This is a genomic window from Streptomyces sp. BE20, assembly GCF_036322525.1.
Classification (GTDB): domain Bacteria; phylum Actinomycetota; class Actinomycetes; order Streptomycetales; family Streptomycetaceae; genus Kitasatospora.
Map to the genome: position 1 here is coordinate 1 of NZ_JAQYWW010000690.1, position 44,457 is coordinate 44,457.

Sequence of the window (44,457 nt, forward strand, 5' to 3'; positions counted from 1 at the left end):
ACAGCTCCATCGCCTTCGCCTTGCCGACCGCACGGGTGAGCCGCTGCGAACCGCCGATCCCGGGGATCACCCCCAGCTTGATCTCCGGCTGGCCGAACTTCGCGGTGTCCGCCGCGAGCAGGATGTCGCAGAGCATCGCCAGCTCGCACCCCCCGCCGAGGGCGAAGCCGGCCACCGCGGCCACCACCGGCTTGCGGAGCTCGCCGAGCCGGTCCCACGGGCCCAGCCAGTCGTCCAGGTAGACGTCGGGGAACCGGTTGCCCTGCATCTCCTTGATGTCGGCGCCGGCCGCGAACGCCTTCTCGGAGCCGGTGATCACCAGACAGCCGATCTCCGGGTCCCGGTCGAACGCGGTCGCGGCGGTCACGACCTCGTTCATGAGCTGCGTGTTGAGCGCGTTCAGGGCCTCCGGCCGGTTGAGCGTGATCAGCCCGACCCGGCCCTTGCGCTCGACCAGGATCGTCTCGTAGGTGTCGGTCATCGCCGTTGACTCCCTTTTCCACTGCTCGGCGCCGCCGGGGCGCGCTCTGACCACCCCACGATCTCCGAACCGGACCGCCTCGCGCCAGTCTCGCTCCGCGAGACGGTCGTCACGGGCCGCGCCCCGGGGGCTCGGGCCGGGGGCTCGGGCGGGTCGGTCCGGCCGTTCAGTCCAGGGCCGGCCCGTCACCCTCACGCGGGGCCAGGAAACGCGCCACGTCCTCCTCGGTGACGGCGGCCAGCGACGCCGGGGACCAGTGCGGGTGACGGTCCTTGTCCACGACCTGCGCGCGGATGCCCTCGACCAGGTCGTGGCCGTCCAGCGCCGCGCAGGAGATCCGGTACTCCTGCTCCAGCACCGCCTCCAGCGACGGCAGCGTGCGGGCCCGGCGCAGCGCCGCGAGCGTGACCTTGACGGCGGTCGGCGAGTTGGCGAGCACCTGCTGGGCCGCCTCCTTCGCCTCCGGGATCCCGCTGCCGAGCAGCCGATCGACGATCTCCTCGACGCTGTCGGCGGCGTAGCACTCGTCGATCCACGCCCGCTGCCGGGCGAGTGCGGCGGGCGGCGCCGGTTCGGCGTGCGCGGCCACGACGGCGGTGACCGCGGCCTCGGTGTCGAGGCCGTCGGCGGCGACGAGCCCGGCGAGCAGGGCCGGCACCTGCGCCGACGGGACGAAGTGGTCGGCGAACCCGCAGAGCAGCGCGTCGCCCGGCCCCATCGAGGCCGAGGTGAGCCCCAGGTGGGTGCCCAACTCGCCCGGGGCGTGGGCCAGCAGGCGGCTGCCGCCGACGTCCGGCACCAGGCCGATCCGGGTCTCCGGCATCGCCACCACCGAACGCTCGGTGACGATCCGCACCGCGCCGTGGGCGGACAGCCCGACACCGCCGCCCATGGTGATGCCGTCCATCACCGCGAGGTACGGCTTCGGGTATCGGGCGATCAGTGCGTTGAGCCGGTACTCGTCGCGGAAGAAGGCGCGCGAACCGGCTCCGCCCGCCTTGGCGTCGTCGTGCATCGCCCGGATGTCCGCTCCCGCGCAGAGCCCGCGGTCGCCGGCGCCGGTCAGGACCACGGCACGGACGGCGTCGTCGGAGGCCCAGCCGTCCAGTGCGGCCCGGACGGTCGTGATCATGCCGTGGGTGAGGGAGTTGAGGGCTCTCGGGCGGTCGAGCACGATCCGCCCCACGCCGCCGTCCCGGTAGACCTGTACCTCGTCGCTCATCGGGCTCGCTCCCGTCCGTCATCGGTCCCGCGCTGCAAGGTCGGATGGTTCCTCCGGACACGGTACTGGCAGCGGTTACCCCTGAGAACCGACGCGATCATGGACGTCCATAGGAGCCGGTGGACGTCGCCGTCCGGCCGAGCGGTACGTGGTGGGCGGGGAGTCGCCGACCGGCGCGAAGGGCGGCACCGGTTGCGTACGGTGCCGCCCTTCACGGGGAGTCGGCCGGTGCGGCCCGCGGGTCCTCCTACGGCGCCACGCGGCCGGTGACCTCGCCGAAGCCGATCCGCGTGCCGTCCGGGCCGGGGGCGGTGGCGGTGATGGTCACCTCGTCGCCGTCCTCCAGGAACGTCCGGGTGGACCCGTCGGGGAGCTTGAGCGGCTCCTCGCCGTTCCAGGTCAGCTCGATCAGCGCGCCTCGGGTGTCCCGCTCCGGTCCGCTGACCGTGCCCGACGCGAACAGGTCGCCGGTGCGCAGCGAGGCGCCGTTGGCCGTCATGTGGGCGAGCTGCTGGGCGGCCGTCCAGTACATCGCGGCGAACGGCGGCCGGGAGACGGTGTGTCCGTTGAGCCGCACCTCCAGCGCGAGGTCCAGCGCCCACGGCTCGCCGCCGCGGTCGTCCAGGTAGGGGAGCGGCTCGACGTCCCGGGCCGGCGGGGTGACCCGCGCGTGCTCCAGGGCGTCCAGCGGCACGATCCACGGCGAGAGGGAGGTGGCGAAGGACTTGCCGAGGAACGGGCCGAGCGGCACGTACTCCCAGGCCTGGATGTCGCGCGCGGACCAGTCGTTGACCAGGCAGACGCCGAAGACGTGCTCGCGGAACCGGTCCAGCGGGACCGGCGTGCCGAGCGCGGACGGGGCGCCGACCACGAAGCCGACCTCGGCCTCGATGTCCAGCCGCCGGGTCGGGCCGAAGGACGGGGCGGCGTCGGTGGGCGCCTTGCGCTGGCCGTGCGGGCGGACTACCGGCGTGCCGGAGACCACGACGGTGCCGGAGCGCCCGTGGTAGCCGATCGGCAGGTGCTTCCAGTTGGGTGTCAGCGGCTCCGTGTCGGGGCGGAACATCCGGCCCAGGTTGGTGGCGTGGTGCTCGGAGGCGTAGAAGTCGACGTAGTCGGCGACCTCGAACGGCAGGTGGAGCTCCACCTCCGCGAGCGGCAGCAGCGCCGGGGAGACGGCCTCCCGGAAGGACTCCTCGGTGAGCCAGCGGGTCAGGTCGGCCCGGACCTGCGTCCAGACCGGACGGCCCGCTCCCAGCAGCGGGTTGAGCGATTCCGCGTCGAGCAGCGCGGACGGCGCCCCGACGGCGCGGGCGGCCGCTCCGGCGTCGAGGACGAAGTCCCCGATCCGGACGCCGACGCGCCGCCGGCCCGGCCGGTCGGCCGCGGTGAAGACGCCGTAGGGCAGGTTGTGCACGCCGAACGGGGAGTCCTGGGCGCTCACCGGCCGGCTGAGGGGGGTGGTCAACGGTCCTCCTGGGACGGGGAGTCGGGCGAGGTGGGTGGCGAGGTCGACCCGGCCGGCGCGGCGCCGGGCCCGGACAGCAGGCCGAGCGCGGCCAGGTCGTCCAGCGGCTCGACGATGCTGCACGTTCCGAACGCCGTGAACGAGTTCCGGATCGCGGTAATATGACGATTGGTCAGGGCGCGTACCGACGCTGCCAGTACCTCGCCGGACCGCTCCGCCAGCACCTCGGCGGCGGCCTTCCGGTCGGTCTCCAGGGCCGCGAGCAGGACGTTCAGGAAGCCGTGGTGCTCGAAGCCGGTCGCTTGATCGGTGTGCCGGACGGCGTGGTGCAGCCCGGCGGTGCACTTGTACGGCAGGCCGCGCTGCGCGCAGCCGGTGAGGAAGCCGGCCAGCTCCTCCTCGTCCGGGAAGGCCCCGGCCACCACTCCGCCGGTGCGGAACTTGGCCCGGTACGGGCTGTCGACCAGGGCGTCCAGCACCTCGTCCAGGCCGTCGCCGCGCAGCAGTTCGCGCGGCAGTTCGACGGCCGCCGGGACGGAGGGCGGCAGCAGCAGGTCGAGCGCGGCGATCGCCTCCCGGGCGTCCCGGGTCGACAGCTCGACCCCGGCGACCTCGAACGGCGCGGCGGCGGTGAGCGCCGGGCCGAGCTCGGAGCTGCCCCCCGGCAGCACCAGGCCGACCCGGAGGGCGGGCCCGGAGCCGACCGTCCCGCCCAGTTCGGCCAGCCGACCCGCTCCGCAGAGGAACGGGCCGACCGCGTCGGCGTACCAGGCGGTCCGGTGCGCGCGGTGGGCGGGCGCCGCCTCGGCGACCGGCAGGTTCCCCGGCGGGAACACCGCCGCGTCGTCGAAGAGCCCCCGGAACAGCTCGGGGACGACGGACTCCCGGGTGTCGTTCACCGCTGCGGCCCCCGGCCGGCCCAGGTCCAGGCGTAACCCGGGTCCTCGCTCGCCCGGCCGCCCTCGCCCAGCTCCAGCGGGCGGAACGTGTCCACCATGACCGCGAGCTCGTCGAAGAACTCCGCGCCGATGGACCGCTCGTACGCGCCCGGCTGCGGGCCGTGGGTGTGGCCGCCGGGGTGCAGCGAGATCGAGCCCTGGGCGATGCCCGAGCCCTTGCGGGCCGCGTAGTCGCCGCCGCAGTAGAACATGACCTCGTCGCTGTCCACGTTGGAGTGGTAGTAGGGCACGGGGATCGACAGCGGGTGGTAGTCGACCTTGCGGGGCACGAAGTTGCAGATCACGAACCCGTTGCCCTCGAACACCTGGTGGGCCGGCGGCGGCTGGTGGATCCGCCCGGTGATCGGCTCGTAGTCCCGGATGTTGAACGCGTACGGGTACAGGCAGCCGTCCCAGCCGACCACGTCGAACGGGTGGTGCGGCACGGTGTAGCGGGTGCCCGAGATCCCGTTCGGGCCGCGGTGCTTGACCAGCACGTCGACGTCGCCCTCGGGCGCGGCGTCGGCCGGCAGCAGTTCGGCCGGGCCGCGCAGGTCCCGCTCGCAGTACGGCGCGTGCTCCAGCAGCTGGCCGTACTTGGAGAGGAAGCGCTTCACCGGGGTGATGTGGCTGTTCGCCTCGATGCAGTAGGCGCGCAGCGGCTCGTCGCCGGTCGGCAGCCACCGGTGGGTGGTCGCCCGCGGGATGATCACATAGTCGCCCTGGCCGACCTCCAGCGTGCCGAACACCGTCTCCAGGGTGCCGGTGCCGGACTCCACGTACACGCACTCGTCACCGAGCGCGTTGCGGTACAGCTCGCTGGGCGCCCCGGCGGCGACGTAGGAGATCCGCACGTCGCCGTTGCCGAGGACCAGCCGGCGACCGGCCACGACGTCCGCGGACTTCCAGTCCTGGCCCGCGAACAGCTCGTGCAGCTTGAGGTGGCGGGGGAGCAGCGGGTGGTTGGGCACCGTCGACTGGTCCGGCAACTCCCACGGCACCGCGTTCACGACGGCCGAGGGGATGCCCCGGTGGTAGAGCAGCGAGGAGTCCGAGGAGAACCCCTCCTCGCCCATCAGCTCCTCGTAGTACAGACCGCCTTCGGGTGTGCGGTGCTGCGTGTGCCGCTTGGGCGGGATGCTGCCCAGCTGCCGGTAGTGCGCCATCGTCCTGCTCCTCCCAGACCTTCCTACGGCTCAGCGGTGGCCGGTTCCGCGGTGCCGGTTCCGCGATGGCCGGCCCGGCGGGGTGGCGCCGGGCCGGCGGTTTCCGGCCCGGCGGGTGACACCGGGCCGGGGCGGCGCCTCAGAGGTTGCCGCGGCGGTCCTGCTCGCGCTCGATGGCCTCGAAGAGCGCCTTGAAGTTGCCCTTCCCGAAGCCCAGCGAACCATGCCGCTCGATGAACTCGTAGAAGACGGTCGGACGGTCGCCGATCGGCTTGGTGAAGATCTGGAGCAGGTAGCCGTCCTCGTCCCGGTCGACCAGGATGCCGCGCTTCTTGAGCTCCTCGATCGGCACCCGGACCTTGCCGATCCGCTCGCGCAGCTCGGCGTCGTCGTAGTACGAGTCGGGGGTGTTCAGGAACTCCACGCCGCGGGCACGCAGCACGTCCACCGTGGTGAGGATGTCGTTGGTGGCCAGCGCCATGTGCTGGCAGCCCGCGCCGGTGTAGAACTCCAGGTACTCGTCGATCTGGGACTTCTTCTTGGCGACGGCCGGCTCGTTGAGCGGGAACTTCACCCGGTGGTTGCCGCTGGCGACGACCTTGGACATCAGGGCGGAGTAGTCGGTGGCGATGTCGTCACCGACGAACTCGGCCATGTTCACGAAGCCCAGGACCTTGTTGTAGAAGGCGACCCACTGGTCCATCTTGCCGATCTCGACGTTGCCGACCGCGTGGTCGAGCGCCTGGAACAGCCGCCGCGGCGAGCCCTCGGGGTGCTTCACCCTGCTCTGCGCGGCGACGAACCCCGGCAGGTACGGGCCGTGGTAGCGGGAGCGGTCGATCAGGGTGTGCCGGGTCTCGCCGTACGTGGCGATCGCGGCGCGGCGCACGGTGCCGTTCTCGTCGGACTCGTCGTTCGGCTCCTCCAGGACCGTCGCGCCCTGGGCCCGGGCGTGCGCGATGCACTTGTCGACGTCCGGGACCTCCAGCGCCAGGTCCACGACGCCGTCGCCGTGCCGGCGGTGGTGGTCCAGCAGCGGGCTGTCCGGGGCGACGCCGCCCGTGATCACGAACCGGCAGGAGCCGGAGCGCAGGACGAAGGCCTTGCGGTCGCGGACGCCCGTCTCCGGACCGGAGTAGGCGACCAGCTCCATGCCGAAGACGACCTGGTAGAACTGGGCCGTCTGGGTGGCGTTGCCGACGACGAACACGACGGCGTCCTGCGCGGTGACCGGGAACGGGTCGGTCGCGGGGTCGTGCTCGACGAGGCCGACGAGGCGGCGGAGCTGCTCGGCGTCGAGACCGGCCTCGCGTTCCTCGGGGGTGAGCTCAAGGGCGTGGGACTGCGGGGTCATCGGTCGTTCCTCCACATTGAGGCCTCGGCATTGAGGCATCCGCTTGAGGCGGCCGCGCCGCGGGGTGGGTGCGAGTGCGGCTGAGCGGAGAGCTTGCTCCAGTCGGGGTGGTTGGGCAACAGGTCGGATTTCCACTGTTCAATGTGTACAAGGTGATCAGGAAATCCCTGGTCCTGCTGTGCAGAATGCCCGGTCTTGGGGGCGGTTTCACGAGTTCTGCGGAACGCCCCTGAGGGACCGGGGGCGTCGGTCGGGTGCCCCGGGAGCGGCCGGCCACGGTGGGGCCGGGGCGTGCTCGGAGCCTGGTCAGGGCCTGGTCAGGGGTGGTGCGGGTCGGTGTGTGCAGGCGGGTCGGCGGGTCGTGGCGGGGGTCGCGGCGGAGTTCGTCAGGCCGGTGCGAAGTGGTCGACGAACCAGACGCGGGCCAGCTCGGCGACCCGGTCGAGGGTGCCCGGCTCCTCGAAGAGGTGACCGGCGTTCGGCACCACCGCGACCTCACTCTCGCAGCGCAGCAGCTCGCGCGCCCGCCGGTTCAGATCGATCACCGGGCCGTCCCGGGAGCCGACGATCAACAGGGTCGGCGCGGTGACGCGGCCCAGGTTCCCGGCGCCGGCGAGGTCCGGCCGCCCGCCCCGGGAGACCACCGCCCGCACGCCGTCACCGAGCCGGGCGGCGGTCCACAGCGCGGCGGCGGCGCCGGTGCTGGCGCCGAACAGGCCGAGCGGGATCCCGTCCGCGGGGCCGTCCCGGCCGGGCGGCCCCGCGGACGGGGCGGCGGAGAGCCGGGCGGGCAGGACCGCGGGGAGGTGGCCGGCGACGTCGGTCAGCCGGGCGCCGAGCAGGTCGACGTCGAAGACGTTCCGCCGGTCGGGCTCCTCGTCCTCGGTGAGCAGGTCGAAGAGGAAGGTCGCCAGCCCCGACCGGTTGAGGTAGTCGGCCACGTACCGGTTGCGCGGGCTGCGCCGGCTGCTGCCGCTGCCGTGCGCGAACACCACGATCCCGCGTGCCCCGGCGGGCACGGTCAGCCGGCCGGTCAGCCGGACCCCACCGGCCGCGACGGTCAGCTCGCGGTCGGTGGTGTCGGTGGTGCCGGTGGGGTCGGTGGAGTCCGGCTCGACGCCGCGGTCGGGCCCGGCGGCGGCCCGGGGGACGGCGCCGACCGGCGTGCCGGCCCGTGCCTCCGCCCGTGCCTCCGCCCGTGCGCCGGCCTCGGCGAGACGGCGCAGGACCTCGGTGTCCTCGGTCTGCCGGAAGTCGGCGTAGAACTCGCCGATCGCGAAGAACGGCGACGGCGTACCCACGCAGACCAGCTCGTCGGCGACGTCGTCGAGCCGGTCCGTCCAGTCGTCGGGGGCCACCGGGACGGCCAGCACCACCCGGGCGGCGCCTCGGGCCCGGACGATCAGGCAGGCGGCCCGGGCGGTCGAACCGGTCGCGATGCCGTCGTCGACGACGACCACCGTCCGCCCCCTCAGGTCCGCGGGTGGCCGGTCGCCCCGGTAGCGGCGGGCCCGGCGCTCCAGCTCGACGCGTTCCCGGGACTCCACGTCGGCGAGCTGCCGCGCCGTGACCCCGGCCGGCCGCAGCACCTGGTCGTTGAGCACCCGTACGCCGTCCTCGCCGATCGCCCCCATACCCAGCTCCGGCTGGTACGGGACACCGAGCTTGCGGATCACGCAGATGTCGAGCGGGGCACCGAGGGCGGCCGCCACCTCGGCGGCCACCGGGACCCCGCCGCGCGGCAGGGCGACCACCACGGTGCCGGGGCCGCGCAGACGGCCCAGGAGCGCGGCCAGCTGGCGTCCCGCGTCGGTGCGGTCGGTGAAGTGGGTTCCGGTGACGTGCATGGTGCGGCCTCCGGCTTCCACCGTACGTCGGCTGGGCGGCTGGGCGGTGTGCCGGGGCGGCGGGCCGCGGGGGCGGCCGTGTCCCGGGTGGGGCCGGGACACGGATGGGCCCGGCCGCCCGTGTGGCCGGGACGGCGGGCGGGACAGCGTGGAGAGCGGCCCGGCCGCCCGTCGTGCGTCCGCCGTGCCACCCGATCCGCGCGAAGGAGTCGACCCGTGTCCATTCCCCACCCCCAGCACCCCGCCGCCGAACCCGCCGAACCCGCCGAACCCGCGGAACCTGCGGAAGCCGCCGATAACGCCGCGCCCGCCCTGACCGCCCGCGAGGCCCGGGGCCTCCGCGACCGCCGTGCCGTGCCGGGACCGCACTCCGCCGGTCTCCACGCCGCAGGGCCCGACGCCTCCGGCCACGACACCGCGGGCCGGCACAGCACGGCAGCCGGGCACGTCGCCGGCCTGCACGCCACCGGTGACCCGGTGAGCGGCGCCCCGGCCGCCGGCTGGACGGTCGCCACCGCGCTGCCCGTCAGCTACCGGGTCCGCTTCACCCCCGGCGTCCTGGACCCCGGGAACCCCGCGCTCGCCCTGGCCGGCGGACCGCCCGGACGCCGGCTCGTCGTGGTCGACGCCCGGGTGCACGAACTGCACGGACACCGGCTCCACCGCTACCTGACCGCCCAGGGCGTCGCGTACGAGGCACTGGTCCTGCCCGCACACGAGCAGGTGAAGACCATGGACTCGGTGTTCCAGGTCGCCGACCGGATGGACTCCTTCGGCATCTCCCGACGCGGCGAGCCGGTCATCGCCGTCGGCGGTGGCGTGCTGACCGACGTCGTCGGCCTCGCCTGCAGCCTGTACCGCCGTTCCACCCCGTTCGTCCGGGTGCCGACCACGCTGATCGGTCTGGTCGACGCCGGTGTCGGCGCCAAGACCGGCGTCAACCACGGCCGGCACAAGAACCGGCTCGGCACCTACCACCCGGCCGTGGACACCCTGCTCGACCCGGCGTTCCTCGACACCCTGGACCGGCGGCACCTCGGGAACGGGCTCGCGGAGATCCTCAAGGTCGCCCTGATCAAGGACCGTGACCTCTTCGAACTCCTGGACCGCCACGGCCGGAGCCTCCTCGACGAACGCTTCCAGGGCCGGCGCGTCGCCGCTGCGGTGCTCGGCCGTGCCGTCCACGGCATGCTGGAGGAGCTCCAGCCCAACCTCTGGGAGCACCGGCTGGAACGCCTCATGGACTACGGCCACTCGTTCAGCCCGACCGTGGAGATGCGCGCACTGCCCGAACTCCTGCACGGCGAGGCGGTCTGCGTCGACATGGCGCTCACCACCGTGGTCGCCCAGCGGCGCGGACTGCTCGACGCCGCGCAGGGCGAACGGATCCTGCGGCTGATGCGGCGGCTCGAACTGCCCGTCTGGCACCCGCTGGTCGAGCCGTTGACGCTCGGTGAGGCACTCGCCGACACCGTTCGCCACCGCGACGGGCGGCAACGGCTGCCACTGCCGTCCGGGATCGGGTCCGGCGTCTTCGTCGACGACCTGGACGCCCGTGAACTCGCCGAGGCGGCAGGCCGGTTGCGTGCCTGGTCGGCGGCGGAGCGCGCGCGGCCGGGGACCGGACAGGCGTTCCGGACGTGGGAGGGGAGTGAGACGCGTGCGTAGCGCGATCGTGGTCGCGGACACCGGCGCGCCGGCCGCCGTCCACGGTGTGCACGGCGCGGCCGGGGTGACCGAGTGGACGTGCCTGGCCCGCCGGGTGGGGCTGACCGGGGCCTGGGAGGCCGTGGAGTGGGCCCGCGTGCCGGTCGGCGGGGTCAGTGGCGAACACCTGCACACCCGGACCCGCGAGATCTACGTGCTGCTGGCGGGGGAGGGCGAGGTCACCCTCGACGGCCGCCCGTGCCCGGTCCGGTCCGGTGACGCCGTGCTGACGGCGGTCGGCACCCGGCACGGGTTGCGCAACACGGGCGCGGAGCCGCTGGAGTGGCTGGTGATCGAACTGCCGGCCGACCCGACGGAGGAGGATCCGGACCGGGCGGGGGACGACGGCGGCCGACGGGTCGGCAGCACGGTGATCACCGACCTGCGGCGGACCGGGCCGCTGGACCCGTCCGCCGTCATCGGCGGACCGCTGCGCCTGCTCCACCACGCCGAACTGGCGCCCGGCGAAAGCACCGGGCTCGTGGCGGACGGCGCGGAACACACGGTGTTCGTCACCGGAGGGGGCGGGCGGACGGACGCCGGGAGTGTCCGGGCGCCGCTGCGGCCCGGGACCGCGCTCACCCTGCCGCACGGCACGGCGGCCGGCCTCGCCGCCGGACCGTCCGGACTGGCGTACGTGCACGCGGAGCTGGTCCTTCCGGGCGGTGAGCGGCGATGATCGTCACCGGAACCGGCGGGCCCCGACTGCTGCTGGGCCCCGGCACCCAGCGGGTCCGCACCCGCTGCCTGGCCCGGCGGGGCATGCTGCACAGCGAATGCGAGGCCTTCGAACACGTCCGGCTCGGCCCCGGTGCCTGCTTCGACCTCGCCGGGCGCGAATCCACGGAAGCCGCCTGGTACGTGCTGCGCGGTCCGGTCGCGCTGGTCGACTGCCCCGACCTGCCGCTGCGCCTGCTCGACCGCGGCGCCCTGGTCCTCGCCCCGCACGGGGAGTCCGTCCATCTGCACGGCGGGCCGCTCGGTGCGGAGCTGCTCTGTCTGACCGTCCTTCCGGCGCGGGTCAGCGCCGCGCTGCCGGAGCGGCGGCCGGAGCTCGACGGTCACGGCACGGCAGCCGACGAACCGCCGTCGGCAGGGAGCGACTGACCGGGAACGGCTGACCGGGAGGGGCAGACCGGAGCGGTCGGCCGGGAGTGCGGGCAGGCCCGGGCCGCCGTCGCCCGTTGCGGCGCCCGTCGCCCGTCGCCCGTCGCCCGTCGCCCGCGCCGTCGGGACCGGTCCCGGTGTCCTCCTCCCGGGCACCGGGACGGGTCGGGACGGGTCGGGACGCTGCACCCGGGCCGGACCCGGGCCCGGCCGGGGCGCGGACAGGCCCGGCGGCTCAGGCGTCCGGGGCGACGGGCGCCGCACGGTGGGTGTGCGATCCCGAACGGGAGGAGGCCCGCCATGCGTAGCAGCGTTCGACTCGACCGGCGGATCCAGGCCGGTGCCGCGAGCATCTCCCTGGCGGTCCGCAGCGGCGAGCAGTCCTGGGACGAACTCGGCGAACGGATCGGCGAGTTCGTCGGTTCGGCCGGTTCGGCCGGTTCGGCCGGTTTCGTAGGGTCCGCGGAAGCCTCCGGTCCTGCCGGGTCGGCCGCCTTCCGGCTCGTCCTCGTGACGGACGGTACGGCGCCCGCCGACCTCGTGGCCCGGGTGCACGCGCTCGCCGCCTCCCGGGCCCCGTGCGCGGTCCACGACCTGCGGAGCGGTCCGCTCCCCGACCGGCCCGCTCCGGCCGGCCGGACCGTCGTCATCGCCGTCGGCGGTGAGCGGGCCTGCGCCGTCGCGGCCGACGTCCGGGTGCCGACCGACCTCGCCACGGCCTGCGGACCGGCGCTCGCCCTGCACCGTCCCGCTCCGACGGGCCCGTCCTCCGCCGACCCCGGCCGCGGCGACGCCGCCGGTCCCGCGCCCGCCCTGGTCTGGGTCCGCGCCGACCGGCTGGCCGACCGCTCGGCCCGGGAGACCGTAGCCGGGACGGTCGCCGTCGTCCGGCACGTCCTCGCCGTCTGCCCGGCGCAGTACGCGCCGCTGGCCGAGGCCCTCGCCCCCGGGGCCCGGTACGGCGAGCGGACCCTCACGGCGCTGCTCGCGCTCTGCGCGGACGCCCGCGCCGCCCTGGTCTGCTTCGACCCGTACGAGACCGGCCCGGCCCTCGCCCTCGGCTACGGCCGGAGTCTCGGCCGGGCCCTGCGGACCGCCGTCGGCCCGGCGCTCGCACCCGGCGACGCCGACGCCCTGGGCCTGCTCCTCGCCGGCCGGATCGCCTTCCGGCTCGGCCTGCTGAACGGTCCCGCCGCCCGGGCTCACGGCGAGCTGCTGGCCCGGACCGGCGCGCCGACCGCCCTGCCCGGCGGCGTGGACACGGACCGCCTCGCGGCAGCCGTCGGCGCCGCAGCCGCCCCGGGCCTGCTGCTCCTCGCCGACCTCGGTCACCCGCACTGCGTCGACGGCCGGTTGCTCGGCCCGGTGGACGGCAGGGTGCTGCGGGCCGCCGTCGGGAGCCTGGGCGGTCCGGCCGGCCTCCCGCACAGCCGGGCCGCCGCACCGGACGCGCCGCCTGTCCGGGACCGGCTGCCCGGCCCGGCCGCGGTGCCCGGCCAGGGCCTGCTCCCCCTCCCGGACGCGCTGTGCGCCGCCCGCTGAGCGGCAGACGGGTCCGGCCCGCGGTGCCCGGCCCCGCTCGGTCCGTGCCCGTCGTCCCGGCCCTCGTCCCGGCCGCTGTTCCCGGTCCCGTGACCCCCGGGACCGGCGCCGTTCCCGGGCCCGGCCGGGGGCGGGAGCAGGACGGGACCGGGCTCCCGTGCGACCGGGACGGCGGGCGCCACATCGTGGAGATCAGAAGCGGCCCAGTACGGACCGCCGGACAGCAGAAGGAGTCCCCGTCATGACGGGCACCGTCATCACCGACCTCCGCCGACGTGGCGCGGTCGACCCCAGCCGGGTGCTGACCGGACCGCTCCGCGCCGTCGGCCTGCAGTGGCTCGACCCGGGCCGCAGCGCCGAGGTCGTCGCCGAGGGTGTCGAACGCGCCCTCTACATCACGGCCGGTTCGGGCACCGCCACCGCTCCCGGGTCGGAGGCGTCGACGGCCCCCGACTCCGGAATCCCGCTGGTCGAGGGCACCGCCGTGACGCTGCCGCTGGGCACGGGCACCGTGCTCACCGCAGGAACGGCCGGTCTGGAGTTCTTCCACGCCGTCCTCGCCGTCGCCGGGCATCCGGGCCGGGCCGTCGCCCACCCGGCCGCCGGCCGCCCCACCACCGAACACCGCCCGGTGCACCCGGACCGGCCCGCGCAGGCGGAACACCGCGCGGACCCGGAATCCCCGGAGAACCCCGAGCGCGGCAGCCGTTCCGGCGGCGCCGACCGCCCCGGACATCCGGACCGCCCCGAGAACCCCCCGAGCCCGAAGGGAGGCGAGTCCCGGTGATCGTCACCACCGCGACGGCCTCGGCCGCCGTCATCCTCGGCCCGAACGGCGAACGCGTCCGACTGCGCTGCCTGGCGCGCCGTTCCATGCTCGCCAGCGCGTGCGAGTCCTTCGACCACCTGCGCCTCAGCCCCGGCGCCCACCACACGCTGGCGGGGCAGCCCGAGGCCGAGACCGTCCTCTACGTGCTGCGCGGATCCCTGCTCGTCGGCGGGACCGCCGACGGGCCCGACCACCTGGCCGTCGACGGCGACCTGCTCCTGGCGACCCGGGGCCGCACGCTCGTGCTGGAGGCCGGCCCGGTCGGTGCGGAGGTGCTCTGCCTCAGCCTCGCGGCGGCCCGCCGCACCACCGCGACCAGGGAATCCCTGGCCCGGCGCCGCAGCGAACGACGGACCCGACCGTGAGCGGCCGCCCCGTCGGACCCGTCACCGGACCCGTCACCGGGCCGATCCCGGCGCCGATCCCGGTGCCGAACGCGGTGCCGGCCTCCGGACCGGCACCGTCCCGGGGCCCGGCGGGTGCGTCCGGCCGGGCCATGACCGCCCTGCGGTTCGAGGCGCCGCACCGGATCGCCCTCGCCCGGGTGCCCCGACCGGGGGCACCCGGGCCGGACGCGGTCACGGTGCGCACCTCCCTGGTCGGCCTCTGCGGCACCGACCTGGAGCTTCTCCACGGCACCGCCGCCTACCTGCGGGACGGACGGGCCGGCTACCCGCTCGTCCCCGGGCACGAGTGGTGCGGGACGGTCGTCGAGGTGGGCCGCGACGTCGCCGGGTTCGCGCCCGGCGACCGGGTGGTCGGTCACACGATGGTGCACTGCGGCCTCTGCCGGATGTGCCGGCAGGGCCGCCGTCCGCTCTGCGAACGCCTCACCGAGGTCGGCCTCTACGGTCGCCAGGGCGCCGCCGCCCAGTACGTGCAACTGCCCGAGCGTTCGCTCTCCCGAGTCCCGGACGAGGTACCGGACCGGACGGCGGTACTGACCGAGCCGGCGGTCACCGTGGTGGCGGGCCTGGAGCAGGCCCGCTGCCGGCTCGGCGACCGGGTGGCGGTGATCGGCACCGGCACGATGGGACTGCTCGCCGTCCAACTCGCCGCCCGGCTAGGCGAATCCGTCGACGTCGTCGGCATCGACCCGGCCGGACGGGACCTCGCCCTGCGCTGCGGGGCACGCCGCGCCCTGACCCCCGGACAGGCGCGCACCGCCGGCGCCCGCTACGCCCTCGCCGTCGAGGCGTCCGGTGCGGTCGAGGCGTTCGGGTTGGGCCTGGAACTGCTGGAACCGGGCGGACGGCTCGCCGTGATCGGCGTGGCCGGGCAGCCGTACCCGGACTTCGCCCCCGGCCGGCTCGCCCTGCGTGGACTGGAGGTGATCGGGGTCCGGCACGGTCTCGACCACTACGACCGCACGCTCGGGCTGTTCCGTGACGGCGTGCTGGTGGCGGAACCGCTCATCGCGGCCGTCCTGCCGCCGGCCGCAGGGCCGGCGGCCTTCCGGTTGCTCGCCGAGGGGCGCAGCGGCCCGCCCAAGATCCTGCTCGACTTCGGCCGCGTCGGCGGCCCGACCCCGTTCGTCCCCGGTCCGGCCGGCCCCGGGCGCCGGTCCGCCCCGACCGGCCGGCCCCGCCGGGAGCCCCGGTCCGGTCCGGCCACCACGACTCCCCCGACTCCCACGACTCCCCCCGTGCAAGGAGACCTCGCGTGATCTTCGTACCCGCCGCCGTGCCCCGCACGGCCCCCGCGTTCCGCCGACTCATCGACCCCTTCCACCTGCCCTCGGTCCACGGCGGGCTGACCGTCGAGACCTTGCCGCCGGGGGTCCGGGTCGAGCAACACCCCTCCAGGGTGGCCGAGTCGGTGACGGTGGTCCTCTCCGGCCGGATCCGGTCGGCCGGGCGTGTGCTCGGCCCCGGCGAGGGCCTGTACCACCCGCCGGGCAGCTCCTGCGGCATCACGGCACTGCCCGGTGCGCCCGCGGCCGTCCTGACCGTCCGGCCGCGTGCGGTGGCCGACGACCGGCCCGCGCCGCTCCCGTACCCCGTCCCGCTGGGCCCGTCGCGGCCCACCGCCCCTGACGCTCCCACCGCCCCCGCCACTCCTGCCGCCCGGACCGCCCCCGCCGCCGGGACCGTTCCCGCCGCGCGCCGGGCGGGCGAGGCGGGCCCGGTCCTGCGGGAGCCGGGCGCCGCGGGCCGGATCGCCGGTTCGGCGGGGATGGAGGTGCGCTGGCTCGCCACCGCCGACACGGTCGGCGCCCGCCGGCTCACCGTCGCGGCCTCGACCTTCGCGGTCGGGGGCGGCCACGACCTCCACCGCCACCCGCACGCCGACGAGTTCTTCCTGGTGATGTCCGGAGCCGGCGGCCACCTCACCGAGACCGCCGAAGTCCCGCTCCGGGCCGGTGACCTGGTGTTCGTCCCGGCGGGGGAGTGGCACGGGTTCCGGACCGGCCCGGCCGGCCCGACCGCCGCGCTGTACGGCTACCTGGGTGCGTCGAGCCTGACCGGCGCCGGCTACCAGGTCCGTCCGGCCGACGTGCCGGAGGTGGCCTGATGGACACCGGGCACCCCGACCGCCGGGAAGGGCCCGCCGACGGACGCGGGCGAGCCGCCGCGGCGCCGTCGGTGGCGATCGTCACCGGTGCCAGCTCCGGTATCGGCCGGGCCACCGCCGTCGCGCTGGCCCGGGCCGGCCACACCGTGGCCATCGGCTACCGGACCGACCGCGCCGCCGCCGGCCGGACCGCCGCCCTGGCCGGCGGGCGGACCGTGCTGCTGCCGCTTGACCTGGCCGACCCGGCCGCCGCCGCCCGGGCCGTGCACGGCGCGGCGGACCGGCTCGGCGGGCTCGACATCCTGGTCAACTGCGCGGGCGTCAACCGGCGTTCACCTGTGCTCGACGAGACGCTGGACGACTGGCAGCGGATCCTCACGGTGGATCTCAGCGGCCCGTTCGCCTGTGCCCAGGCGGCTGCCCGCCGGATGGTCCGGCAGGGGCGCGGGGGGCGGATCGTCAACGTCACCTCCGTCCACGAGTTCACCCCGATCGTCGGCGGCGCCGCCTACTGCGCGGCCAAGGGCGGGCTGGGCGAGCTGACCAAGGTGCTCGCCCTGGAACTGGCCCCGTACGGGATCACCGTCAACGCCGTCAGCCCCGGCGAGACCGCCACCCGGATGAACGGCGCGACCGACGAGTACGACACACCCGACACACCCGACGGAGCCGACCCCGGCACGCCCGCCGACGCCGCCCGGCCGGCCCGGTTCGCTCCTCGTCCCGCCATTCCGGTGGGCCGCCCGGGCCGGGCCGCCGAGGTCGCCGCAGCCATCGTCCACCTGACCGGGCCGGACGCCGCCTACACCACCGGCATCTCGCTCACGGTCGACGGCGGCCTGAGCCTGATGAGCGCCGTCGCGAACCAGCGCGACGCCGCGCACGAGCGGCCCGGCGACGCCCGGCAGCCGGCGGGGCGACCGGTCTGACGATCTGACGGCCCGACCACCGGACGAATCGACTGCCTGACGACCGACCTGACGACCGACTTCGCAGAGGAGTACGCCATGACCGGAATCCCCGGTGCCCGTGCCGTCCATCACGTCGCCTACACCGTGCCCGACCTCGACGCGGCCGTGGCGTTCTTCACCGGTGTGCTCGGCGCGCGGCTGCTCTACCGCGTCGGGCCGGTCGCCGCACCGCAGGGTGACCGCGACTGGATGGCCCGCCAACTCGGCGTCCACCGCGAGGCGGTGGCGCACATCGCGATGCTGAGGCTCGGCCCGGTCAGCAACCTGGAGCTGTTCCAGTACACCGCCCCGGGCCAGCGGCACGAGCTGCCCGTCAACAGTGACTGGGGCGGTCACCACCTGGCGATCGCGGTGGACGACGTCGACCGCGCCGTCGTCTACCTGCGGGGCTGCCCGGGGGTCGAGGTCCTCGGCGAACCAGAGACCGTCGCCGACGGCGGCCCGATCGACGGCGACCGCTGGGTGTACTTCCGCACCCCCTGGGGCCTCCAGCTGGAAGTGCTGGCGATGCCCCCCGGGATGCCCTACGAACGCGCCACGCGCGACCGGCTGTTCACGCCCGACACCCCGTGGGCGTCCGCCGACGCGCCCGGGAGCGGCGATGATTGAGGCCACCGCCGCCGTGGTGGACACCAGGGGCGGACCGTTCGAGCCGGAGACCGTCCTGCTGGACGACCCGCGCCCCGACGAGGTGCTGGTCCGGATCCGCGCCGTCGGGATCTGTCACACCGACCTCAGCGTCCGGGCCGGCCGCACGCCCGCCCCGCTGCCCGCAGTCCTCGGCCACGAGGGCGCGGGCACGGTGGTCGCGGTCGGCGCCGCCGTCACCAGGGTGCGGCCCGGTGACACCGTGATCCTGACGTTCGACTCCTGCGGCGCCTGTCCGCCCTGCCTGGGCGGCCGCCCGGTGCGCTGCGAGCACTGGGCCGCGCTCAATCTCTTCGGCGGCCACCGGCTGGACGGCAGCGCCACCCTGCGCGGCACCGGCCGCCGCGACGGGGCCGTCCTGCACGGCCACTTCTTCGGCCAGTCCTCCTTCGCGACCCACGCGCTGGCGGACGAACGCAACGCCGTCGCCGTCCCGGGACCGGCCCTGCCCTTCGAACTGCTGGCCCCCTTCGGCTGCGGGGTGCAGACCGGCGCGGGCGCGGTGTTCCACGTGCTGCGCCCCCGGCCGGGCGACACGGTGGTGGTGTTCGGCGCGGGCGCCGTCGGGCTGGCCGCCGTCCTCGCGGCCCGGCTGACCCCGGCGGCGCGGATCGTGGCGGTGGACCTCCGCCCGGCCCGGTTGGCCCTGGCCCGGGAGCTCGGTGCGACCGACGTCGTCGACGCGGGCGCCGACGACCCGGTGGCGGCGGTCCTGGACCTCACCGGCGGACGCGGCGCCGACCACACGCTGGAGACCAGTGGGAGCGTCCGCGCGCTGCGGCAGGCCGTGGACGCGCTGGCCGTCGGCGGGACCTGCGGGGTGGTCGGCGCGCCGCCGGCCGGCAGCGAGGTGGGCCTGGACGTTCCCGCGCTGCTGGCCCGGGCGCCCCGGATCGTCGGCGTCAACCAGGGGGCGAGCGTGCCCGGGCGGTTCCTGCCGGCCCTGGTCGACCTGTTCCGTGCGGGCCGCCTGCCGGTGGACCGGCTGGTGCGGGCCTTCCCGTTCGCGGCGATCGAGGAGGCGGCTGCGGCGGCGGAGGCGGGGGAGGCGGTGAAGCCGGTACTGACCCTGCCCTGACCTGCGGCGACGACCGCCGTCCCGGCTGCCGGGCCCGTCCTGGGACCGGAACGGGACGGCGGGCCCATGCGCCCGGGGCGCGGGTCCGCCCAGAGTGGAGGAAGAGCGGCCGATCGGCTCGACCCCTCGGAAGCGAAGAATCTGGAGCATCATCCATGGCAACGAACACGGCAACGAAGACGCTCGGCGTCGCGTCCGTAATCGTCGGCTTCGCCGCAGCCACCGCCGTCATCCGGAGCGCCGTCGTCGGCGCGGCGGCCAAGGCGGGCCCCGCGGTCCAGGCCGCGGACTCCGCGCGACGCTGCAAGCCGGGCGAGAAGGACTGCAAGGGCTGATCACCCCTCGGTTCTCCTCCGTCCCCCGATCACTCGTCCCCTGCCTCCGCCCCCGGCGCCGCCAGCGCCGGGGGCGGCAGCCTGTGCGGAGACCGCCCGCCCGGCGGGAACGCCGTCGAGGCGGCGCCGCGGATCACGAGCTGCGTGCCTCCGGGGCGGTCACGCCTCGACACGGATCCAGGTGTTGCCGGCGCGAAGCCACAACACGCCGTCCCGACCCTGCCCGCCGTGCCTGACCACCCGGCCGGGCACGTGCAGGATGCTCCGGTCGATCACCCGCCAGGTGTCGCCGACCAGTTCGGCCCGCACGACCTCGGTCGACCGCTGGTCGTGGGTGCGACGGGTCAGGACTGCTCGACGGTCGCGCACGGCGAATCCGTCCGGGTCGCGCACGGGGCTCGGCCGGCTGGTCACCTCACCCGTCGAGGGGGTGATCCGGGTCAGGAACGTCTCATCGGACCGGGTGCCGGAGTACCAGACCAGCCAGACCCGGTCGCCCTCGGTGGCGGCGGCGCAGCCTTCCAGCGGCTCGTCGGGAAGGCGCCCGCCCGGGGCCCAGACCGCCCGGCCCGTGGCGCTCCAGCCGGCAAGCCCGGCAGTGGACTCCGGATGCTCCCCGTAGACGCCCTCGTCGCCGTAGGCGGTCCAGATCGATCCCCCGCGGTCGGTCACCAGGGCGGGGATGTCGTCGCCAATGCAGAAGGCGTCCTCCTGCTCGCCGCTCCCCAGGCAGAACACCACGGCGTTCGGGCTCCACCCGCCCGCCGGCTCCTGATACGCCCGAGCGCTCGCCACCAGGAGCCGGGAATTCGGGAGAAGCGCCAGGTGGTCGGGGCTGACCGGCACGTCCCTGACCGGCCGGCGCCGCACCGACCCGTCCGCCCGCCGAACCACCAGCACGCCGTCGAACGGCACCGCCGGACCGTGTCCCGCCCGACCCCTGACGGCGTGGCTCCGACGGAGGTACGCCCGGCCGACGAGCAGAACCGCCAGTTCCCCCGCCGGCCCGGCGGTCCACCCCAGGGGGCGCCGCCCGGCCCGCAGGTCCGTGGCGGACGGCCGCCACACCCGCTGAACCTCGACCGCCGACACCGCGCCCCCCGTTCCCGATCGCAGCACCCGGCAGAGGCGCTGACGGGAGGAGTGTACGGACGGCGCCGCCGTCCGCCCGCCGCACCTCCGTGTCTCGCCTCCGTCGCCTCGCCCCCGCCGGCCGGTCGACGCGACCCGTCCGGGGTCAGCTGCCCGACGTCATCCGCCCGGGGTCGGATCGCCGCTCCGGGACGGGTAGCGGGGCAGTACGGCCAGCACGCGCGTCCCGCTGTCCCGGGACAGCGCGTCGACGGTGCAGCTGCCGCCGATCTCCGCGGCCCGGTCCGCCATCGACCGCAGGCCGACTCCGCCGGACGGTTCCTCCTCGGGCCGCGGCGCCTCGCCGATCCCGACCCCGTCGTCCTGGACGGTCAGCGTCAGGCTCGCGCCGTCCACCCGGAGGGCCACCTGGGCGCGGCGGGCCCGGGCGTGGCGCAGCACGTTGTTCAGCGCCTCGGCGGTGATCCGGTACGCGGCCACCTCGACGGCGGCGGGCAGTTCGGGCAGCGGCTCGGGTTCCACCACGGCGGTGACGGCGAGGCCGTCGCCGCTGAACGTGGCCGCCAGCTGCTGTACGGCCCGGGCCAGCCCGAACTCGCCGAGCGGGGCCGGTCCGAGTCGGTCGGTGATCCGCCGGACCTCCTTGATCGCCATCGCGAGCTCCTCCGAGATCCCCTGCAGGCTCTCCGTGAGCCGGTGACCACTGCCACTGTCACTGCTACTGCCGCCGCCGCCCCCGCTCGCCCGCCCGCTGCCGCCCGTGCCGCCGACCCCGGTCCCCGCCCCGGCGTCGCTCCCGGTCCCCGTCATCGAGGCCGAGGCCGAGGCCGCGTCGTCCACCCGCAACCGCAGCCCGGCGAGCGCGGGCCCGAGCCCGTCGTGGATGTCCCGGCGCAGGCAGCGCCGTTCCTCCTCCCGGGCCGCGACGATCAGCTCCCGGCTGGCCTGGAGGTCCTCCAGGAGTCGCAGCGAGGCGACGGCGGGCGAGGCCTGGTCGGCCAGTGAGCGCAGGATGTCGACGTCGCTCGGGTCGAGCTCCTCCTCGCCCGCCCGCAGGCCGACCGTCAACTCGCCGATCACCGTGCCCTGGTGGATCAGCGGGAAGCCCTGGCGGCTCCCGCCGGTCCGGCCGACCGAGGCCAGCGGCCGGCTCCCGGCCCGGGTGGTGACGGTCAGCGCGACGCCCGGCAGCCGCAGCTCCGCCGCGACGGCCGTGCACAGCGCGGACGGCAGTCGCTCGGGCTCGACGACCTGCCGGACCTGGCCGGCCAGTGTGCGCAGCACCTGGTACGGCTGGGCGCGTTCGCCGTAGTAGAGCCGGTCCACCAGGCCGACGGCCCGGCGGGTGGCCCACGGCAGTCCGGCGCCGAGCCCGTAGACCAGGGCGATCAGCAGCAGTGCGGCCGCGCCCCGGCCCGGCACCAGCCAGCCGGAGAGCACGGCCGCGCAGACCACGAACAGCACCGTGAGCCCGGTGGCGAGCAGCAGTCCGGTCAGGACCGAGCGTGCTGCCCGGTCCAGCCGCCACCCGCCGTCGCGGACCACCAGGTACGCGACGGCGACGGCCCAGACCGCGCCCGCCGCGGTGAACAGCGAGTAGCTCAGCCAGTACTCGTACGGGTACCGGCGGGTGTAGTAGTCCTGCATGCCTGCCCAGAGCAGGTACGCGCCCAGCATCCCCGCCACGTGCGCCCGGTGCCGCGGCAGCGCGGTGGCGGTCCCGCCGTCTCGGCCCGGCACGGGCCGGACCAGCCGGGCCAGCAGGACGGCGGCCGCGATGCCGATCAGCAGGTAGTTGACCGGGTCGTAGAGGCCGTCCAGGTGGTCCGCGACGGACCCGAGGAAGCTCGCCGGCTCGGTGCCGGCGAGCGGACCGGGGCGGCCGAAGACGGTCGTCCGGTCGAGGAAGGACAGGCCGTCGGGGATCACCCAGAGCGCCACCGCGCCGATGTAGAGCCACCACCGGCGGGTGGTGAGGCGCCCGGCCGGCAACCAGAGCGGCAGCACGTAGAACAGCGTCTGGCTGACCGTGTCGCAGACCCCGCGTACGGCCGCCGTCGCGCCCACGATCGCGGGATCGGAGATCTCGACCCAGACCGGTGCGGCGGCGGCGCTCGGCAGCATCGACGTCAGCGCGTAGACGAGCATCACCCAGCCGAGCGGACTTCCCGGCCGGTGGGCGTGCAGCAGCATTCCGGCGCCGGCGGTCGGCAGGGCGTAGAGCAGGATGGCGAGTTGGTCGCGGGGCCGGTCCACGCCGGGTTCGCCGAGGTGGACCAGCACGTAGCAGACCCAGGCGGCGGCGATCGCCAGGCAGAGCGCGGTGAGGACCGCGGCGCCGGTCAGCCGGCGCTGTGCGGGCGTCCGGTGCGGGGTGGCCCGGGCGGGCCCGTGGGGTCTGGACCGGGGCCGGAGGGAGATCACCGTGGTCATGGCACCGCCTCGAAACGGACTGGGGATGGGTCCACCGGCGGCCGGGCGCCGGGCCGAGCGCTGGATCCAGTCTCGGCCGCCCGTCGTCCCGGGCGCATGGGGCAGCGGTCTCGTCCTTCCCGGGGGTGCCCGCGGGCGGGGCCCCGCGGCGGGCCGTGCATGTCACGGAAAGTCACTCTTCTATCGCTGGTAGTGTCGGCCGGGTGGACGAAGAGCACCCCTCCGCAGAGCCCCCGCACCCGGACCCCGCCCCGCACCCCGACCGCGCCCCGGTCCGGGCCCAGGACCGGCGTCCGGACCGCACCCCCGGCGCGGAACCGGACGTCCCGCCGGTCCGGGTCCTGATCGTCGACGACCACCCGCTCTTCCGGGAAGGGCTCAAGGCCGCCCTGGAGAGCGCCGAGGGCATCGCCGTGGTGGGCGAGGCCGAACGCGTCGCCGACGTGCCGGACGCCGTCGCGCGGCACCGTCCGGACCTCGTCGTGATGGACCTGTCCCTGCCGGACGGGTCCGGGCTGGAGGCCACCCGTCGGCTCTCCGTCGAGCAGCCGGCCCCGCCGGTGCTGATGCTCACCATGGCGGACGACGACGGCAGCCTGCTGGCCGCGCTCCAGGCGGGCGCGCGCGGCTACCTGGTCAAGGGCGCGGGTCGGGAGGAGGTGCTGCACGCGGTGCGGACCGTCGCGGCCGGAGGCGCCGTGTTCGGCGCGGACGTGGCCGAACGGATCACCACCCTGCTCGCCGGCGCCCGGGTGCGGGAGGCCGGCCAGCTCTTCCCGGCGCTCACCGCCCGCGAGGCGGAGGTCCTGGACCTGGTGGCCCGGGGGCTGGACAACCGGCGGATCGCCCGCGAGCTGGTGGTCGCCGAGAAGACCGTGCGCAACCACGTCACCCACATCTTCGAGAAGCTGCACGTCGCGACCCGGGCCGAGGCGGTCGCCCGGGCCCGCGACATGGGCCTCGGCGACGCCTGAGCCGCGGTGCCCCGGACCGGCCGGACCCGGGACGGGACCGGCGGGAGCGCGCCCGGACCCGGGCCCGCCGCCGGACCGCCGACCCGGGGCCGGGAGCGGACCGCGGACCCGCGCCCCCGGGACGGCAGGACGCCGAGGATGCGGGGGAGGAGGCCACCCATGAGTGAACCGGCTGTCACCCCGGACAGGGCGGACCGGGCGCAGGCCCGGGCCGACGGTCCGGCCCCGGCGCCGCCGGGCCCGACCGCGGCCCGACGGGCGGGCCCGCCCCCGGCGGCCTGGGCCTGCGCGCTGACGCTGGCCGGCGGCCTGGGCTGGGTCCTGCTGGCCGTCACCCACCAGGACACCCGCTGGGCCACGCCCTTCTACCTCCACGACGGCGAGACCGTCCTGCTCGGCTTCGCCTTCGCGCTCTCCGGGCTGCTCATCCTCGCCCACCGCTCCGGCCCCGAGGAACACCCGCGGCCGGGGAGCGTCGCACCCGCCCCGCCCGTCGGCCGCAGCCTCGGCCGCTGCCTGCTCGCCGCCGGTCTCGGAGGCTGCCTCTCCCGGTTCGTCCTCTTCGCCGGCGCGGCGGCCGACGCCGGTCCGGTCGTGGAGGCGCTCGGCGCGGCCCTGCTGCTCGCGTCCGTCACCCTGTTCATCTTCATCTCCCTCGCCCTCCCCCTCTGGCTGCCCGAAGGGCGGCTGCCCGGTGGGCCCGGCCGCCTCTACGTCGCCGCGATCGCGGCGTGGAGCGCCCTGCACGCATGCGTGGTCCGCCTCGGAAGCCCGCTCCCGTACTTCGACGACGTCCTGGTCCCGGACGGCCGGGGGCTGCCGCTCGGGGAGTGGCGGGCGACGCTGGTCGCCTGGGGCATCGTCGTCACGAGCCTCGCGGTGGCGGCCGTCCGCTGGCGGCGCTCGGCGAGCCCGCACCGCTCCGTGACCGCCGTCCTCGTGCCGTACCTGATCTGGCTGATCACCACCAACATCGCGCTCCGGATGGGGAGTTCCGAGAGCGTCGCGGCGGTCGCGTACTTCGCCGGATCGGCGCTCTGGATGCTCGGCGCGGTCGGCTACGCCTTCACCCGTGACCGCTCCCACTACCTCGACCGGGCGACCCGCCGGATGTTCAGCGTCCTCGCCCTCACCGCGCTGCTGATCGCCGGCTACCTCGGCATCGCCCTGCTGCTGCGCCGTCTGCTGCCGCAGGCCAGTACCGCGGACGCCCAGCTGCTGGCCGCCGGGGCGCTCGCCATCGGCGGACTGCTCGGCCCCACCACTCGCTGGGTGGTGCGCGCCGTCGACCGGTTCTACTACGGTGACCGGGCCCGGCCCTACCAGGTGGTGCGGGCGCTCGCCGAACGCCTGAGCCGCGCCGTCAGCCCGTCCGACGCGCCGCCGCTGCTCTGCGACACCGTGGTCAACGCCCTCGGCCTGCCCGGCGCCCGGGTGGTCCTGCACACCCGCACCGGACCGCTCGAACTCGCCTCGGTCGGCGTGCTGGGACCCAACAGCCAGGTCTTCCCGCTCAGTTACGAGGGTACGGTGATCGGCGACCTGTACGCGCCGCCGCGCGCCGGACAGCCCGAGCTGGACGCCCAGGACCACGAGGTGCTGCGCTTCCTCGCCGACCAGGCCGCGCCCGCGATCGCCTCGCTGCGCCTCTACGAGGAGCTCCAGAGCGGGCGGCGACAGATCGTGCTGGCCCGGGAGGAGGAGCGCCGACGGCTCCGGCACGACCTGCACGACGGGCTCGGACCCACGCTGTCCGGCCTGCGGCTCGGCGTCGACACCGCGCGGGCCGCCGTGCCGCAGGACTCCGCGGCGGCCCGGTCGCTGGGCGCCGTCTCGGCCGGGATCGGCCAGGCGATCGTCGAACTCCGCCGGATCACGGAGGGGTTGGCGCCCGCCGCGCTGGCGGGGGAGGGGTTGGCGGTCGCGTTGCGGCGGCTGGTCGCGGAGCTGGACGGGCCGCGGGTGCGGATTTCCCTGGTGCTCGATCCCGATCCGCCACCCGCGCTGCCCGCCGCCGTCGAGGTGGCCGTGCTGCGGATCAGCGGGGAGGCGCTGAACAACGTCCTGCGTCATTCGGGTGCCGCCAAGGCCCGGTTGACCCTGCGGGTCCGGCCGGACCTCGTCGTCGTCGAGGCGTGGGACGACGGCTGTGGGTTCCCCGAGGCCCGGGCGGCGGGCGGCGGCGGGGCGGGGTACCGGCCGAGCGGGTCCGGCGTCGGGCTGCGTTCGATGGCCGAGCGTGCCGAGGAGCTGGGCGGCGGCTTCACGGCGGTCAACCACGACGGCGGGGCGCTCGTCCGGGCGGCGCTGCCCCGCACGCCGGAAGCGGACGACGCGTAGCCGAGGGCGGGTAGGGGTCGACGGGTAGCCGACGGCGGTCGGCCGACGGCGCGTGGGGGCCGTCGGGTGGGGGGTCGTCGGGGAGCGGCCGACGGCCGGCGACGGCGCGTGTCGGGAGGTGGCCGAACGGCCGCCGTCACCGGCCCGCTCGCTCCCCTCGTCGGGCCTCCCCTCTTGACGGGTCCGCGACTTGGCCCAATCATCATGGTCGCGTCAACTTCGCGACCCGACCCCGCTTACCCGCGAAGTGCCGCGCTTCCGTTCTGCCCCATCAGAAACCGGAGCCTCCCTTGACCGAGCGCGCCCCGCGGCGATTCCGCCTGCGCCGAACCACCCTGCCGACCGCAGCCGTGGTCACCCTCGCCGCCGCCCTCCTCGCCCCCGCCGCCGTCGCGGCCCCCGAAGCCCCGGCCGTCCGGGTCGCCTCGGCGGGCGTGAGCCCGGCTCTCGCCGCCGCCCCCGACATCCCGGTCGCCAACGTGAAGGCGCACCTCGCCCAGCTGCAGTCGATAGCCACGGCCAACGGCGGCAACCGCGCCCACGGCCGAACCGGCTACAAGGCCTCGATCGACTACGTGAAGGGCAAGTTGGACGCGGCCGGCTACACCACCACACTGAAGACCTTCAGCTACAACGGCGCGACCGGCTACAACCTGATCGCCGACTGGCCGGGTGGCGACACCTCGCACGTCGTGATGGCCGGTGCCCACCTGGACTCCGTCACCGGTGGTCCGGGCATCAACGACAACGGCTCCGGCTCGGCCGGTGTCCTGGAGACCGCGCTCGCCGTCTCCCGGGCCGGACTCACCCCCTCCAAGCACCTGCGGTTCGGCTGGTGGGGTGCCGAGGAGTACGGCATGATCGGCTCCAAGAACTACGTGAACAGCCTGTCCGCCGCGGACCGTTCGAAGATCGACACGTACCTGAACTTCGACATGATCGGCTCGCCCAACCCGGGCTACTTCACCTACCGCTACGACAGCACGCTCGACGCCCTGTTCCGGAACTACTTCGCCGGTCTCGGCATCAGCACCGAGCAGGACTTCGAGGGTGACGGCCGGTCCGACCACGCGCCGTTCCAGGACGCGGGCATCCGGGTCGGCGGCCTGTTCAGCGGCGCCGACTACACCAAGACCAGCGCGCAGGCCGCGAAGTGGGGCGGAACGGCGGGCCAGCCGTTCGACCGCTGCTACCACTCCTCCTGCGACACCACCGCCAACATCAACGACACCGCGCTGGACCGGATGAGCGACGCCATCGCGTACGCGATCTGGAACCTGGCCGCCGGGAGCACCACGCCGCCCACCGGTACGGTCTTCGAGAACACCGCCGACGTGCAGATCCCGGACTACGGGGCGGCGGTGACCTCCGACGTCGCCGTCACGGGCCGCACCGGCAACGCGCCGGCCGCGCTCCAGGTCGGCGTGGACATCAAGCACACCTGGCGCGGCGACCTGGTCATCGACCTGGTCGCGCCGAACGGCACCACCTTCCGCCTGAAGGACGCCAGCGGCAACGACTCCGCGCCCAACGTGCAGACCACGTACACGGTGAACGCGTCCGCCGTGGCCGCCAACGGCACCTGGAAGCTGAAGGTCCAGGACATCGGCCGGCAGGACACCGGCTACGTCGACAGCTGGAAGCTCACCTTCTGACGGCGCCGGGGGTGCCGGCCGGCCGGGCCGGCACCCCCGGGACCACCCGGTGCGGCTACGGCTGCATCTCGTACGCGCCGGAGAGCGCCTCGACCATGCCCCACACCTTCGCCGCCCGCGCACCGTCCGCGACCGGGCGGCGGACGTGCGCCAGCGCCCACGCGGCCTGCGCGTCCGTCGTCGACGCCTTGCCGTGCAGCTCGGTGGCGTGCGCGGAGAAGTCCCGCACCAGCGCGTCGAAGACCTGGTCGAGCAGGTCGGCGTCCAGTCCGGTCAGGGCGGCCTGCTCCAGGACCAGCTGGCCGTAGACGATCAGCGCGAAGAGCTGCCCGATCTCCAGCAGGAAGTCGAGGTCGGCCTGCTGCTCGGTGCTCGGCGCGGCGGTCAGCAGCAGCTCGCAGAAGCCGTCGGCCTGCTCGCGGAACCGCGCGACGTTCGGGACGTGCGCGTGCGCGTCGTAGGCGGTCCGCCAGTCGTGGAAGCGGATCGAGCCGAGGCCGCGGGCCGGACCCTGCCGGAACAGGAACGTGTCGTCGGCGGCGTCCCGGCGGCCGGGCACCGGGGCGTACTCGGCCGGGTCGAACAGGTAGTTGGCCATGAACTTGAGGATCAGCGCCAGGTTGACGTGGACGGTGCCCTCCAGCTTCGGCAGGCCGCGGATGTCCTTGGCGGCCTTGTCGAAGTAGGTGTCCGCCTCGAAGCCCTTGGCCGCGATGACGTCCCACATCAGGTCGATGACCTTCTCGCCCTCCGTGGTGACCTTCATCTTGGTCATCGGGTTGAAGAGCAGGTAGCGGCGGTCCTCGGGGGAGGCGGTGCGGAAGTAGTCCACCGCGCGGGCGGAGAACAGCTTCATCGCCACCAGCCGCGCGTAGGCGTCGGTCAGCTCGCGCCGCACGTGCGGGAAGTCGGTGACGTTCCGGCCGTACAGCACCCGGTTCCGGGCGTGCGTGACGGCCTCGTACATCGCGTGCTCGCAGATGCCGACGGAGGCCGTGCAGAGGTTGAACTTCCCGACGTTGACGGTGTTCAGGGCGGCGTCGAAGGCGGCCTTGCCGGTGTGCAGCACGTCGTCGGCGCGGACCGGGTACCCGTCCAGGCGGAATTCGCTGACGTACATCTGGGCGTTCACCACGTTCTTGACGAGGTGGTACGCCTCGTGGCGGCTGTCCGCGGCGAAGAAGACGTAGCCCTCCGGGCCGTCGACGTCGGAGCGGCGGCCGAACACCGAGACCAGGCCCGCGACGTTGCCGTTGCCGATGTAGTACTTGGAGCCGGTGGCGGTGAAGCCGCCGTCGCCGTCCGGGGTGAGGATCATGTCGGTGGAGTAGATGTCGGCGCCGTGGCTGCGCTCGGAGAGCCCGAACGCCATCACGTGCCCCTCCGTCAGGAGCTTCGCCGCGCGGGCCCGGACGGCCTCGTTCTCGCTCTGCCAGACGGGGCCGAGGCCCAGGATGGTGACCTGCCAGGTGTACCAGTAGCCCAGGCCGTAGAAGCCGAGGATCTCGTTGAGCTCGGCGATCCGCGCGGTGTCCCAGCGCTTGGCCGGGTCGGCGGCCGAGGGCGTCAGGAACTCGGCGAACAGGCCCTCCTTCGCCGCGAAGTCGAGGAAGTCGGCGTACCAGGTGCGGTCGACGTAGGTGTCGATCAGCGCCTTCTTGCCGCGCGACTCGAACCAGTCCACGGTCGTGCGCAGCAGCCGGCGGGTCGGCTCGTCGAACTGCGTGGGGTCGTAGGTGCGCGGGTTGAAGAGCATCGCGGGCTCCCGGGAGTGTCGAGGGTGGGGAGGGGTGTCAGGGGGTGTCGGCGGCGGAGCCGCCGGTACGGTCGGCGGGGTCCGGTCCGCCGGCCGGGCCGGTGCGCGCAGGGCCGGCGGACCGGCCGTCCACGTCGGCACCGGCGAGGTCGTGCAGGGTGGCGAGCACGTCGTCCAGCCAGGCGAGGGTCATGCGTTCGTACTCGATCCCGCCGCGCAGCACCACGTGCTGGAGCCGCTGCCGGGCGTCGAGGGCGTCCGGGGCCGGGAAGTCCCGCTGCTCGCCGTGCAGGTAGCGGGCGAGCAGGGCGGCGTGGCCGTCGCGGTGCCGTTCGACCTCGGGGATCAGCGCGGCCGGGTCGTCGAAGGCCGCCGCCCGGATCCGGACGGCCAGCTCGTGCCGGACGGTCTCCGGTTCGACGGGTTCGCGCAGCCAGCCGGCGAGTGCGGCCCGGCCGGGCGGGGCCGCCGAGTACACCTTCTTGTCCGGTCGGCCGTCCTGGGCGACCTCCTCGACGGAGATCCAGCCGTCCGTCTCCATCCGCCGCAGCACCCGGTAGATCTGCTGGTGCGTGGCGGTCCAGAAGCGGCCGATGGACCGGTCGAAGCGCCGGGCCAGTTCGTAGCCGGAGCCGGGCCGCTCCAGCAGCGAGACGAGGATCGCGTGCTCCAGTGCCATGAACGGCATCCTGCTATGCACCGAGTTGCATAGGCAATGGCGGCGCGCGAGGGTGAGACGGAGGTCACCCGGGTCGTCGGGGGTCGTCGGGGAGAGCGGCGGGGCAGGGTAGCTTCCGGGGCGAAAAGGTGCAAAACGGTCGAACGGCGCCAGAATGGTACTGGGCTAGCGCCCTCCATGTGCCGAACCTAGGAGGTGGTATCGGTGTCTACCCAGATTCCGATGGGCATGGAGCACCATCCGGACATCGTCGAACTACGGGAGCACTACGAGCGACTCACCCTCACTCCGCGGGCCCAGGCCGTCGAGGCCCTGGCCGTGCTGGCCGGTCTGTTCCTGGCGGCCTCGCCGTGGATCATCGGCTTCACCGCCTTCAACACGCTGACCGTCACCTGCCTGATCGTCGGACTCGCCTACTGCGTGCTGATGGCCGGCTACGGATCCGCGTACGAACGCACCCACGCGCGGGCCTGGGCGGCCACCCTGCTCGGCGCGTGGACGATCATCTCTCCGTGGGTCGTCTCCGGTGAGGTGGACCGCGGCAAGAACATCGTCACCTGCATGATCGCGGGCGGCGTGATGTTCCTGCTGGGGCTCGCCGCCATCTCGATGGCCACCATGACGTCGAACGGAGCATCGATGCGGCGCGGCCGGGCCGGTCGGGCCAGGGGCTGACGATCACGGGAAGCCCGACCCGGGGCGCGGAACGGCGAGGCCGCCGTCCGCGCCCCGGGTGCTGTCCTACGGCCGCGTCATCCGCAGCACGTCCAGGGCCTCGTCCAACTGCTCGACGGTGAGCCGGCCCTGCTCCACGTACCCGCGCTCCAGCACCACCTGCCGGATCGTCTTCCGCTCGGCCAGTGCCTGCTTGGCGACCTTCGCCGCCTCCTCGTACCCGATGTACCGGTTCAGCGGGGTGACCACCGAGGGCGACGACTCGGCGTACTCGCGGGCCCGCTCGACGTTGGCGGTGAGGCCGTCCACGGCGCGGTCGGCCAGCAGCCGGGCGCTGTTGGCGAGCAGCCGGACCGACTCCAGGACGTTGCGCGCGATCACCGGGAGCATCACGTTGAGCTCGAAGTTCCCGCTCGCCCCGGCCACCGTGACGGTCGTGTCGTTGCCGATCACCTGGGCGGAGACCATCAGCACCACCTCGGGCAGCACCGGGTTCACCTTGCCCGGCATGATCGACGAGCCGGGTTGCAGGTCCGGCAGGTTGAGCTCGCCGAGGCCGGTGCGCGGGCCGGATCCCATCCACCGGAGGTCGTTCGCGATCTTCGTGAACCCGACTGCGACGGTGCGCAGTTGGCCGCTCAGCTCGACCAGTCCGTCCCGCGCGCCCTGCGCCTCGAAGTGGTCCCTCGCCTCGGTCAGCGGCAGGTCGGTGGCGCGCGCCACCTCCTCGATCACGGCCGCCGCGAACCCGGGCGGGGTGTTGATGCCGGTGCCCACCGCCGTGCCGCCGAGAGGGAGTTCGGCCACCCGGGGGAGCGTGGCCAGCAGCCGCTCCCGCCCGTGCCGGACCTGCGCGGCGTACCCGCCGAACTCCTGGCCCAGGGTGACCGGCGTGGCGTCCATCAGGTGGGTCCGGCCGGCCTTGACCACCAGCGCGAACTCCGCGGCCTTGCGCTCCAGCGCCTCCGCGAGGTGCTCCAGCGCCGGGATCAGGTCGTGGGTGACGGCGGCGGTGGCGGCGATGTGGATCGAGGAGGGGAACACGTCGTTGGAGGACTGGCTGGCGTTGACGTGGTCGTTGGGGTGGACCGGTCGGCCCAGCCGCTCGCCGGCCAGGGTGGCGATCACCTCGTTGGCGTTCATGTTGGACGAGGTGCCCGAGCCGGTCTGGAACACGTCCACCGGGAACTCGGCGTCCCACTGCCCGGTGGCGACCTCGTCGGCGGCGGCCGCGACGGCCTCGGCCGTCTCCTCGTCCAGGACCCCGAGCCGGGCGTTGACCCGGGCGGCGGCGGCCTTGATCCGCGCCAGCGCGGCGATGTGCGCCCGCTCCAGCCGCTGGCCGGAGACCGGGAAGTTCTCCACCGCCCGCTGCGTCTGCGCCTGCCATTTCGCTGCGGCGGGCACCCGCACCTCGCCCATCGAGTCGTGCTCGGTCCGGTACTCCTGCTCGTCGGCCATCGCGCGCCGCACCTCCTGGTCGGTCCGGGCGGGCGCCGTTCCCCGGCCGTCCGACGGCCGTACGGCGCCCGTTCCCGGGCCCTCGCTCTCGGGTCTGGGGTCTGGGGTCCGGGTCCCGGTTCCGGGTCCCGCTCCCGATCACCACAGCCGCGCGCGGGCCCCGGGTATTTCCGAACCCGGAGCAGGGCTGCGGCGTCGGCGGGGCGGCGCCGTCGGAGCCGCCCCGGGAGGGGCCTACCGGAGCTCGACGCGGATGATCTCGCCCGCGCCGTCGCCGGCCTGGACGACCAGCGAACCGTCCGCCGCCCAGACGCCGGAGCCGCCCGAGGTCTCCGCGAAGTCGCCGCTGGCGCCCGCGCCGGTGGACAGCACGCCCCACACCCCGTGGGCGGTGGCCCGCTCGCGCATGTGGCTGTCGCGCCTGGCCAGCTGCGACTCGCTCACCCCGTACAGGGCGGAGCCGACGTAGGCGTCGATCCCGAGCCCGGCGGTCCGCTCGGCGTGCCCGGGCTCGGCGACGTCGGCGCACACGGCGAGGCCGAGGCGGAAGCCGTCCAGCTCCAGGACGGACGGCGTCCCGGCCGGGGCGAACCGCTCGACCTCCTGCCCGTGCAGGTGGGTCTTCCGGCAGGCGACCTCGACGCCCCGGCCGCTGACGGCCAGCGTGCCGATGTACTCGCGCCCGTCCCGGTCCGCCACCGGCGCGCCGACCAGCGCGACGGAGCCGGTCTCGGCGCAGGCCGCGACCAGGGGCGCCAGCCTGGGATCACCGGGAGCGAGGGCGGGTGCGTCCAGGTCGTACCCGGTGAGCGAGAACTCGGGGAACACCACCAGGCGCGTCCCGGCCTCCCGGACGGTGGCGGCGTGCCGTTCGACGTTGAGCACGACCGTGTCGGGCCGGCCGGACTCCGCACAGACGGGTTGGGCGACGGCGACGGTCAGCGGAGCCGACTGGGATGCGGATGCGGACACGGGCGCGGGCGCGGGCACGGTGGGGCCTCCGGGCGTGATCAGGTGGGATCGAGAGTGATCGGGCGTGATCCGGGATGGTGATCACTCATAACCTACGAGCCTGTCGCAGAACGGGGCAAGGTTCACCTGATCGAGTGAAGATCGCGAGGCGTCGCCCCGTGCTCGAACGGTCCGCTCCGTACGCTCGCCCCGAACCGGGGGAACCATCCGGGCCCCGGTCCGCCGGGGCCGATCGACAGGGGCGGGCATGGCGACACCACAGCGCGACGATCGCGGCAGCGGCAGCGGCAGCGGCAGGGACGGTCACGGTAGCGGCGACCCCGGCGGCGTAGGCCACCACGACGACCGCCCTGGCCGGGGCGCCCCGACCGGCCTCAGCCGTCGGCGTCTCCTCGGCGCCACCGCCGCGCTCGGCACCGGCGCCTGGCTGCTGCGCGGCACCGTCGGACCGGACGGCGCCGAGGCCGCCACCCTCCCCGCCCTCCCGCCCCCGCCCGACCTGCCCGCCGGCACCGAGATCACCCGGAGCGTCTACCAGAACTGGTCGGGTGAGGTCCGCACCGACCAGCTCTGGACCTGTGCCCCGCGCACCCCCGAGGAGATCCCCGCGCTCGCCGACTGGGCGCGCGCCCACGGCTGGCGGCTGCGCCCCCAGGGGTACCGGCACACCTGGGCACCGCTCACCGTCGCCGACGGCACCCCCGGGGCGGCCCGCGTCCTGCTGCTGGACACCACCCGCCACCTCACCGCGATCACCGCCGACTCTCCCACCACCGTCCGGGTCCAGACCGGCGCCACCATGGAGGACCTGCTCGCCCACCTGGCCGGCCGGGGTCTCGGCCTCACCGCCGTGCCGGCCCCGGGCGAACTGACCGTCGGGGGCGTGCTCGCGATCGGCGGCCACGGCACCGCCGTCCCCGCGGCCGGCGAACTGCGGCCCGACGGACACGGCTACGGTTCGGTCAGCAACCAGGTCACCCGGCTCACGGCCGTCGTCCACGACCCGGCCACCGACCGGTACGCCCTGCGCACCTTCGACCGGTCCGAGGCCGACAGCGCCGCCTTCCTGGTCCACCTCGGCCGGGCGTTCCTCACGGAGGTGGTCCTCCGGGCCGGTGCCGACCGGCCGCTGCGCTGCGTCAGCCGGCTGGACATCCCGGCCGCCGAACTCTTCGCCCGGCCCGGTACCGCCGGCCGGCCGCGCACCTTCGCCGACTTCGTCGAACGGGACGGCCGCGCCGAGGTCATCTGGTTCGCCTACACCGACCGCCCCTGGCTCAAGACCTGGAGCGTCGCCCCGACCCGCCCGTTCGGCTCCCGCGCCGTCGACGAGCCCTACAACTACCCCTTCTCCGACTCGATTCCGGAGCCCGTCGCCCGTCTGGCCGGTGAACTCGTCGGCGGTTCCTGGGCCGTGGCCCCGCTCTTCGGGCAGCTCCAGTACCTGATCGCCAAGGTGGCGCTCACCGGCGACATCACCGACATCCTGCTCTCGGGCGGTCTGATCCGCGACCTGCTCACCGGCGAGGTGCTCACCCACCTGCTCGCCGGCGGCCTGCGCTCCGACCTCTGGGGTCCGTCCCGCACCCTGCTCCAGTACGTGCGGCCCACCACCCTGCGGGTCACCGCCAACGGCTACGCGATCCTCGCGCGTCGGGCCGATCTCCAGTGGGTGGTGGCCGAGTTCGCCGACCGGTACCGGACGCTGCTCGACGCTTACCGGGCGCGGGGCGAGTTCCCGGTGAACGGCGCGGTGGAGATCCGGGTCACCGGCCTGGACGACCCCGCGTGGTCCGGGGTGCCCGGGGCACGCCCGCCGCTGCTCTCCGCGCTGCGCCCGCGTCCCGACCGGCCCGAATGGGACACCGCCGTCTGGCTCGACGTGCTCGGTTTCCCCGACACGCCCGGGTTGCACCGTTTCGGCAGGGACCTCGAACAGGCCCTGCTGCGTTCCTTCGACGGCACCAGGGCCGGTCTGCGCGTCGAGTGGTCGAAGGGCTGGGCCTACACCGAGGACGCGGCCTGGGCGGACCCGGACGTCCTCGACCGGGTCATCCCCGCCAGCCACCGGGACGGCGGCGGGCCCGGGTGGGACGAGGCGATCGCGGTGCTCGACCGGCACGACCCGCACCGGGTCTTCGGCAACCCCTTCCTCGACCGGCTGCTGAAGGCGTGAGGGCGTGAGGGGCTGAGGACCTGAGGGGCTGAGGGTCCTGCGGGTGTGAGCCGGACGGAACCCGTCCGATGGCCGGTCAGATGTGCTCCATCACGATCACCGCGAGTGTGCCGGGTTCCAGCGCCCGGAAGACGTGCGGGACGTCCCCCGGGTAGCTCACGTAGTCGCCCGGCCCCAGTTCGATCGGTGCCTCCGTCGGCCCGGCCAGCGCCCGTCCGGCACCCAGCAGGACGTGCTCCACCGTCCCCGTCATGTGCGGGTCGGAGGCCCGGGTCTCGCCGGGCTGGGCGTCGATCCGGTAGATGTCGCGGCGGGCGTTGGGCGGGCAGGAGGCGAGCAGGGTCGCGGCGTAGTCGGCCCGCTCGGAGTGGGTGATCGGGCCCTCGCCCGCCCGCACCACCCGGACCACCGGGCGCGGCGGGTCGACGAGCCGGCTGAACGGCACGTCCAGGGCGACGCCGAGCGCCCAGAGCGTCTCGACGCTGGGATTGCCGGCGCCCGACTCCAGTTGCGAGAGCGTCGACTTGGCGATCCCCGCGCGCCGGGCCAGCTCGGCCATCGACAGGCCGGTGCGCTCGCGCTCGCGCCGGATGGACGCCGCGATCAGCCCGATCAGCTCCGATCCGGTGGCGGAGCCCGGGTGTGATCCCTGGCCGCTGCCGGCGCCGGCACCGGAGGGCCGGGCGGTGCGGTCGGTCGGGGGGATCCCGTCGCTGGTGTCACTCATCCGCGTTCGCTCCACAGGTCCAAGCGTTCGCCTTGACGAACGGCAGCCATGGGGTTCACTCTACTGGACATGCGTTCGCTCCTCCGAACCCTGGAACGTTCCACGCTCCGTGACATCGCCCTGGTCTGTCTCGCCGACGCCCTGGTCGGCGCCTCGTTCGGGGCGATCACCGTCTCCGGTGGTCTCCCGCTCTGGGTGCCGGTCGTCATGTCCGTCCTCGTCTTCGCCGGTGGTGCCCAGTTCGCGGCCATCGGTGTCGTCCTCTCCGGCGGCGGCGCGCTTGCCGCCGTCGCCACCGGGCTGGTGCTCAACGCGCGCCTGCTGCCCTTCGGCTTCACCGTCGCCGGCGTGCTCGACGGCCCCTGGTGGCGGAGACTGCTGGGCGCGCAGCTCCTGACCGACGAGTCCGTCGCCTTCACCCTGCTCCAGCCCGACCGGCGGCGGCGCCGGGCCGCGTACTGGGTCTGCGGCCTCGCCCTGTTCGCCGTCTGGAACGCCTCCGTGCTGGTCGGCGCCGCGGCCGGCGGAATGATCGGTGACACCGACGCGCTCGGTCTCGACGCGGCCTTCCCGGCCGTGCTGCTCGCCCTGGTCCTGCCGTCGCTCACCGACCCCCGCACCCGGACGGCCGCCCTGGCCGGCGCCGTGGTCGCGGTGGCCGCCACGCCGTTCCTGCCGGCCGGAGTCCCGGTCCTGCTCGCCCTGTCCGGCCTGCTGTTCGCCCGGCGCCCCGCCGATCCCGCCCGGCCCGCCGATACCGCCGATACCGCTCGACCCGCCGATACCGCCGTCCCCGCGGACCCGGCCGGCTGCCCTTCGGACTCCGCCGCGAAGGCCGGCCCGTCCGGCGACGCGGCCCCGTCCGCCCCCGCCGACAGTGCCGGCGGCGCGGCCGACCGCAGCCGGCCGACCCCCCTCACCGAGGAGGTCCACTGATGCCCCTGCTCGCCGTCCTGCTGCTGGCCGTCGGCACCTACGCGTTCCGGATCGCCGGCCCGCTGCTCGGTGACCGGCTCACCGTCTCGGACCGCGTACGCCACCTGCTCGCCGTGGCCGCCGCCGTCCTGCTGGTCGCCCTGGTCGCCACCGGAACCTTCACGCAGGGCCACGACTTCGCGGGCTGGGCACGCCCGGCCGGCGTCCTGGTGGCCGGGGTCCTCGTGCTGCGCCGCGCGCCGTTCCCGCTCGTGGTGGTGGCGGCCGCCGCGACCACGGCGCTGCTCCGGCTCGCCGGGGTCTCCTGAGCCGATGCTCAGCGGGTTCCGTCGGTGAGCCGCTCCTGCTGGACCTCCGGGCGCTTGCTGTCCCACAGCAGCTCCCACACCTTGAAGACGCAGTGGTAGTCCCGCATGCTCCCCCGGGAGATCAGCATGTAGGTGTCGCCGTCCCGCAGCAGCGTGCGCCGGCGGCTGTTGAACGGGTGCTGCGGCGTGTACGACGGGACCAGCTTCCGCAGTTCGGCGAGGGCGTCCTCGCGGCTGCCCTCGATCTCGGCGAGCACCTTGGTGCCCCAGATCCGGTCGTCGCCTATTCCGTCGGTCTCCTGGACGACCAATGCCCAACGCGCCACGGTCCACCCCTCACGTCTCGTCACGTCCCCCCGCATCCCGCCCGTGTGCGAGAGCGGTCATCCTAGAGCTTGTCCCGGCCGGGGCGGACGTCCGCCCCGGCGGCCGGTTCCGCGGGCAGTGCCTTGTAGAAGACGGTCGTCGCGTGCGGCGTCCCGGACGGGTCGGTCGCGTAGTCCGGCACGGTGCCGACCCGGGTCCAGCCCGCCGCCGCGTACAGCCGCTCGGCGGGGCTTCCCGTCTCGGTGTCCAGGACCAGGGTCCGGATCCCGTGTTCCACGGCCGCCGACTCCAGTGCCGTCAGCAGCCGGCCGGCCAGCCCCCGGCCCCGGTCCGCCCGGTGCACCATCAGCTTGGCCACCTCCGCCCGGTGCCGGCCGTTGGCGGGGGTCGCCGGGCGCAGCTGCACCGTCCCCGCGATCCGGTGGTCCGCGTCGTGGTGCGCGGCCCAGACCAGCAGCCGACCGGCCGCGACGTCCGGGGCCAGGGCCCGCCACCAGCCGGCGGCCTCGGCGGCGTCGAGCGGGGCGAGGAACCCTAGGGAGGAGCCGCTGCCGACGGTGTCGACCAGGAGTTCGGCCAGCGGCCCCGCCGAGTCCCGCAGTTCGCCCGCCGCCAGCCGCCGGACTGTGTACATGCTCACTCCCTCGCCGCCGGTCCTCCGAAGGCAGGGCCCGTGCGGAATACTCGCCGGTACCCAGCGCTGCGACCGGCACCCGCCGAGACTAACAAGGAGCTCCCATGGCGAAGCCGACCAGGATCGACCCCGCCGACCTGCTCGCCGTCGGTGACCTGCTCACCGACGAGGAGCGGCTCGTCCGCGACACCGTGCGGAGGTTCGCCGACGAGCGGATCCGCCCGCACGTCGGTGACTGGTTCGAGCGGGGCGTCTTCCCGGCCCGCGAACTCGCCCCGGAGCTCGGCGCCCTCGGTGTCCTCGGCATGCACCTCGACGGTTACGGCTGTACCGGCTCCACCGCCACCGCCTACGGCGTCGCCTGCATGGAGCTGGAAGCCGCCGACTCCGGGCTGCGCAGCTTCGTCTCCGTCCAGGGCTCGCTGGCCATGCGCTCGATCCACGCCTTCGGGTCCGAGGAGCAGAAGCAGCGCTGGCTGCCCGGTCTCGCGGCCGGTGAACTCATCGGCTGCTTCGCCCTCACCGAACCGGACTTCGGCTCCGACCCCGCGAACATGCGGACCCGGGCCCGCCGCAAGGGCGCGGGTGAGGCCGCCGACTGGGTGCTCTCCGGATCCAAGATGTGGATCACCAACGGCAGCGTCTCCGACGTCGCCGTCGTCTGGGCGCAGACCGAGGACGGCGTCCGGGGCTTCCTGGTCGAACCCGGCACGACCGGCTTCACCGCGACCGACGTGCACGGCAAGCTCTCGCTCCGGGCGTCCGTCACCAGCGAACTGGCCTTCGACGAGGTCGTGCTGCCCGCCGACGCGGTCCTGCCCGGCGTCAGCGGCCTGCGCGGACCGCTCTCCTCCCTCAACGAGGCCCGCTACGGCATCCTCTGGGGTACCGTCGGCGCCGCCCGCGACTGCTACACCACCGCGCTCGACTACGCGAAGAGCCGGATCCAGTTCGACCGGCCGATCGCCGGGTTCCAGCTCACCCAGCAGAAGCTCGTGGAGATGATGCTGGAGGTCGAGAAGGCGTACCTGGTCGCGCTGCGGATCGGCCGGCTCAAGGATGAGGGGGCGGCCCGTCCGGCGCACATCAGCTTCGGCAAGCTGAACAACGTCCGTGCCGCGCTCGAGATCGCCCGCAGTGCCCGCACCGTGCTCGGCGCCAACGGGATCACCACCGAGTACCCCGTTCTGCGGCACGCCAACAACCTCGAATCGGTGCTCACGTACGAGGGCACCGGTGAGATCCACACCCTCGTCCTCGGGGAGACCATCACCGGAGAGTCGGCCTACCGCTGACGGCCGGTCCCGACTGCGGACCGTCGCCACCGGCCGGGTCCGGGCCGGTCCCGCGCGGCGTCCGCGGCGGCGCCGCACGGGAAAAACGGTTCGTCCGCCGGGCCGTTCGTGGATACCTTCGGTGACCATGAACGGCCCGACGGCGCAGCCCGTCACCTCAGTCACGCCCACCACGACCCTCTGGCGCCCGACCGGTCCCGCGGAGCTGGCCCTGGTCGAGGCCGCGGACCGGCGCGCCTGGCCGCCCCGCCTCCCCGACCAGCCGGTCTTCTACCCGGTGCTGAACGAGGACTACGCGATCCGCATCGCCCGCGACTGGAACGTCCCCGCGTCCGGGGTCGGCTACGTCACGCGGTTCGAGGTGGAGACCGCGTTCCTCGCCCGCTATCCCGTGCGGCGGGCGGGCGGCCGGACGATCCTCGAACTCTGGGTGCCCGCAGAGGAGTTGCCCGAGTTCAACCGGCACATCGTCGGCCGCATCGAGGTCGTCCACGAGTTCCGGCCCGCGTCGTGACCGGGCCGTTCGGGCTCCCGGCCGCCCGATCCGCCGGCCCGCGCGCGGTGACACCGGACGCCGCACGGTCACCCGCCGTTGTGCCGGAGGACACCTGGTGGTCCGGCAAGGCGTGAAGCATGACGCGGTCGGTGACGCCCTCGCGGGCGGGTCCGGCACCCGCACCGCGAAAGGAACCACCGTCCTCATGTCCGTACCACCGCTGCCCCGCCCCCGGCCCCGGGTCCTCGTCGTCGGAATCGACGGCGTCCGGTACGACCTGCTGGAGCAGGTCCCGATGCCGAGGCTGGCGGAGGTCGCGGGGGCCGGCTTCCTGGCGCCCGTCACGGTGGCGGAGTCCACACCCACCATGTCGGGGCCCTGCTGGGCCACCGTCGTCACCGGCGTCGAACCCGCCAAGCACGGCGTCTGGGGCAACCACCTGGGCGGCAACCGGCTCGACGTCTTCCCCGACTTCACCACCCGGCTGGCCCGGCAGGACCGCCGCCGCACCTACGTCGCGGCCGGCTGGGACCCGCTGGTGATCGGCGAGTCCGGCGGACCGTTGTTCCGCGCACCCGGCCGGCTCAGCTACGTCGCCCCCGCCGAGGACACCCCCGAAGCCTGGGAGGCCGTCGACGAGGAGGTCACCCGGGAGGCCGTCGACGTCCTGCGCGCCGCCGACCCGGAGGCCTCCTTCGTCTACCTCGGCGCCGTCGACGAGACGGCCCACTTCCTCGGTTGCGGGGACGAGTACCGCGCCTCGATGCGCACCGCGGACGAACGGCTCGGCCGCCTGCTCGACGCGGTCCGGGCCAGGCCCGGCTACGCCGACGAGGCGTGGACGATCATCGTTGTCACGGACCACGGCCACGTCGATGCCGGGGGCCACGGCGGACGCACCCCCGAGGAGCGCACCGCCTGGGTCGCCTGCGCGGGGCCGGACATCCCCGCCGCGCCGCCCACCGGCGAGATCCGCCACCCGGACGTCGCCGCCCAGGTGTACGCGGCCCTCGGCCGGCCGATCGACCCGCACTGGACCCTGGACGGCCGTCCGTTCCCCGTCGCCCGGCCCGTCCCGGCCGGGGCCTGACGGGGCCTGACGGTCGGACGGCCCCGGTACGAGGGCCCGGTACGCCGGGCCCGGTGCGGTGTGCGGCAAGCGGGTGGCCCGCGCACCCGGGCGGCCCCGGCCGGGTGCGCCCCGGCCCCGTCCGGGCCAGGCTCGACCAGGGTGAACCCCTAGACCGGACGGCCTCGCGTACGCCTGAAGGTGGAGGGCGTACCCCCCAAGGACGGCGGACGGTCGCGACTTGCTGGTGACGTCCCGACAGGGGCGGACGGGCCAGGATGGGAGACAACCGGAGCGCCGGCCCCCGGACCGGGTCGGCGACGGCCGCGGGGGACAGCGGTTCCGGCAGAGGTACGGAAGTGGTCCGGGCAGTGGTCCGGACAACGGCTCGGGCAGCGGCTCGGGTGGGCGGTGTCGCACGGCGCGCCGCACAGCAGTGGTGGCGGTGCCGCACGGGGCGGCACCGCAGGAGGAGAGGGCAGGCGGGCATGAACGGCATCGTGGGCAAGGTCGTACTCGGAGTGGCCGGCACCGGCATGGCCGTCGCCGCCGCGGCCGTGGCGGTCGGACCTCGGGTCGTCGACTGGTACGACGGCCGGCACCAGGAGCAGTCCAGCTACGCCAGCGGCAGCGAGGCCAAGGCCGGCCGCCACTCGGTGCCGACCTGGCTGCCGGACAACGCCTCCTCCGTCCGGTACCTGGCCTCGACCACCGGCGACGACCGCCTGCTGATCGCCACCCTGCCGGAGGGCAGGCTGCCCGCCGGGTGCACCGCCACCGCATCCGGCCGCGGTGGCCACCCGGCACCGGCCACCCTCAAGGCGGGCTGGTTCCCGGAGGGCGTCGTCTCGAAGGTCACCGGCTCCTGCGGCCACTACAACGTGACCCTGACGGGCAACCGGCTCTACGCGTGGCAGGACGGCGCCGCCGTCCAGGCCGCCCTGCGGGCCGAGCGCGTCGCGCACTGACGGGCCCGCCCGACGGCCCCGCACCGACGGGCCCGCCCTCCGGTCGGCAGGGGGCGGCGGAGGGAGGGCCGTGGGCCACGCGGTGGACCCCGACTGTCGGGGCGCCGGGCCGCTGGGGTAGGACGGAGCGAGCACGACTCCCGCGTTCGTTCCGAGAGGAGCCCCATGCCTGGTTCGACCGCCGGCCCCGCCGGTGACACGTCGACCGCTCCCGCCGCCCCCACCGACCCCGGAACCGCAGACGCCCCCGGCCGCGCCACCATCGCCGTCCTCGGCGGCCTGGTCGCCCTCGGCCCCCTCACCACCGATCTCTACCTGCCGGGCCTCCCCGCGATCGCCGAGGACCTCGTCGCCGAACCGGCAGCCGTGCAGCTCACCCTCACCTTCTCGATGTTCGGCGTCGCCGCCGGCCAGCTGATCTTCGGACCGCTCAGTGACCGCCTTGGCCGCCGCCCGCCCCTGCTCGCGGGCCTCGTCGTCTACACCGTCGCCAGCATCGTCTGCGTGATCGCGCCCAACCTGCCCGTCCTGATCGCCAGCCGCTTCGTCCAGGGCGCCGCCGGTGCCGCCGGGCTCGTCATCGGCCGCGCCGTGGCCCGCGACCGCTTCGAGGGCGTCTCGATGATCCGCTTCCTCGCCTCGATCACCCTGATATCCGGACTGGCCCCGATCCTCGCGCCCCTCGTCGGCGCCCAGCTCCTCCGCGTCACCTCCTGGCGCGGCACCTTCGGGGCCCTGGCCGTCCTCGGGCTGCTGCTCACCCTGATCGCCTTCGCCGCCCTCCGGGAGACCCTCCCGGCCTCCGCCCGGCACGGCGGGGGCCTGGGGACGACGCTGCACACCATGGGCGGACTCCTGCGCCGGCTGCCGTTCCTCGGCCTCGCGCTGACCAGCACCTTCGCCTTCGGCTCGCTGTTCGGCTACATCAGCGGCTCCTCGGTGGTGCTCCAGCAGGTCTACCACGTGTCCCCGCAGACCTACAGCCTGCTGTTCGGGCTCAACTCGCTGGCGATCGTCGGTGTCACCCAGTTGAACGGCCGCGTCCTCGCCCACCGCTTCACCGCCGGGACGCTGATGACGGTGGGCCTCGGTACGTCCATCGCGGCGGGCGTGTCCCTGTTCCTCGTCACCGCCGTCTGGGACCTCGGGCTGGTCGCCTTCTGCGCCTCGCTCTTCGTGATGATGGGCAGCCTCGGCATCGTCCTCCCGAACTCCGCCGCCCGCGCCCTGAGCCTGGTCGCCCCGAAGGCCGCCGGTTCCGCCTCCGCCCTCATCGGCACAGGAACGTTTCTCTGCGGCGCGATCGTCGCCCCGCTCAGCAGCCTGGGCGGCAAGCCGTCGGCGGTCCTGCTCGCGATCGTCGTGCTCTGCTGCTCGGTGCTGGCCGCCACGTCCTACGCCGTCCTCTGCCGCCCCGGGAGGTCGACCCCGGCCGACGCCCCGAAGCCGGCCGTCGCGTAGCGGGGCGGGGAACGCGCCCGGCCGGCCCGCCCGTCCCCCGTGGGGCGGCCGGGCGGCTGCCTTCGCGGCAGCGCGCCGCGCCGGGCTGCGGCCCTGGTCCCGCCGGTGCCGCGGTACTCCGGCCAGGAACCGCGTCAGGGGTGCCGCGACGCATGCTCGCGGCACCCCTGAGCGGCACCCCTGACGGGACGGCCGGGCTCGTCCGTCCTCCGACGGAATAGGCCGTCAGCCGTCAGCCGTCGGCTTCAGGCTTTCGCCGGCTGTCGTTCCGTCAGGCGATGGAGAAGTCGTCGCCGAAGACATTGCCCTGCCCGTACCAGCCGTGCAGGTACACCGTGGCGGTGCCGGAGGCGCCGGTGGTGAACGGCACGGTGAGCTTGGTCCAGCCGCTCGCGCTGGTCCAGGCGGAGCCGGTGGCACCGCCGCTCACGCCGAGGTAGGCGTAGCTGCCCTGGACCCAACCGGTCAGCGTGTAGGTCTTGTTGGGCGCCAGCGTGACGGTCTGCTGGCACTGGCCGGTCTGCGAGGCACTGGCCGCGGCCTGGAGCGCGTAGGACCCGGAGTGGGCCGGGGTGCTCACCACGGAGCCGCCGCTCTGGCAGGTCCACGGACCGAGGCTGCCGGTCTCCAGGCCACCGTTGACCAGGCCGCCGGGCTGGGTGACGCCGGTGACGGTCAGCGTGTAGGTGCTGGTGTGGGTGCCGGAGGGGGCGGTGCCGGTGACGGTGAGCGGGTAGGTGCCGGGTGTGGTGGTGCCCGCCGTGGTGATGTTGAGCGTGGCGGGGGATCCGGCGGTGACGCTGCCGGGGGTGGCGG

At 74.8% G+C, this 44,457-nt stretch carries 41 protein-coding genes; 24 read left to right on the forward strand and 17 right to left on the reverse strand.

The window, feature by feature from the left end:
- From PUR61_RS15585 to PUR61_RS15615, 7 genes are all read right to left on the reverse strand, one after another.
- Nucleotides 1-481: enoyl-CoA hydratase-related protein (locus PUR61_RS15585; RefSeq protein WP_329879444.1), on the reverse strand; the 481-nt coding region annotated here is incomplete at its 3' end.
- A 166-nt stretch (nucleotides 482-647) separates the two neighbouring features.
- Nucleotides 648-1,703 (reverse strand): enoyl-CoA hydratase/isomerase family protein, encoded by a 1,056-nt coding sequence (locus tag PUR61_RS15590; RefSeq protein WP_329879445.1) that lies wholly within the window; start codon nucleotides 1,701-1,703, stop codon nucleotides 648-650.
- 247 nt (nucleotides 1,704-1,950) lie between these two features.
- Nucleotides 1,951-3,171 carry a fumarylacetoacetase gene (fahA, locus tag PUR61_RS15595; RefSeq protein ID WP_329879446.1) on the reverse strand — a complete coding sequence of 407 codons (1,221 nt, stop codon included), beginning with the start codon at nucleotides 3,169-3,171 and terminating at the stop codon, nucleotides 1,951-1,953.
- Nucleotides 3,168-4,070 carry a hypothetical protein gene (locus PUR61_RS15600; RefSeq protein ID WP_329879447.1) on the reverse strand — a complete coding sequence of 301 codons (903 nt, stop codon included), beginning with the start codon at nucleotides 4,068-4,070 and terminating at the stop codon, nucleotides 3,168-3,170. The genes fahA and PUR61_RS15600 overlap by 4 nt, the downstream gene beginning before the upstream one ends.
- Nucleotides 4,067-5,275, reverse strand: a complete 1,209-nt coding sequence (locus PUR61_RS15605; protein ID WP_329879448.1) for a homogentisate 1,2-dioxygenase — start codon at nucleotides 5,273-5,275, stop codon at nucleotides 4,067-4,069. Before PUR61_RS15605 ends, PUR61_RS15600 begins: the two co-directional genes overlap by 4 nt.
- A 139-nt stretch (nucleotides 5,276-5,414) precedes the next feature.
- Entirely contained in the window at nucleotides 5,415-6,629 is a 1,215-nt protein-coding gene (gene hppD, locus PUR61_RS15610; protein ID WP_329879449.1) for a 4-hydroxyphenylpyruvate dioxygenase, read from the reverse strand.
- 386 nt (nucleotides 6,630-7,015) lie between these two features.
- Nucleotides 7,016-8,476: a phosphoribosyltransferase family protein gene (locus tag PUR61_RS15615; protein WP_329879450.1), complete on the reverse strand. Its 1,461-nt coding sequence runs from the start codon at nucleotides 8,474-8,476 to the stop codon at nucleotides 7,016-7,018.
- 216 nt (nucleotides 8,477-8,692) lie between these two features.
- On the opposite strand from PUR61_RS15615, the gene PUR61_RS15620 reads away from it, so the two are divergent.
- The 12 genes from PUR61_RS15620 (at nucleotide 8,693) to PUR61_RS15675 (ending at nucleotide 19,207) form a co-directional block, all read left to right on the forward strand.
- On the forward strand, nucleotides 8,693-10,144 hold the full coding sequence (locus PUR61_RS15620; RefSeq protein WP_329879451.1) for a sedoheptulose 7-phosphate cyclase: 1,452 nt from the start codon (nucleotides 8,693-8,695) through the stop codon (nucleotides 10,142-10,144).
- Nucleotides 10,137-10,862 carry a cupin domain-containing protein gene (locus PUR61_RS15625; protein WP_329879452.1) on the forward strand — a complete coding sequence of 242 codons (726 nt, stop codon included), beginning with the start codon at nucleotides 10,137-10,139 and terminating at the stop codon, nucleotides 10,860-10,862. Before PUR61_RS15620 ends, PUR61_RS15625 begins: the two co-directional genes overlap by 8 nt.
- Nucleotides 10,859-11,290, forward strand: a complete 432-nt coding sequence (locus PUR61_RS15630) for a hypothetical protein (RefSeq protein ID WP_329879453.1) — start codon at nucleotides 10,859-10,861, stop codon at nucleotides 11,288-11,290. Before PUR61_RS15625 ends, PUR61_RS15630 begins: the two co-directional genes overlap by 4 nt.
- A gap of 300 nt (nucleotides 11,291-11,590) precedes the next feature.
- Nucleotides 11,591-12,832, forward strand: coding sequence for a 3-dehydroquinate synthase family protein (locus PUR61_RS15635; RefSeq protein WP_329879454.1), 1,242 nt, complete (start codon nucleotides 11,591-11,593; stop codon nucleotides 12,830-12,832).
- Nucleotides 12,833-13,073: 241 nt separating this feature from the next.
- Complete coding sequence (locus tag PUR61_RS15640; protein WP_329879455.1) at nucleotides 13,074-13,619, forward strand: hypothetical protein; 546 nt, start codon at nucleotides 13,074-13,076, stop codon at nucleotides 13,617-13,619.
- Nucleotides 13,616-14,026, forward strand: coding sequence for a hypothetical protein (locus PUR61_RS15645; protein ID WP_329879456.1), 411 nt, complete (start codon nucleotides 13,616-13,618; stop codon nucleotides 14,024-14,026). The genes PUR61_RS15640 and PUR61_RS15645 overlap by 4 nt, the downstream gene beginning before the upstream one ends.
- Nucleotides 14,023-15,327, forward strand: a complete 1,305-nt coding sequence (locus PUR61_RS15650) for a zinc-dependent alcohol dehydrogenase (protein WP_329879457.1) — start codon at nucleotides 14,023-14,025, stop codon at nucleotides 15,325-15,327. Before PUR61_RS15645 ends, PUR61_RS15650 begins: the two co-directional genes overlap by 4 nt.
- Nucleotides 15,324-16,175, forward strand: coding sequence for a cupin domain-containing protein (locus PUR61_RS15655; protein ID WP_329879458.1), 852 nt, complete (start codon nucleotides 15,324-15,326; stop codon nucleotides 16,173-16,175). Before PUR61_RS15650 ends, PUR61_RS15655 begins: the two co-directional genes overlap by 4 nt.
- Nucleotides 16,175-17,104: an SDR family oxidoreductase gene (locus PUR61_RS15660; protein ID WP_329879459.1), complete on the forward strand. Its 930-nt coding sequence runs from the start codon at nucleotides 16,175-16,177 to the stop codon at nucleotides 17,102-17,104. The genes PUR61_RS15655 and PUR61_RS15660 overlap by 1 nt, the downstream gene beginning before the upstream one ends.
- Nucleotides 17,105-17,182: 78 nt before the next feature.
- Nucleotides 17,183-17,755, forward strand: a complete 573-nt coding sequence (locus tag PUR61_RS15665; RefSeq protein ID WP_329879460.1) for a VOC family protein — start codon at nucleotides 17,183-17,185, stop codon at nucleotides 17,753-17,755.
- Nucleotides 17,748-18,872, forward strand: a complete 1,125-nt coding sequence (locus PUR61_RS15670) for an NAD(P)-dependent alcohol dehydrogenase (RefSeq protein ID WP_329879461.1) — start codon at nucleotides 17,748-17,750, stop codon at nucleotides 18,870-18,872. Before PUR61_RS15665 ends, PUR61_RS15670 begins: the two co-directional genes overlap by 8 nt.
- Nucleotides 18,873-19,027: 155 nt before the next feature.
- Nucleotides 19,028-19,207 carry a hypothetical protein gene (locus PUR61_RS15675; RefSeq protein ID WP_329879462.1) on the forward strand — a complete coding sequence of 60 codons (180 nt, stop codon included), beginning with the start codon at nucleotides 19,028-19,030 and terminating at the stop codon, nucleotides 19,205-19,207.
- A gap of 159 nt (nucleotides 19,208-19,366) precedes the next feature.
- Here PUR61_RS15675 and PUR61_RS15680 read toward each other — a convergent pair whose 3' ends face one another.
- Entirely contained in the window at nucleotides 19,367-20,122 is a 756-nt protein-coding gene (locus PUR61_RS15680) for a hypothetical protein (RefSeq protein WP_329879463.1), read from the reverse strand.
- A 336-nt stretch (nucleotides 20,123-20,458) separates the two neighbouring features.
- Entirely contained in the window at nucleotides 20,459-22,732 is a 2,274-nt protein-coding gene (locus tag PUR61_RS15685) for a sensor histidine kinase (protein ID WP_329879464.1), read from the reverse strand.
- 341 nt (nucleotides 22,733-23,073) lie between these two features.
- On the opposite strand from PUR61_RS15685, the gene PUR61_RS15690 reads away from it, so the two are divergent.
- The 3 genes from PUR61_RS15690 to PUR61_RS15700 all read left to right on the forward strand — a co-directional run bounded on the left by PUR61_RS15690 (nucleotide 23,074) and on the right by PUR61_RS15700 (nucleotide 27,701).
- The gene (locus tag PUR61_RS15690) at nucleotides 23,074-23,706 is read left to right on the forward strand and encodes a response regulator transcription factor (RefSeq protein WP_329879481.1); all 633 of its coding nucleotides are present in this window, start codon (nucleotides 23,074-23,076) and stop codon (nucleotides 23,704-23,706) included.
- A gap of 159 nt (nucleotides 23,707-23,865) precedes the next feature.
- The gene (locus PUR61_RS15695; RefSeq protein WP_329879465.1) at nucleotides 23,866-26,046 is read left to right on the forward strand and encodes a sensor histidine kinase; all 2,181 of its coding nucleotides are present in this window, start codon (nucleotides 23,866-23,868) and stop codon (nucleotides 26,044-26,046) included.
- Between the two features lie 320 nt (nucleotides 26,047-26,366).
- Nucleotides 26,367-27,701 carry a M28 family metallopeptidase gene (locus PUR61_RS15700; RefSeq protein ID WP_380356103.1) on the forward strand — a complete coding sequence of 445 codons (1,335 nt, stop codon included), beginning with the start codon at nucleotides 26,367-26,369 and terminating at the stop codon, nucleotides 27,699-27,701.
- 55 nt (nucleotides 27,702-27,756) lie between these two features.
- Here the strand turns inward: PUR61_RS15700 and PUR61_RS15705 are convergent, their stop codons facing one another.
- Nucleotides 27,757-29,457: an acyl-CoA dehydrogenase family protein gene (locus PUR61_RS15705; RefSeq protein ID WP_329879466.1), complete on the reverse strand. Its 1,701-nt coding sequence runs from the start codon at nucleotides 29,455-29,457 to the stop codon at nucleotides 27,757-27,759.
- A gap of 37 nt (nucleotides 29,458-29,494) precedes the next feature.
- A complete protein-coding gene (locus PUR61_RS15710) occupies nucleotides 29,495-30,136 on the reverse strand; it encodes a PadR family transcriptional regulator (protein WP_443035173.1) in 642 nt (213 codons plus the stop codon).
- A 204-nt stretch (nucleotides 30,137-30,340) separates the two neighbouring features.
- Between PUR61_RS15710 and PUR61_RS15715 the strand changes: the two genes are divergently transcribed.
- Entirely contained in the window at nucleotides 30,341-30,811 is a 471-nt protein-coding gene (locus tag PUR61_RS15715) for an SPW repeat protein (RefSeq protein WP_329879467.1), read from the forward strand.
- Nucleotides 30,812-30,877: 66 nt separating this feature from the next.
- Here PUR61_RS15715 and PUR61_RS15720 read toward each other — a convergent pair whose 3' ends face one another.
- Both PUR61_RS15720 and PUR61_RS15725 read right to left on the reverse strand, forming a co-directional pair.
- Complete coding sequence (locus tag PUR61_RS15720) at nucleotides 30,878-32,272, reverse strand: class II fumarate hydratase (protein ID WP_329879468.1); 1,395 nt, start codon at nucleotides 32,270-32,272, stop codon at nucleotides 30,878-30,880.
- A 234-nt stretch (nucleotides 32,273-32,506) separates the two neighbouring features.
- The gene (locus PUR61_RS15725; RefSeq protein ID WP_329879469.1) at nucleotides 32,507-33,244 is read right to left on the reverse strand and encodes a carbon-nitrogen hydrolase family protein; all 738 of its coding nucleotides are present in this window, start codon (nucleotides 33,242-33,244) and stop codon (nucleotides 32,507-32,509) included.
- A gap of 247 nt (nucleotides 33,245-33,491) precedes the next feature.
- On the opposite strand from PUR61_RS15725, the gene PUR61_RS15730 reads away from it, so the two are divergent.
- The gene (locus tag PUR61_RS15730; RefSeq protein ID WP_329879470.1) at nucleotides 33,492-35,420 is read left to right on the forward strand and encodes a cholesterol oxidase substrate-binding domain-containing protein; all 1,929 of its coding nucleotides are present in this window, start codon (nucleotides 33,492-33,494) and stop codon (nucleotides 35,418-35,420) included.
- A gap of 76 nt (nucleotides 35,421-35,496) precedes the next feature.
- Here the strand turns inward: PUR61_RS15730 and PUR61_RS15735 are convergent, their stop codons facing one another.
- Nucleotides 35,497-36,147, reverse strand: coding sequence for a helix-turn-helix domain-containing protein (locus tag PUR61_RS15735; protein WP_329879471.1), 651 nt, complete (start codon nucleotides 36,145-36,147; stop codon nucleotides 35,497-35,499).
- Between the two features lie 69 nt (nucleotides 36,148-36,216).
- Here PUR61_RS15735 and PUR61_RS15740 point away from each other — a divergent pair, with 69 nt between their 5' ends.
- Both PUR61_RS15740 and PUR61_RS15745 read left to right on the forward strand, forming a co-directional pair.
- A complete protein-coding gene (locus tag PUR61_RS15740) occupies nucleotides 36,217-37,083 on the forward strand; it encodes an AzlC family ABC transporter permease (RefSeq protein ID WP_329879472.1) in 867 nt (288 codons plus the stop codon).
- Nucleotides 37,083-37,391 (forward strand): AzlD domain-containing protein, encoded by a 309-nt coding sequence (locus tag PUR61_RS15745; protein WP_329879473.1) that lies wholly within the window; start codon nucleotides 37,083-37,085, stop codon nucleotides 37,389-37,391. The genes PUR61_RS15740 and PUR61_RS15745 overlap by 1 nt, the downstream gene beginning before the upstream one ends.
- 8 nt (nucleotides 37,392-37,399) lie before the next feature.
- Here PUR61_RS15745 and PUR61_RS15750 read toward each other — a convergent pair whose 3' ends face one another.
- Together PUR61_RS15750 and PUR61_RS15755 are read right to left on the reverse strand one after the other, a co-directional pair.
- Entirely contained in the window at nucleotides 37,400-37,717 is a 318-nt protein-coding gene (locus PUR61_RS15750) for a hypothetical protein (RefSeq protein WP_329879474.1), read from the reverse strand.
- A 62-nt stretch (nucleotides 37,718-37,779) separates the two neighbouring features.
- On the reverse strand, nucleotides 37,780-38,352 hold the full coding sequence (locus PUR61_RS15755; RefSeq protein WP_329879475.1) for a GNAT family N-acetyltransferase: 573 nt from the start codon (nucleotides 38,350-38,352) through the stop codon (nucleotides 37,780-37,782).
- 104 nt (nucleotides 38,353-38,456) lie between these two features.
- Between PUR61_RS15755 and PUR61_RS15760 the strand changes: the two genes are divergently transcribed.
- The 5 genes from PUR61_RS15760 to PUR61_RS15780 all read left to right on the forward strand — a co-directional run bounded on the left by PUR61_RS15760 (nucleotide 38,457) and on the right by PUR61_RS15780 (nucleotide 43,641).
- Nucleotides 38,457-39,647 (forward strand): acyl-CoA dehydrogenase family protein, encoded by a 1,191-nt coding sequence (locus PUR61_RS15760; protein ID WP_329879476.1) that lies wholly within the window; start codon nucleotides 38,457-38,459, stop codon nucleotides 39,645-39,647.
- A 127-nt stretch (nucleotides 39,648-39,774) separates the two neighbouring features.
- On the forward strand, nucleotides 39,775-40,161 hold the full coding sequence (locus tag PUR61_RS15765; protein ID WP_329879477.1) for an ADP-ribosylation/crystallin J1: 387 nt from the start codon (nucleotides 39,775-39,777) through the stop codon (nucleotides 40,159-40,161).
- Between the two features lie 187 nt (nucleotides 40,162-40,348).
- A complete protein-coding gene (locus PUR61_RS15770; protein ID WP_443035174.1) occupies nucleotides 40,349-41,233 on the forward strand; it encodes an alkaline phosphatase family protein in 885 nt (294 codons plus the stop codon).
- A gap of 467 nt (nucleotides 41,234-41,700) precedes the next feature.
- Nucleotides 41,701-42,180 (forward strand): hypothetical protein, encoded by a 480-nt coding sequence (locus PUR61_RS15775; protein ID WP_329879478.1) that lies wholly within the window; start codon nucleotides 41,701-41,703, stop codon nucleotides 42,178-42,180.
- Between the two features lie 165 nt (nucleotides 42,181-42,345).
- Entirely contained in the window at nucleotides 42,346-43,641 is a 1,296-nt protein-coding gene (locus PUR61_RS15780; RefSeq protein WP_329879479.1) for a multidrug effflux MFS transporter, read from the forward strand.
- 271 nt (nucleotides 43,642-43,912) lie between these two features.
- Here the strand turns inward: PUR61_RS15780 and PUR61_RS15785 are convergent.
- Nucleotides 43,913-44,457 (reverse strand): carbohydrate binding domain-containing protein (locus PUR61_RS15785; protein WP_329879480.1); only part of this gene is annotated, 545 nt, incomplete at its 5' end.

Coding starts and splice junctions, on each gene's coding strand:
- PUR61_RS15590 (WP_329879445.1), bottom strand. CDS start 1,703: ATGAGCGACGAGGTACAGGTCTACCGGGACGGCGGCGTGGGGCGGATC.
- PUR61_RS15605 (WP_329879448.1), bottom strand. CDS start 5,275: ATGGCGCACTACCGGCAGCTGGGCAGCATCCCGCCCAAGCGGCACACG.
- hppD (WP_329879449.1), bottom strand. CDS start 6,629: ATGACCCCGCAGTCCCACGCCCTTGAGCTCACCCCCGAGGAACGCGAG.
- PUR61_RS15615 (WP_329879450.1), bottom strand. CDS start 8,476: ATGCACGTCACCGGAACCCACTTCACCGACCGCACCGACGCGGGACGC.
- PUR61_RS15630 (WP_329879453.1), top strand. CDS start 10,859: ATGATCGTCACCGGAACCGGCGGGCCCCGACTGCTGCTGGGCCCCGGC.
- PUR61_RS15635 (WP_329879454.1), top strand. CDS start 11,591: ATGCGTAGCAGCGTTCGACTCGACCGGCGGATCCAGGCCGGTGCCGCG.
- PUR61_RS15640 (WP_329879455.1), top strand. CDS start 13,074: ATGACGGGCACCGTCATCACCGACCTCCGCCGACGTGGCGCGGTCGAC.
- PUR61_RS15660 (WP_329879459.1), top strand. CDS start 16,175: ATGGACACCGGGCACCCCGACCGCCGGGAAGGGCCCGCCGACGGACGC.
- PUR61_RS15665 (WP_329879460.1), top strand. CDS start 17,183: ATGACCGGAATCCCCGGTGCCCGTGCCGTCCATCACGTCGCCTACACC.
- PUR61_RS15670 (WP_329879461.1), top strand. CDS start 17,748: ATGATTGAGGCCACCGCCGCCGTGGTGGACACCAGGGGCGGACCGTTC.
- PUR61_RS15675 (WP_329879462.1), top strand. CDS start 19,028: ATGGCAACGAACACGGCAACGAAGACGCTCGGCGTCGCGTCCGTAATC.
- PUR61_RS15685 (WP_329879464.1), bottom strand. CDS start 22,732: ATGACCACGGTGATCTCCCTCCGGCCCCGGTCCAGACCCCACGGGCCC.
- PUR61_RS15695 (WP_329879465.1), top strand. CDS start 23,866: ATGAGTGAACCGGCTGTCACCCCGGACAGGGCGGACCGGGCGCAGGCC.
- PUR61_RS15705 (WP_329879466.1), bottom strand. CDS start 29,457: ATGCTCTTCAACCCGCGCACCTACGACCCCACGCAGTTCGACGAGCCG.
- PUR61_RS15710 (WP_443035173.1), bottom strand. CDS start 30,136: ATGGCACTGGAGCACGCGATCCTCGTCTCGCTGCTGGAGCGGCCCGGC.
- PUR61_RS15720 (WP_329879468.1), bottom strand. CDS start 32,272: ATGGCCGACGAGCAGGAGTACCGGACCGAGCACGACTCGATGGGCGAG.
- PUR61_RS15730 (WP_329879470.1), top strand. CDS start 33,492: ATGGCGACACCACAGCGCGACGATCGCGGCAGCGGCAGCGGCAGCGGC.
- PUR61_RS15735 (WP_329879471.1), bottom strand. CDS start 36,147: ATGAGTGACACCAGCGACGGGATCCCCCCGACCGACCGCACCGCCCGG.
- PUR61_RS15740 (WP_329879472.1), top strand. CDS start 36,217: ATGCGTTCGCTCCTCCGAACCCTGGAACGTTCCACGCTCCGTGACATC.
- PUR61_RS15745 (WP_329879473.1), top strand. CDS start 37,083: ATGCCCCTGCTCGCCGTCCTGCTGCTGGCCGTCGGCACCTACGCGTTC.
- PUR61_RS15755 (WP_329879475.1), bottom strand. CDS start 38,352: ATGTACACAGTCCGGCGGCTGGCGGCGGGCGAACTGCGGGACTCGGCG.
- PUR61_RS15760 (WP_329879476.1), top strand. CDS start 38,457: ATGGCGAAGCCGACCAGGATCGACCCCGCCGACCTGCTCGCCGTCGGT.
- PUR61_RS15765 (WP_329879477.1), top strand. CDS start 39,775: ATGAACGGCCCGACGGCGCAGCCCGTCACCTCAGTCACGCCCACCACG.
- PUR61_RS15770 (WP_443035174.1), top strand. CDS start 40,349: ATGTCCGTACCACCGCTGCCCCGCCCCCGGCCCCGGGTCCTCGTCGTC.
- PUR61_RS15775 (WP_329879478.1), top strand. CDS start 41,701: ATGAACGGCATCGTGGGCAAGGTCGTACTCGGAGTGGCCGGCACCGGC.
- PUR61_RS15780 (WP_329879479.1), top strand. CDS start 42,346: ATGCCTGGTTCGACCGCCGGCCCCGCCGGTGACACGTCGACCGCTCCC.